Genomic DNA, 57,671 nt, shown 5'->3' on the forward strand with positions numbered 1-57,671 from the left:
TGCACCTCCAAGTCACCAGCGAGGCCACCACAGCCAAGCTGGTTGCGCTTACGCGCAACGCGCCATGCCTGGCGCACACATAAAAACGCCGATCATGTGACCGGCGTTTTTTTATGCCTGGAGATTTACCAGAAGCGTTGTTGAGTCAGGCGACTCCACCAGTTCAGCAGTACGCGGTCGACCGAACCGCTGGCAGCCATGCCGATACGTTCCTGCAGGCTTTTGCGCTCGGCGTAATGCAGATGGTAAACCTCGGCTTTCTTCGCCCGGTCGGCCAGGTATTCATCACTGGTCTTGAGTTCGTCCACCAATTGCTTGTCGAGCGCTGCAATGCCTAGCCAGACTTCACCCGTGGCGACTTCGTCGATCGCCAGTTGCGGGCGATAACGGGCAACGAAGTTCTTGAACAACTGATGGGTGATGTCCAGGTCTTCCTGAAACTTCTCTCGGCCTTTTTCGGTGTTTTCGCCAAACACGGTCAGGGTGCGTTTGTATTCACCGGCGGTCAGCACTTCGAAATCAATATCGTGTTTCTTCAGCAGGCGGTTGACGTTAGGCAACTGGGCAACCACGCCGATGGAACCGAGGATGGCGAACGGCGCGCTGATGATCTTCTCGCCGATGCACGCCATCATGTAGCCGCCGCTGGCCGCGACCTTGTCGATGCACACGGTCAACGGCACGCCGGCCTCGCGGATCCGCGCCAGTTGCGAGGAGGCCAGGCCATAGCTGTGCACCATTCCGCCGCCGCTTTCCAGGCGCAGGACCACTTCGTCTTTCGGCGTCGCCAGGGTCAGCAATGCAGTGATTTCGTGGCGCAGGCTTTCAGTGGCCGAGGCTTTGATGTCGCCATCGAAGTCGAGCACAAAGACCCGTGGCCGGGTTTGAGGTTTGTTCTTCTGCTTCTTCTCGCTTTTCTCGGTTTTCGCTTCGCCCTTGCGCAAGGCCTTGAGCTGGTCCTTGTCGAGCAACGTCTGCTCCAGGCGCTCGCGCAAGCCTTTGTAGAAATCGTTGAGCTTGCTGACCTGCAACTGCCCCGCCGACTTGCGCCGGCCCTTGCTGCGCAACGCGGCAAAACTGGCGAGCACCACCAGGATGGCAATCACCAGGGTGACGGTCTTGGCCAGGAAACTGGCGTATTCGGTGAAAAAATCCACAGAGACTCCTCAAAGCAATGCGTGAAAGTGAAACACACGCGGGATGGTCCAAGCATACCCATGCGCTGACCGGTCGGCCAGCCGTGAAACCTCTGGCAACAGGCCTGTAACGGGCATTTCAAACAAGCGTATGTTTTTTCATTGACAGCTCACCGCCATCCTCATAACCTCGCCAAACCTTCAACGTACCGGGATGACGCGGACGTGGGCAGCATTTACTTGATTCGACATGGCCAGGCCTCCTTCGGTGCAGACGATTATGACGTCCTGTCGGCGACCGGCGTACGGCAGGCAGAAATCCTCGGCCAGCACCTTGCCGAGCTGGGGATCCGCTTCGATCGCTGCCTCGCCGGCGACCTGCGCCGTCAGCAACACACCGCCACCAGCGCCTTGGATCAGTTCAGCGCCAAAGGCCTGCCGGTGCCGGTCCTGGAAACCGACTCCGCGTTCAACGAATTCGATGCCGACGCGGTGATTCGCGCCCTGCTCCCGGCCATGCTGCCGGATGAGCCCGAAGCCCTCGACATCCTGCGCAACGCCGCCCAGAACCGTGGCGAGTTCCAACGCATCTTCGCCTTGATCGTCGAACGCTGGCTGGCTGGCACCTACGACACACCCGGCCTGGAGAGCTGGCTGGGGTTCGTCGACCGGGTTCAGGCCGGGCTGCACCGCATCCTTGATCTGGCGCAAAAAAACCAGACCATCGCGGTATTCACCTCTGGCGGCACCATCACCGCCCTGCTCCACCTCATTACCCAAATGCCTGCCCGACAGGCCTTTGAACTGAACTGGCAGATCGTCAACACCTCGCTCAACCAACTGAAGTTTCGTGGTCGCGAGGTGGCTCTGGCTTCCTTCAACAGTCACGCACACCTGCAACTGCTGAAGGCCCCGGAACTCATCACTTTCCGCTGAGTCCGGCTTACTGTGACCCTAGCTGTATTCACCCAGCTCCTATTACCAAGAAAGGATCGAACCATGACCTCCGTAGCTGATGCCGTAAAAGCAATGCAAGCCAAGTTCAACCCAGCCGCCGCTGCCGGTCTGGATCTGGTCTTCGGTTTCAACATCACCGACGAAGACAAGCAGTACGCGCTGATCGTCAAGGATGGCACTTGCGACATCCAGGAAGGCGAAAACCCGGACGCCAACTGCACGCTGGTGCTGGATAGCCAGACCTTGAAAGACATCGTCAGCGGCGAAACCGACGGCATGCAGGCATTCATGGGCGGCAAGCTGCGCGTTGAAGGCGACATGATGCTGTCGATGAAACTGTCCGAGCTGTTCCCTTCGTAAGAAGCCGTTCGGTCAAACAAATCCCGTCGTCTGGCGGGATTTGTCATTTAAGCATCCGAAAAAGTGAAGAGTCGGCTTCACCCTCCGCTTGCTGAAACACGCTCAGACCTCCTGCAATAACCGCGTGTCCAGCCCAAATCGTTCTTGCGAAACCATTCGGAACTGACCTTCCGCCAGGTCGCAACTCACCAGCAGATTCCAGGAGTGTCTGGTTGCCACCGAGGGCACCAGTATGAATGGGTGCTCAGCCAACAGCGCGTCGGCAAACTTTCGCTGGTTGGGTGACGCTCTTATCGGGTTGAGCCAATGCGGATTGGGCACGTCTTCCGGCTGGACAATTCTGACGCTGGCTTCATGGATGATTTCAAAACAGGTCAACACATAAGGTTCCTGATCGAGCGCATCGAAACTGCCATGGGCGGCTACCTCCAAAATGGCCGTGGATGGATCGACTGACGCGTAAACAACTCTGCGTCCGGGTGTATTCCATCGGCCGCCGTCCCGTTTCGAGCCCAGGCCGCTGCTCCAGGTATCGCTGTACACCTCGCGATCCAGTCGCCAGGCGTACCAACGATCATCCCATGGCAAGGGATTCATTGATAAACCCCGTATTTGATCTGGTTCAGATACTCCTCCACCATCCGGAATCCCAATGCATGTCCAACCAGATCGAGTGGCACGTGATCATAGAAGTAGGTCGAGCGTTGTTGTAGCCAGGACTCCGCCTTCGCCTGACGTCCAAACACTTCATTGGCCAGTTCCAAAGCCGAGGCGTATTGGTAGGCGATGATGCTTTGCTGCGTGTCCAGGCGCACCGGTATGGCTTCCTTGAGCAGGCGCCGCACCGTTCTGACAGACCTGCCGGTGATACGCTTGACCAGATCGCCTTGCTGATAGAGCTCGCAGGTGGCGAGCATGTTGACGACATCGAGCAGTTCAAACCCTTCGCTGGTGCAACGGAGAATGAGCATCGGGTCATCACCCGTGTCCTGCCCGCGCAGTAACAACTCCAGAGGCTTGCCTTCGAGCCTGTTCAATCCGGTTAGCCGGGGCGCTTTGGCGGTGGGCATGGCGACGGCCTCCGAGGGGCATCTGGCGCGATCGTCGCGCCAGTAATGGCGTGGGGAGTAGGCAGGGGTATGGCTTTCAATCAGTGGGATTCGCATATTCCATCCTTTGTCCGGGCTTCGAGCGATCAGTACGCTCGCTGACTTCAATGTCTGGAGCTGATGCTATAGATCCAGCGTCCGACGACCAACCTGAAAGAGTCGTCAGAAATATCCCTTCATCTGATCGAAACGGTCACGCTTGCGTAGGACTTAAACGGAAATTCAGCGACTGAACTGAAGCCTTCGTCTGACACAACGTTGACCCCGGTCACATGGGGCCAGGCAGTCACTGATTATTCTCCCCGCTCCATCGAAGGCCAAGGACGGCTCACCGGGAGCCTGCGGCCGATCCCGTTCAAGGAAGAAACCTCATGCGAGCACTCAATATCATTCTGCTGTCCTCCGCGTTCAACGGCTTGACCCAGCGTGCCTGGCTGGAGCTGCGTCAGGCCGGGCACTCCCCCAGCGTCGTGGTGTTTACCGACGAAGACGCCGTGTGCGAACAGATCGAACACAGCGGCGCCGATCTGGTGATTTGCCCGTTTCTCAAGGACCGCGTGCCGCAAGCACTGTGGCGTAACCGCCAGCGGCCGGTGGTGATCATTCACCCGGGCATCGTCGGCGACCGTGGCGCCAGCGCGCTGGACTGGGCGATTACCCACGAGTTGTCGCGCTGGGGCGTTACCGCTCTGCAAGCCGTGGAAGAGATGGATGCCGGCCCGGTGTGGGCCACCTGTGAATTCAACCTGCCGGCGGGCCTGCGCAAATCCGAGCTGTACAACGGCCGGGTCAGCGACGCGGCGATGGTGTGCATTCGCGAAGTGGTAGAAAAATTCGTCGAAGGCTATGTGCCGGTTGAACTGGACTATGCCGATCCGAACGTTCGCGGTCGTTTGCAGGCGAACATGAAACAGGCCGATCGCAGCTTCAGCTGGCACGATTGCGCGCGTTTTATCAAACGCTGCATCGACGCGGCGGACGGACAGCCCGGCGTGCTGGCCAGCCTGGCGGGCGGTCAGTATTACCTGTTTGATGCGCACCTTGACGCGCGCAGCGGCGTGCCGGGCGAACTGCTCGCAGTGCGTGACGATGCGGTGCTGGTGGCGACCGGCGATCAGAGCCTGTGGATCGGCTCGCTGCGGCGCAAACCGCAACCCGGCGAAGAAACCTTCAAGCAACCGGCGCGGCATGTGCTGGCCGGGCAGTTGGCGGATGTCCCGGTGCTGGACGCGGCGTTTGCCACTCAGGCGTTCAGCACCGAAGCCTATCAACCGCTGCGGTATCGCGAGTGCGGACACGTCGGCGAGCTGACGTTCGAGTTCTATAACGGCGCCATGAGCACCGAGCAGTGCGAGCGCATGGTCGCGGCGCTGCGTTGGGCCAAGGCCCGCGACACTCAAGTGCTGCTGATCAAGGGTGGCCGTGGCAGTTTTTCCAACGGCGTGCACCTGAATGTGATTCAGGCCGCACAGGATCCGGGCGCTGAAGCCTGGGCGAACATTCAGGCCATCGACGATGTCTGCGAGGAGCTGCTCAGTGCGCGGCAACTGGTGGTCAGCGGCGTGACGGGCAATGCCGGCGCCGGTGGCGTGATGCTTGCGCTGGCCGCCGACATCGTGTTTGCCCGCGCCGGGATCGTGCTTAACCCGCACTACAAGAGCATGGGTCTGTACGGCTCGGAATTCTGGACCTACAGCCTGCCCCGCGCGGTCGGCCCGGCGATGGCCGAACAACTGACCCAGGCCTGTCTGCCGGTGAGCGCGAGCGAGGCCTGGCAATTGGGCATGGTTCAGGAGATCGGCCCGCGTTGCCCGGACGAATTTTCATTGTGGTTGCTGCAGCGGGCCAACAGCGTGCTGAGCGACCCGACGTACGCGGCGGTGCGTGAGCGCAAGTCGCAGGTTGATCACGCGCTTATCCGCCAATGCCGCGAGGCCGAGTTGCGGCAGATGCAGCAGGACATGTGCTTGAACCGCCACGGGTTCGCCGAAAAGTGCCGCCACTTCGTGTACAAGCGCAAAGCTTGCGGCACACCGGCGCGGTTGGTCGAAGCATGGGCGCAGTCGGGTGAAGTGGAAGTGACCGAGTCTCCCGTGCAGGCGTGAGTCCGCTCGCGATTGAACGATGACGGGGGTCCCGTGGGCACTTACAATGCGCCCATTCTCCAACACCGGCCCGCCCATGGACATCGATCTCGCCCGCACTTTTCTGGAAATCGTTCGTCACGGCAGCCTCGCCGCGGCGGCGCAGAAGCTGTTCGTCACGCAAACGGCGATCACCGCCCGGGTGCAGAAACTTGAAAGCCAGTTGGGCAGCACGCTGTTCGTGCGTAACCGCGCCGGGGCCAGGCTGACGCCCAACGGCGAAGCCTTCGTGGTCTACGCCAATCAACTGGTGCAGACCTGGGAGGCTGCGCGCCGCGATCTGCCGCTGCCGGAGGGCTATCACAACGTGCTGCACATCGGCGGCGAGGTCAGCTTGTGCAATCCACTGATGCTCAGTTGGGCCGCCGAACTGCGCGAGCACATTCCCAGCCATGCCCTGCGCATGGAAATCCGCGACGGCGAGAACCTGCTGCGCCAACTGGAACTGGGCGTGCTCGACGCCGCGCTGGTCTATCAGCCGGAGTACTGGCCGGGCCTGCAGGTCGAGCAGGTGCTGGAGGAAAAACTGATTCTGGTGCGCGCACCCGAGCGGCCCGATCCCTATGTCTATATCGATTGGGGTCCGGATTTCCGCCGTCAGCACGATGCCGCCCTGCCAGAAAAAGCCAAGGCTGCGCTGAGTTTCAACCTCGGCCCGCTGGCCCTGCAATACATCCTCGAACACGGCGGCAGCGGCTACTTTCGTACTCGCGTGGTGCGCACCTATCTGGAAAACGGTGCGCTGGAAATCGTGACCAAAGCGCCGGAGTTCGGCTATCCGACCTATCTCGTGTACTCCCGCGATCGCGACTCGACGACCCTGCAACACGCGTTCGATCTGCTGCGCGAAGTGATTCGCACCGATGACGACTGGTCGCAGCGCTGGAACCCGTTGAGCTGAGACGGCGCCTTCACTCCAGTGCATGGCGCATGTGGCCTCAAGGTTGGCCCGGCACGCGGCCATGGATCGGCTAATCTGCCGGGTATAACAACAATACCCGCAGGTGAGCGCAGTGAGGCAAACCACCGAGGCATTCCGCAGCCGTTACCGGGCGGCCATTCATCCGCTGTATAACCCGTGGCTGCACGGTGCTTTTGTGCTGCTGTTCGGCGTGCTGGCCATCGGCGCTTTCTGGAGTACCGTGCAACAGGTCAGTTGGCAGCAATGGCTGACCGTTCCGCTGACGTTGCTGTTGTTCAATTTTGGCGTGTACATGGTTCACCGTCATCTCGGCCACCATAAAAAGCCCTTTGCCAGGATGTTCTATGCCCGGCATGCCGGCGATCATCACAGCTTTTTCACCCCCGGCCACATGGCCTACGACAGCGCCCGTGACTGGCGGGTGATCCTGTTTCCGGCGTGGCTTATCGTGCTGCATATATTGCTCATCACGCTGCCGCTGTGGTGGTTGCTCGCACAGATCAACGCCAACGTTGCCGGGCTGTTCGGCGGCTGCATGGTGCTCGGCTATCTGACGTACGAGGTGTTTCACGCCTGTGAACACCTGCCGGCGGGCCATCCGCTGGCGCGTTTGCCGTGGATCCGCCAGATGCGCCACTTGCACGCACTGCACCACCGCCGCGAGTGCATGCAGGTGCGCAATTTCAATATTGTCCTGCCGTTGATGGACACCCTGTTCGGCACCCTTTACCGGGAGCCGGAATCCGCCCCTTTGAGCGCTTCGACAATGCCCATGACCCGCCTGCAGCACTCGATCGATATCACTGGCGAACCCGTTGCCGTCCTCGCCTATGCCGCCAGCGCCAGCCGTTGGCCGCAGTGGCATCCGTCGTCGTTGAAGATCGACGGCCCGCAGGGTCCGCTGCATGCCGGCGCGCGTTTTGAAGAGGACATCCATGCCGGCGGACGTGCCGGGCATTTGCGCTGGGAAGTCACGGAATATTTGCCGGGCCGACGCTGGTGTGCGCTTGCGCAAAGCGATCAGAGGCTGTCGTTGCGGCTGACTTACGAGTGTTCGGCTGAAGGTGACGGCACGCGTTTTGTGCGCACGCTGGAGTATCGCTTTGACGGCCTCATCATGCGCATCGCCAATCGCCTGCTGCTCAAACGGCGCATCGAACGTGAGTCTGCGGCCTCGCTGCTGGCGTTGCGCGACAGGGCCGCGCAGGACATCGCGTCGGCGAGGGCCAGCGCGTGAGAATAAGTCATGGGCTGTGGTTGCTGCTCGTTCTGGTCGGCGGATTTTTATTGTTGATGCCCACCCGCGTCGAACCGGTGGCCTGGACACCGCCACCGGCGCCGTCGCTGACAGCCGGGCTTTACGCCGAGAACCAGCGCCTCAAAGGTGTGGCGAAAGTCGGGCCGAGCGACATCGACGGCCCCGAGGCGTTGTTGCTGGAGGACGACTATCTGATCACTGGCCTGCATGACGGCCGGCTGATCCGCAGCAGCCTCGATGGCAGCCAGCGCAAGGTGCTGGCCGACACCGGCGGCAGGCCTCTGGGGCTGGCCCGCCATCCCGGCGGTTTGCTGGTGATTGCCGACGCGGTCAAGGGCTTGCTGTCCCTCGACGCCCAGGGACGGGTGATCGCCTTGACCACCGAGGCCAATGGCTTGGCGTTCGGTTTTACCGATGATGTGGCGATCGACAAGTCCGGGCATTACGCCTACTTCAGCGATGCCTCAAGCCGCTGGGGCTATGGCCATGACGGTGAGGCGATCATCGAACACGGCGGTGACGGACGCCTGCTGCGCTACGACTTTCAGACCGGCAAGACCAGCCTGCTGCTGGACAAACTGGAGTTCGCCAACGGCGTGACCCTCGGCCCGGACGAGGCCTATGTGCTGGTCAATGAAACCGGGGCTTACCGCATCAGCCGCTACTGGCTGAAGGGTCCCAAGGCCGGCACGCACGACCTGTTCATCGAGAACCTGCCGGGACTGCCGGACAATCTGTCGTTCAATGGCAGCGACCGATTCTGGGTGGCCTTGTATGCGCCACGCAACGCCCTGCTCGACGGCACCGCCGGGCACCCGTTTGTGCGCAAGATGATTGTCCGGGCGCTGACGGTGCTGCCGAAACCGGTGGAGAAGCGCGGGTTTGTGCTGGGGCTGGATGTGGACGGCAAGGTGATTGCCAATCTGCAGGACGCCAGCAGCGGAAATTACTCGCCGATCACCACGGTGCGCGAGTATGGGCAGTGGTTGTATTTCGGTTCGTTGAAGGCGACGCACATGGGGCGGTTGGCGCTGGATGCGGCGTTGAAGTGATTCTGCAGAATTTGCGCTGAACCAACGGACGCCTTCGCGAGCAGGCTCGCTCCCACAGGGAGAATGCATTTCCTTGTGGGAGTGAGCCTGCTCGCGATAGCGGTCTGTCAGTTACTGGACCTATCAAACTTGTCGGGATCGTCGTCCGGCGGGAGTTCCTCGACAGGCTCTTCGGGTTGGGTGGTGGTATGCGCCGGGCTGTTCGGTTCGGGCCGGGTGGGAATCGGGTCGAAACCGCCCTGCTCTTCGCTGGGAAACCTGGGATCATTCATGAGGCACCTCGCAACGAGTCCATGATGTACAGACTCTGCACATTGGAGGTGCCGTTCGCTGTCGCCGTTCCCTCAGATGGCCGCCACGGGTCGGGCGTTTACTGGCCGCTCAGAGGCTGACCGGCCAACCGGGCGACGATCTGTTCCTTGACGATAACGCGCTTCTCTTTGAGTTTTTTCAACGCGTCATCGCCGAGCGACTCTGCATCCTCGGCCTCGACCACTTCTTTATCCGCTTCGAAATACTTGTTGAGCAACGAATCCAGTTTCGGATCCTTGGAGCGTTTCTGCTCGATCTCTTCCTTTTTGCAGCCCAGGTCCTGATACAGATCATGTGAAACCGGCATGAAACACCTCCATCAGTTGATCGGTAACCAACGCGACCGATGCGCTGGTTCTTTACCAGCATGGCCTTGGTCGGACGCATCTGTCGACTCCCTGTCAGACCAGCGGTGTCCGTTCGTCGCCCTGTCGCAAATGCGATAAAACCTTTGCCGCCTGCGCTCGCTCCATTGGATACCGCTCACAAAAACCTGCGTGGAGATACCCAATGGACGGATTCAATTTGCGTCATCTCGCTCTGGCTGTTGCACTGAGTGCTGGCATGGGCTCGGCCTTTGCTGCCACTTCCAACGACTTTGTCGACAACGCTGCCGCCAGCGGCATCGCCGAAATCGAGACCAGTCGCCTGGCTCTGGAAAAAAGCCAGTCGGCCGACATCAAGGCATTCGCCAACCAGATGATCACCGATCACGGCAAGGCCAACGATGAGCTGGCGGCGATTGCCAAGGCCAACGACATCGAAGTGCCGGACACCACCACCTTGACCAAGCAGGCCAAGGCCAAGATTCTCGACATGCGCGACGAATCGTTCGATGCGGCCTACGCCAACAACCAGGTCATGGCCCACGAAGAAACCATCAAGCTGTTCAAGGAACAAGCCAATACCGTGACCGATGACAAGGCCAAAGGCGCCACGGAACTGAAAGCGTTTGCGCAGAAAATGCTGCCGGCGCTGGAAAAACACCTCAGTCACGCCAAAGAACTGCAAGCTAAACACCCGAGCAAGTAACCGCCGGGCACCAAAAAGGCCGCATCCTTCGATGCGGCCTTTTTGCGTTGCGTGTCGATCAACCGCCGTCGGTATCGATATCGGCATCCGTATCCTCACCCGGTGCGGGCCGCTCCGGTTCGGGCTTGAAGCCGGGGCTGAATTCGTTGCTGTTATCGCTGTGGTGCTGCTTCTGATCCACCTCGCTGGACGCACTGTCCGCCTGGCCTTTTTCAGCGGGCGCAGGGGTATTCTGCCCGGGTGCGTGCGGGTCGATGGCCGGATCGTTGCGGTTGACCGATTCAGGGGACTGATTTTGCGTTTGCAGCACTGGCTCGTTCATATCCACCTCATTGATAGTCCTGCGTCCTTCTCTTGTGGCCAGCTGGAACACACCGGCCATGCAGATTCGAAGCCCGACGCCACGGATTCGTTCAAAATAATCCGCAGCCGGGCTATCGCGTCAGGGAACCCACCGATTTCTGAGTGCGGCGGGTATAACATGGCGATCGCTAAACAGGGAAAGCTGCAATGGATCTGAAGTTCAGTCACGTGGACGTACTGGTTAATGACTTGGAAGAAGCCTGTGCTTACTACGCACAGATACTGAATGCCAAAATCTCGAAAACCCTCGTTTGGGAGCGAGGCGGTCTGCACGTGCGCTACGCCATTGCGCTGATCGGTGAGGAGCGTTTCATGTTAGTTCAGCCGTTGGCGGGCAATCTGAAGACCCTGTTGGACGCCTCGGGCGAAGGGATGATTTATCGCCATTGCTACTCGACGCCGGACATCGAGAAAGCCTACGACGAACTGATCGCCGCCGGTGTTCAGCCAGAAGACGAAAACGGCAAGCCACTGGCCCGCGCAAATCTGCAATCTCCGTCCGGAACACGCATTATCTGGTTGCCGAAGCGCTTCGGACACTTCTCGATCGAAATCCTTGAACACAAGACGCTAGAGGCGTTCGTGGCAGCGGCATTTTCCTGAAGGGGGCAGCGCTGGATATCGGCTCTCGGCAGTTCGGTTGGCTACTGGAAGATCAGCGGCGCAGGTCTTGGGTCGATGCGCGTACACCCAGCGCCCCTCATCCCGGTCGCGAAATCCCGTGCTGTCGCAGTTTGCGATAGAGCGTATTGCGACTGATGCCCAAGCGCGCGGCAACGCGGGCGACATGCCAGTGTTGCGCCTCCATCAAGCGCAACAACGTCTGCCGTTCGCTGATGCCCAGCGGGTCTTCGGCCGGCTCGGCGTTCGCGGGCGCCGGCATCAGCTCTTCCAGATCGTGCAGCGTGACGCGCCCCTCCACCGCCAGCGCCACCAGGGTGCGCAAGCACGTGCGCAACTGCCGGACGTTGCCCGGCCAAGGCTGGGCCAGCAAACGCGCCCTGACACCCGCCTCCAGTCGCACCTTGGCGCCTGCTGCTTCCTCACACAGCAACAGGTCGAGCAGACGGCCCTTGTCGGAGCGCTCACGCAATGGCGGCAGCTCAACGGTGAAACCGGCGATGCGATAAAACAGGTCTTCGCGCAAGCGCCCCTCGACCACGCAGGCCTGCAGATTCTGGTGACTGGCACTGATCAGACGGACGTCGAGCGCACGTGCAGTGGCACTGCCCAGCGGCACCACCTGACGCTCCTCGAGCACGCGCAACAGGCGCGTCTGCAACGCCAGTGGCATATCACCGATTTCATCGAGGAACAGAATGCCGCCGTGGGCCTGCTCCAGTTTGCCGACCATGCCGTCCTTGCGTGCGCCGGTGAAACTACCACCGCGGTAGCCGAACAGCTCGCTTTCGATCAGCGTCTCGGGAATGGCCGCGCAGTTGATCGCAACAAACGGCTGGCCAGCTCTGGAACTGGCGCGGTGCAGCGCCGCCGCGAATGCCTCTTTGCCGGTGCCGGTTTCGCCCTGCAGAAACACCGGCACATCGCGCTCCAGCACACGCAGCGCCCGAGCGAATCCGCGTTGCAGACGCGGGTCTTCGAGGCAGACGCGCTCGTCGTGGAGATTGGGAACAGGCGCCAGGGTCAGCGGCGCCGGGCGAATCGGCTCGCGCAACTGGCCGTAGAACAGGCGCCCGTCGACCAGGCGCATCGGCCAGCATACGTTCGGCTGCAAGCTGGGACTCATCAGCTGCTCCATCGGGGTTTCCAGGAGCATCGTCAGTGACTGCCCGACCATTTGTTCCCGGGCCAGGCCCAACAGATCCAGCGCCGCCTCATTGACCGAACAGATGCGCGCGCTTTCATCGAAACTGATAAGGCCTTCACCCAGCAGCCCGACAAACCCGGCGTCCGGATGAAAACGCAGCAGATAGCGCTGCGGCTCGTGCCCGAGGAAATAGCAGCTCTCGATCAGCTTGGCCGACAGGTTGGTCAGCGCCATGGCTTTGAAGCGTTGCTCAAGGCTGTTTTCCTCGCGCACGGAAGACAGGTTGAGGACCGCGAGCAACTCACCGCTTGCGTCGAATATCGGGCTGGCCGAACAGGTGAGACCAACGTGCTTGCCGCGAAAATGCTCATCACGGCGGATGGTCACATGCTGGCGCTCGACCAGGCAGGTGCCGACACCGTTGGTGCCCTCATGCTCCTCGCTCCAGACCGAGCCCAGCCACAGCCCGGAGCGCTGGAATTCGACGCGCTCGGACTCGTTGAACACACTGTCGATCGCCACACCCCGGGCATCGGTGAGCAGCACGACATGGCCGTCGCGCCCCAGTTGCTGGTGCAGGCTGTTCATCTGCCAATGCGCCACGGCAATGATGTGCTCCAGCGGCGCGCGGTGTTCGCGCAAGCGCGCCTGTTCCAGCACATCCGGTGCGCGGGGGCTGGCGGGATCGAGCTGATATTGATCGAGGCAACGCCGCCACGAGCGGGTGATCGCCCTGTCTGCCGCCGCACTGTGACTGGCAACGCTGCCCTGCACGGCTTGCATCACCTGGCGCGCATGGGCATTGATCGAGGCCGGTTTCATTATTGTTGTACTCCGCTTCGGTGAAGACACGGGTGTGACCGCAGCTTAGATGAAAAGCCTGCCGCGAGGGAACTTTGCGCCGCGTGACACAGTGTCATGCGCCATTCCCAAATTCGTGACATGGCGCCCTTTGCGGCCTTGCCAAATAGCGCATCAGCCCGTCTGCATCGTGGCTTTCAACGAGATGGCCCAAGCCTTGCTCTGGTGTCAGGGCTTACCCACAAAAACAAGATCGGGAGTGGCCCCATGAACATCGCTATCGATACACCTTTGCAATCGCCAACGGCGCAACTCGCCGCCTGGGTCGAACGCCTCGGCGAGCGGCTCGCGCAACGAGATGTGGACGGCACGCTGGAGTTGTTCGCCGACGAATGTCACTGGCGTGACTTGCTGCTGTTCAGTTGGAACCTCGTCACGCTGGAAGGCAAATCCGCGATTCGCGACCTGCTCGAAACATGCCTCGAGCAGACCCGGCCCGAGCGCTGGAAACTCGAAGGTGAAGCCACGCTCACCGACGGTGTGCTCGAAGGCTGGATGAGCCTGGAAACCGACGCGGCCCGCGGCAAAGGCTACGTGCGCCTGAAGGACGGTTTGTGCTGGACGCTGCTGACGACCATGCGCGAACTCAAGGGCTTCGAAGAACCCAGCGGGCGCCGCCGGCCGATGGGCGCCAGCCACGGCCAGGCCCACGCCGACAAACGCAACTGGCTGGAACGCCGTCGCGATGAAGAGGCAGCGCTGGGCCTCACCACGCAGCCGTACTGCCTGATCGTCGGTGGCGGCCAGGGCGGCCTCGGCCTCGGTGCACGACTCAAGCGCCTGGGCGTGCCGACGCTGATCATCGACAAAGCCGAGCGTCCTGGCGATCAGTGGCGTGGTCGCTACAAATCGCTGTGCCTGCACGATCCGGTCTGGTACGACCACATGCCTTACCTGCCCTTCCCCGACCACTGGCCGGTGTTCACACCGAAAGACCAGATCGGCGACTGGCTGGAGATGTACAGCAAAGTCATGGAACTCAATTACTGGCCGCGCACTGAATGCCTCGGTGCCCGGTTCGATGAGCAAAGCGCTCGCTGGACGGTCGACGTGCTGCGCAATGGCGAGCGGATCACCCTGCAACCGACGCAGCTGATCCTCGCCACCGGCATGTCGGGCGTACCCAACGTGCCCGTGTATCCGGGCGCCGAAGACTTCAAGGGCCAGCAGCATCACTCCAGCCGCCACCCCGGCGGCGACGCCTGGAAAGGCAAGCGCGCGGTCGTCATCGGCGCGAACAATTCGGCCCATGACATCTGCGCCGACCTGGTGGAAAACGGCACCGAAGTCACCATGGTGCAACGCTCCAGCACGCACATCGTACGCTCGGACAGCTTGATGGAACTGGTCTTCGGCGGACTCTATTCCGAAGACGCGCTGGAGTCAGGCTTGACCACGGACAAGGCCGACCTGCTGTTCGCCTCGATTCCGTACAAGGTCATGCCGCAGTTTCATCGGCCGATCTTTGACGCTATCAAAGAGCGCGACAAGGCATTCTACGAACGCCTGAGCCGGGCTGGTTTCATGCTCGACTTTGGCGACGACGAATCGGGCCTGTTTATGAAGTACGTGCGCCGTGGCTCGGGTTATTACATCGACGTCGGCGCCTCGGAACTGATCGCCAATGGCACGATCAAGCTCAAAAGCGCCCCCGGCCTGGGCGTCGAGCGTATTGAGGCAGACGCCGTGTTGCTGACCGACGGCAGTCGGTTGCCGGCTGACCTGATCGTCTATGCCACTGGTTACGGCTCAATGAACGGCTGGGCGGCGAAACTGATCTCCCAGGAAGTCGCCGACAAGGTCGGCCGCTGCTGGGGCCTGGGTTCCGGCACCACCAACGACCCCGGTCCTTACGAGGGCGAACTGCGCAATATGTGGAAGCCGACCCAGCAGCAAAACCTGTGGTTCCACGGCGGCAATCTGCATCAGTCACGGCACTATTCGCTTTATTTGGCGTTGCAACTGAAAGCCCGTTTCGAAGGGCTCGATACTGACGTTTATCGCCTTGCAGAGCGGCATCATCTGGGCTGAGTCAACAGGCGCCTGACCTCGGTTGGGCGCCTTTTTTGTGCATGACATCCGTATCCATGCACTGTTCGACGAGCAGGACGGACAGTTTGCAGAATCAGGCAAATCGAGGACAGTATTGGCCTAACCTCGCCACCGTCCTCACCCCTAATCTGACCCCATGCAGAACACACCACTGCAACGGGTTCACCAGATGCTGATCTGAACGACCCGGACCTCAATCAACTTTGACCGGAGTCACCGCCATGAAAACTGTAAGCCAACTGATCGCCGTCGCCACTTTCGCTCTGAGCGCCAGCGCCTTTGCCGTACCGACCAATCAGGAAGATCGCTTTTTTACCCAAGTCAGCGAACCACGGCAGACCCTCGCCGCCGATGGTTCAGAGCGCACGCCACAGGGCCAAAGCCTCGCAGAAAACGGTCGCAACCGTCTCGACGAAAACGGCTTGGCAGAAGACGGCTCTGACCGCACGCCGCAAGGGCAGGCACTGGCTGCCGACGGTTCAGATCGTACCCCGCTGGGTCAGGCGCTCGCCGCGGATGGAGCGGATCGCACACGGGGTCAACGCGCGGTATAGATTCGTGATACTGAAAGAAAAAGAGCCCTGCAGAGTTTGAATCTGCAGGGCTCTTCTGTTTGCGCACGCGGTGGTTCAGACACCACAAGGGGTTTTATGGGCTGCCCCGAACCTGAGTCTCACCCACAATGGGTTCTGTGGGTTGCCCCTAACCTGAATCTCACCCGAAAACCTGTGGGAGCGGGCTTGCTCGCGAAGGCGTCAGGTCAGGCGATTCATCCGTGGCTGACACACCGCTTTCGCAAGCAGGCTCACTCCTACAAGGGGCTCTATGGGCTGCCGCGAATCTGAGTCTCTCCCACAATGGGTTTTGTGGGCTGCCCCGAACCTGAGTCTCACCCGAAAACCTGTGGGAGCGAGCCTGCTCGCGAAGGCGCCCGCCCAGACATCACACCCCCCTGTTTAAAGCGTTTTTACTGTTTCACTAGATCCTTTGCTCTGAGGACGGATCTTGAACCAGATCGCATACATCGCCGGCAGAAACACCAGGGTGATAATGGTGCCAACAAACGTCCCGCCGATCAGCGTATACGCCAACGTCCCCCAGAACACCGAATGCGTCAGCGGGATGAACGCCAGAATCGCCGCCAGTGCAGTCAACAACACCGGGCGCGCCCGTTGCACGGTCGCTTCGACCACGGCATGAAACGGCTCCAGCCCTTCTTGCTCGTTGTGGTGAATCTGTCCGATCAGGATCAGCGTGTTGCGCATCAAAATCCCCGACAGCGCAATCAACCCGACCAGCGCATTGATGCCAAACGGCTGGTTGAAGATCAGCAACGTCGGCACCACACCAATCAAGCCCAACGGCGAGGTCAGGAAGACCATGATCATGGCCGAGATTGAGCGCACCTGCACGATGATGATGAGCAGCGTCATGGCGATCATGATCGGCAGCAACGGCAAAATCGCTTTGCCCGCCTTGCCGGATTCTTCAATGGCGCCCGCCTGTTCAATCCGGTAACCGGAAGGCAGTGCCTCAATAATCGGCTGCAACTGCCGGATGATCACACCCGAGACGTCCGGCGGTTGCAAGCCTTCGGCAATGTCGCCACGCACGGTGATGGTGGGCGTGCGATCACGGCGGCGCAGGATCGGATCTTCCATGCGCACCTCGACCTGCCCGATCTGCGATAACGGGATTCGCTGGCCCGCCGCACCGACTAATGTGAAGCCTTCGATCTGCGCCGGGTCCAGGCGGATGTTGCCCGCTGCACGGCCCACGACCTGCACTGAGCGAATATCCTCACGAACCGCCGTGACAGGGACGCCAGTCAGCAAGAACTGCAACTGCTGGGCTACCGCGTTCGAGGTCAGCCCCACCGCCTGCAAACGGTCCTGATCCAGATTGAAATGCAACGTCGGCGTGAGCGGCCCCCAATCGGTATTGACGGTTCTCATCATCGGGCTGTCCTGCATCACGCCCCTGACCTGCTCGGCGATGTCTCGCAATTTCGCCGGATCAGGCCCCATCACCCGATACGCCACCGGGAAGGGTGAATACGGGCCGAAGACAATTTGCGTGGCCCGAACTCGCGCCTCCGGGGCAAGCCCTTCGGCCACCGCTTCGCGCAAACGAAACTTGAGGGTTTCGCGGGCCTCCTGACTGTCCGTCAGCACGACGATCTTGGCAAACGATGGATCCGGCAGCTCGGGCGCCATCGCCAGGAAAAAACGCGGCGCACCCTGCCCGATATAGGCAGTAACGATCTTGGCCTCGTCCTGCTTTTGCAGCCAGGCCTCGACTTTGGCCGCAGTGGCACTGGTCTGCTCGATCGAAGTTCCGTAAGGCATCTGTACTTCGATCATCACTTCGGGACGGTCGGAGGTCGGGAAGAACTGTTTCTTCACCAGCCCCATGCCTGGAATCGCCACGACGAACAGCGCGACAACCGTGCCGGCCACCAGCCATTTTCGCGTAATCACCCACGCCAGAATCCGGCGAAAACGGTTGTAGCGCGGCGTGTCGTAGATCGCCGCATGCCCGCCTTCGACTTTTTTGATGTCTGGCAACAGCTTCACGCCCAGATAAGGCGTGAAAGCCACCGCGACGACCCACGAAGCGATCAGCGCGATGCCGACAATCCAGAACATGTTGCTGGTGTATTCGCCGGCGGTAGACTGGGCGAAACCGTTCGGCAAAAAGCCTATCGCCGTCACCAGCGTGCCGGCCAGCATCGGCGCCGCCGTGTGGCTCCAGGCATAGGCCGACGCCTTGATACGGTCGTAGCCCTCCTCCATTTTCACCACCATCATTTCAATCGCGATGATGGCGTCATCGACCAGCAGCCCGAGCGCCAGAATCAGCGAGCCCAACGTAATCCGGTCGAAGTTCTTGCCGGTGGCCGCCATCACCACAAACACGATCGCCAGCGTCAACGGTACTGCCGCGGCGACCACCACGCCGACACGCCAGCCCATGCTCAGAAAACACACGAGCATCACAACCAGCAGCGCGACAAAAAACTTGACCATGAACTCGCCGACAGCCGAGTCGATATTCACCGCCTGATCGGTGACTTTCGCCAGGGTCATGCCCAGGGGCATTTCTTCATTGATCCTGGCGGTCTCGGCATCCAGCGCCTTGCCCAGATCCAGACCGTTCCAGCCCTCGCGCATCACCACGCCGAGCAATAAAGCTTCCTCGCCGTTGTTGCGCACCAGAAAGGTCGCCGGGTCTTCGTAGCCACGCTCGACCGTGGCCACGTCAGAGAGTTTGAGTGTCCGCCCTTGCGCAACGACCGGCGTGTCACGGATTTTCTGCAACGTGTCGAATGCACCGTCGACCCGCAGAAAAACTTCCGGCCCCTTGGTTTCGACCGATCCGGCGGGCGTCAGCACGTTCTGACTATTCAGTGCGGCGAAGATGTCCTGCGGGGACAAGCCCAGCGTCGCCAATCGGTCATGGGAAAACGAGACGAATATCCGTTCGGCTTGCTCGCCGATGATGTTGACCTTTTTCACCCCTGGCACGTGCAACAGGCGCTGGCGTAACGTCTCCGCGTCCCTTACCAGCCTTCGCTGCGGCTCGCCCTTGGCTTTCAAGGCGAACAGCGCGAACGTCACGTCGGAAAATTCATCGTTGACCATCGGCCCGATGACGCCCGCTGGCAGCTTGATCGCTTCATCGTCGAGTTTTTTACGCGCCTGATAAAACTCTTCCTGCACCTGCGCAGGCGGTGTGCTGTCGAGCAACGAGAGCATGGTGAACGCCAGTCCCGGACGGGTGTAGGTTTCCGAGCGGTCGTACCACTTGAGTTCCTGAAGACGTTTTTCAAGGGGTTCGGCGACCTGGTCCTGCATCTCCTGCGCAGTCGCTCCGGGCCACGCGGTGATGACCGTCAGTTGCTTGACCGTAAACGGCGGATCCTCCGCGCGCCCCAATTTGAAGAACGCCAAAACACCTGCAACGGCAATCAGAAAAATCAGGAACACCGTAATCGCCCGTTGGCGAACAGCAATGGCAGAGAGGTTGAACCGGCCCTCGCTCATGGACGCCCCCCGGCCATCTCAGCGTCGTCACGCGTAAGTACGCGCACTTCCTCGCCTTCGCGTAGCAGATGAGCACCCAGCGCAACAATGTGTTCGCCAACGTTGAGCTCGCCAGCGACGCGGGCCGCATCGTCGCTCAAGCCCAACACCTCGACTGGACGCCAGGTGACTTTTGCGGGTGTCCCGGCGATGGTCCACACGCCGGGGCCTTTGCCGGGGTTGTAGACAGCAGCGATGGGCACCTGCAATGCCTGTTTTGGCGCGGAGCCTTGCGCAATCTCAACCGTGACCGTCGAGCCAATCGGTGCATTGGCCAATTTGCCTTCGAGCACATAGCGCGCCTCGAAAGTGCGTGTCGTGCGGTCGGCCGAGTCGGAAAGCAGGCGCAGTTTTGCGGTCACGGCCCCCGCTGTGTCGCCATACAGTTTTGCCTGGGCGATGGAGCCTGGCGCAGGACGTAGCGTCTCCGGCAGATGGACGATGGCTTCACGCTGGCCCGCGCGCGCCAGTCGAACCACCGGTTGCCCCGGGCTGACGACTTGCCCAGGCTCGGCGAGGGTTTCCACCACCACGCCGTCAGCGTCCGCCACCAGGACCGCATAACCGGAAGCGTTACGCGCCACATCGGCTTGCGCGACGGCGGCGCTGAGTTGTGCCCTGGCGGTGTCGGCAGCGGCCTTGATCTGGTCGTAGGCCGATGCCGAGATCGCGCCGGCGGCGACGAGGTCACGATTGCGCGCCTCGTCATCGGCGGTCTGTTTGGCCCGGGCGCGAGCGGCGGTGACCGCCTCTTGCTGTGCTCGCGCCTGAAGCCCGAGGTCGATCGGGTCAAGACGCATCAGCGGCTGACCGCGCTTGACCGTCTGACCGGTGTCAACCAGACGCTCAAGCACCTTGCCCGAGACGCGAAAACCCAAGTCGCCCTGAACGCGCGCGGCCACGACACCGGTGAAGAAGCGTGAAGCCTCATTGGCGAGCTGCACGGCAGCCGACCTGACAACGGGCGCCTGGGTACGCGGATCTTGTGCGGTGGAAGAATCCCCACATGCCGTCAGGGCCAGGGGCAACAAACATACCGCGAGGGGGAAAGGTCGGAGCCGGCGCATGGATTTCCTTTACTAAAATAGGATGATCATCATATTCTCAGTCTTGTGACCAATATCGTCAACAGTCACAATCAGCGTAATTCTCCATCCCTCGCTTGAGAGTCACGTAACCCACACAGGAATTTCCATGCACCTCCTCCGCCCCATCACCCTTTTGCTCGGCGTCGGCTTGATGGCGGGCTGCACGGTTGGCCCGGACTACCAGCGCCCGCCCGCCCCGCTGCCGGATCACTTTCAGCGGCAGTCGTCCATGGCGGGGTCTGAAGCCACGCCGAGCAGCCTTGTTGCTTGGTGGGAAAGCTTCAATGACCCGGTGTTGACCCACCTCATCACCCAGGCCCTGGCGCAGAATCTCGACCTGGCGCAGGCTTCGGCGCGAGTCACCCAGGCTCGCGCCGGACTGGGCACTGCCAATGCCGCGCTATTGCCTTCGGCGGCTGTCAGCGGCCAAGCTGCGCGCGCCTACCAATCCGTCGAAACGCCACTGGGCCAAGTGTTGAATTCGACACCTGGCTACGACCGATATGGCAATACCTACGAGGCCAATCTTGAGGCTGGCTGGGAGCTGGACGTATTTGGCGGATTGCGCCGAGAGCGCGAGGCGGCCTTGGCCGAGTACCAGGCATCCGCAGCGGGATTCACCGCGACACGCTTGGCGATCGCCGCGCAAACCGCGGATATCTACGTCACCCTTCGCGGATTACAGACGCGATTGGAGATTGCCAACCAACAAGTCAAAACCCAGCGCGCACTGCTGGAGAAAGTCCAGTTGCTTTACAGCAAGGGCCTGGCGGCGAGCTATCAGGTTCGGCAGATTGAAGGTGAACTGTCTCAGGTCGAGGCGACTGTGCCGGTGCTGCAAACCGGTGTGGATGCGGCCATGAATGCAATGGATGTGCTGCTCGGCACGCCGCCCGGCACCCATCGAACACAACTGGCAGGCGCGGGACGCATTCCGGTTGCGCCGCAGTTGCAAGCACTGGGAACGCCGGCCGACTTGCTGCGGCGCCGGCCGGACCTGATCGTCGCCGAGCGCCGACTGGCGGCCTCCAACGCGCGCATCGGCTCAGCCGTCGCCGAGTACTACCCGAAATTTTCGCTCGGTGCCTTGGTCGGCAGCGCAACTTCCGTCTCCAGCGGCAACCTGTTCTCCAATGGCGCCAGCCAGGCGGCCGGTGTTTTCGGCTTACGCTGGCGGCTGTTCGATTTTGCGCGGATCAACGCGCAGATCGATCAGGCCAAAGGTCAGGAAGCCGAAGCCCTGGCGGCGTACCGCCAGTCCGTATTGCGCGCAACGGAAGACGTGGAAAACGCGTTGTCCGCACAGGTCAATCGGCAAGCCCAGGCCATCACGCTTGGCAACGGTGAAGTGGCGCTGACACAGGCTCGGCAGTCAGCGTTCAGCGCCTACGAGAAAGGCTCGGCCAGCTTGATTGATGTACTGCGCGCGGATCAGACGTTGCTGCAAACCTCGGATGCCAGAGCGCAAGCGCAAACCGAAACGAGCCGCGCGGCGGTGGCGTTATTCAAGTCGCTCGGGGGTGGCTGGCAACCCGGCGAGGCGCAGTCTGTAGCGGCGCGGTAAGTCGCTGCGACGACTGGAAAACGTGAGCGGGCCGGAAATCACCCGGCCCGCTTTTTAACGTCGAATCAAAAGCGGTAACTGACAGAAGTGCCGAGTCCGCTCGCGCTGTTTTTGTATTGGGCGCTGTACGAACCTTTACCTGCCGAGGTGTGGTTGATGTCGACGCTCTCCTCCCAGAGATAGGAATACGCGACGTCGAGGGTGACGTTCTGCGCAGGCGTCCAGCCGGCGCCCAGGCTGAACACCTTGCGATCGCCGGTGGGAATACGCGGCCCACGATTGCTGTTGTTGGCAGGCGATTGATCAACCGAGAACCCGGCACGCAGGACCCATTGGTTGTTCAATTGATACGCCGCGCCGATGGCGTGAGCCCAGGTGTCATGCCAGTTCTGCTCTTCGCTGATCGTGCCCAACTGGCCGCTGAGCAATGGCGGCAAGCCGCTGTTTTCAATCGTCAGCTCTTTGAAGCGACTCCAGCGCGTCCAGGTGCTGCCGGCATACAGCGTCCAGTCGTTATTGAGTTGATGGGTGACCGAGAAGTCCACCGACTCAGGCGTGTCCACGTCCAGCGATGCGTCGTAGCTGCGGCCACTGACGCCCAGCACGTTGAAGATGCCATCGGTGAGTTTGGTTTTCGCATCGAGGTGGTAACTGACCTTGGAGTGATAGGTCAGGCCCAAACGCGTCTGCTCGGTGGCCTGCAGCATGATCCCAGCGTTAAAGCCCAACGCAGTATCGTCCCCGGTACTTTTGACTTTGCCGTCATTGCGCCCCGGACTCAGCGGATTGGCAACCATCCCCGACAGCTCACCGCTGATGCGGTTGATGGTCGGGCCAAAGCCGATCGACACTTTATCGTTGAAGGCATAGCTGATGGTCGGCTGGAACGTCAGCGTGGTGACTTCGCTTTTATTGGCGTAGTAACGGCCGGCGAAACCGCTGCCGTAGTCAGTGATCAAACCAAACGGCACGTAAAAGCCGACACCGAAGGCCCAATGTTCATCGATGGGCTTGACGTAATAGCCCATCGGCACGGTGGTCGTCGGCACCATGTCACCGTCTTCTTTCCCGCCGAACGTACTGCGGGTGTGGCTGATGTCGGACTTCGCGAACAGCGTTGCCTGCCCCACGCTCACCTGCTCTGTTTTAAGCCGTGCCATGCCCGCCGGGTTGCCGAAAACGGTACTGGCGTCTTCGGCCGAAGAAGACCGACCGGCAAAACCTGATCCCATCCCGCTGACGCTTTGCTCATTGAGTGCAAAACCGCCCGCCAGGACATTCGACGAAGCAAGCACGACAGCCAGCCCAACGGGGCGCTTGAGCATTGTTTTTTTCATTGTGTGGACTCTATGGGTGTCTCTGAAAGGGAACATCGAGCACTGCAGCGGCTCATGTTATCCGAGTGACCATATCAGTCAACAGTCACATTACCTGCAGTCGAATGCTTCCACGGTGCGGGTGCGTCGAGAACAGAAAATGGCGGGGGACGGCTGATCCGGGATCCGGATCAGCGGAGGATCAAGGCATCAAGCTGCGCAAGATGAGATTTGAGGTCAGCGTCGGTGCCACCTCGATGAAGTCCAGGTTGTGTTGCAGCAGCAGCGGGTTGACGAAGGGGCGCAGCGCCAGGTGGATCGACTCAACGGTTTCGTCCAGCGGCGTCTTGCGCTCGAACTCACCGGCCTCACGCCCTTCTCGCAGGATGTCAGTGATAAAGCGCTTGATCTGGGCATCGTAACGTTGAGCGCTGGGCCAATTCTCGCCGGCGGCAAACGCCGCGATGTCATAGAGCTTGCGGTCGTTGAAAAACAGGTCCACACCCGTGGCGATCACGGTTTTTACCAGTCGGCGGAAACGCTCGGTGGGCGTCAGGTTTTCCTCGTTGATCGCCTGCTCGACCGCCGCGACGATTTGCGCCAGACAGTTCGCGCAGATGGCTTCGCCGATCGCCTGTTTGGAATCGAAGAATTTGTAGATGTACGCCTTGGAAAAACCGATGGCCTTGGCCAAGTCAGAAACCGTGGTTTTGGCGTAGCCGTACTGGCTGAAATGCTCGTTGGCCGCCGCGACAATCTGATCACGAATGTCGTGATCGACGGGGCCACGCGGGCCGGGAAAGGATGAGGAAGCGGAGGTCTGATTCATCTGGGCAGCTTACTCACCCGACCGCAGACTGACAACGTGTGACTCCTTTTGAATATCACCAACTGTAGGAGTGAGCCTGCTCGCGATGACGCCCGCCCAAACAACACCAATCCCCCACCAAGAACGCTTGCATTAGCCAGCCTTACCGATCGCAGACAAACTGATACGAGAGCAGCCGTGCAGCAACATCCCCACGATGATCAACGCCCCTGCCCGCAACCAGGTCTCCCAACCCTGCTGACTGAGCAACACCAGACACGACACGATCGCGAGCACTGGAACAAGGGTCGGAACGCGAAAGTGATCCTCCTCAACCCTGTCGCGGCGAAGGACGAGCACCGCCACATTGGTACTCAGGAAAACGAACAGCAACAGCAACACTACGGTTTGCGCCAGCGTTGCCAAGGTACCTGTAAGCGTCAGGGCAATAGCCACCACGGTGGTTGCGACGATTGCAGCCCATGGGGTTTTTCGTTTAGGCAGAACCGCGCCCAAACCGCCTGGCAACAGCCCCAGGTTCGCCATCCCGTAAGTCAATCGACTGGCCATGATCATGGTTAACAGCGCACCGTTGGCGACAGCTATCAGGGCAATGAAGGAGAACAGCGCTGGCGGGATTTCGAGCGTCGATGCCCGGACAACTTCGAGCAAAGGCGCTGACGTGGACACCAGTTTCTCGGTAGACAACACCGAAGAGGCTGCCACGCCCACTGCCATGTAAACCACGCCAGCGGTCAGCAGAGCCGCGAACAAGGCACGAGGGTATACCTTGCGAACGTCCTTGATTTCCTCTGCCAGATTTGCAGAAGTTTCAAAGCCTACGAAGGAATAGAAGGCAAGCAAAGCCGCACCCAGCACGGCCAGCATCGGGCTCACGCCAGGCTTGAACGTGAGTGTTCGTCCCAGATCCGCCTCGCCTGTGCGGAAATACCAGACAGCGGCCACGATAACCAGAATCAACCCTGACAGTTCAATCACGGTCATCACCAGGTTTGCCCCGAGCGACTCCTTGATGCCTCGCGCGTTGAGCAGGCCAATAGCCAAAAGGAAAACCAGCGCTGCGATCTGCGGCGATACGTCAACGAAGGCGTTGAGGTAATCACCGGCAAACGCAAGCGATAAACCCGCCGCACTGGTGACCGCAGCAGACAGCATGCAAAAACCGACGAGGAAAGAAATGAGCGGTGACCTGAAAGCCTTTTCAGCGAAGACCGAAGCAGCGCCGGCGTGGGGATATTTGGTCACCAGCTCTGCGTAGGAGCCCGCCGTCAACATGGCGAAAACAAGTGCAATCAGCAGCGGCACCCATATGGCGCCTCCCACCTCCCCGGCAATCGTTCCGGCAAGTGCATACACGCCCGCGCCCAGGACATCGCCAAGAATAAACAGAAACAGCATCGGGAAAGTGATTGCCCGGCGCAGAGCGGTCTTATGGGTGGAAGCAGCCACGGTCATTCCTTGATTCAGGTGTAGTCGTCAGCTTCGGGGGGCGGAGCTGGAAGGTTGTCACCTCAAGCAATGGAAATGGCGTGTAACGCAAAGTTCAAAATCTGTTTCGAGGCGCGACCTTCCCAATCGACGAGCCCCCATGTAATGTAATTCACACTACAAATAATTTATCTGACTCTACATGACCAATTGGCTAGCTCTGATCCTCGGCTTACCCACCGCCAATGCCACTGAACGCATGCGAGCCTGGCGCGCATTGAAAGCTTCCGGGGCCGCGGTGCTGCGCGATGGCGCGTATTTGTTGCCGGACAATGGCCCCTGCCGTGAAGCCCTGACGTCGGTCGAGCGCGATATCCTCGCCATCAATGGCACGGCTTACATTCTGCCGGTCGTCGACCCCGCCGGCGAGCGCTTCGTCAAGTTGTTCGACCGCAGCGATGACTACGCAAAGCTCAGTGCGCAGATCGAAGAATGCCGCGGACAACTGAATGCTGAAAATGCGCTGGCAACCAGCAAACACATTCGCAAGCTGCGCAAAGCCTACGATCAGCTGGTCAGCATCGATTACTTCCCAGGCAAGCCCAGGCAGCAGATTGACTCGGCATTGCAGGAGCTGGAGACGGCGCTCAGTAGAGCCCTGTCGCCGGATGAGCCACACAGCAGCGACCAGCCAATAACCGCACTTGATCTCGCCGACTATCAAGGTCGTATCTGGGCAACCCGTAAACGTCCCTGGGTGGACCGGTTGGCCTGTGCCTGGTTAATTCGGCGCTTTATCGATGCCCACGCTCGGATCCTCTGGCTGAACACGCCACAGGAGTGTCCGGTCGATGCGCTGGGTTTTGACTTCGATGATGCGGCCTTCAGTCATGTCGGTAACCGCGTCACCTTCGAAACCCTTCAAGCCAGTTTTGCACTTCAACAACCAGGCTTAAGCCGAATTGCCGCATTGGTGCATTACCTTGATGTCGGGGGTATTCAGCCGATGGAAGCTGCCGGTATCGAACGGGTACTGTCCGGGCTGCGAGAAACCATTACCGACGACGATCAACTGCTGGCTGCCGCAAGCGCTCTCTTCGATGGGCTGCTCGCCGGGTTTGCCAAAGAGGAGCAACACAATGGATAAGGTCTCGCCACCGGCGGAGGAAGCAGATCTGTCGAGGCCTGAGCAGATCAGCCTGCGGGAGGCATTCTGGTTTTGGCTGAAGCTCGGCTTCATCAGTTTCGGAGGACCGGCAGGCCAGATCTCGATCATGCACCAGGAGCTGGTTGAGCGGCGGCGCTGGATTTCGGAACGCCGATTTTTGCATGCGCTGAATTACTGCATGTTGTTGCCTGGACCTGAGGCTCAGCAGCTGGCGACTTACATTGGTTGGCTGATGCATCGAACTTGGGGAGGCGTGATCGCCGGAGCGCTGTTTGTGCTGCCATCCTTGTTCATCTTGATCGCGCTTTCATGGATGTACATCGCGTTCGGCGACGTGCCTGTGGTGGCCGGGCTGTTTTATGGAATCAAGCCTGCCGTAACGGCCATTGTTGTGCAGGCCGCGCACAGGATCGGCTCTCGGGCACTAAAGAATAATTGGCTATGGGCGATAGCGGCGGCCTCATTTACGGCGATATTTGCCTTCAATGTCCCGTTCCCTCTGATTGTCTTGGGGGCCGCGCTGATTGGCTATTTCGGCGGGCGGCTGGCCCCTGAAAAATTCACGGCCGGGGGCCATGGCGCCTCCAAAAAATCCTTCGGCCCCGCCTTGATCGATGACGACACCCCCACCCCGGAACATGCGCGCTTCAGCGGGTTGAAACTGGCGTCACTGGCCGTGATCGGCGCTGTGTTGTGGGCGTTGCCGATGGGCGTTCTGACCGCACTCTTTGGCTGGGAAGGCACCTTGACCCAGATGAGCTGGTTTTTCACCAAGGCGGCACTGCTGACTTTCGGCGGGGCTTACGCCGTGCTGCCCTATGTCTACCAAGGCGCCGTCGGTCACTATGGCTGGCTCACCCCTACGCAGATGATCGACGGGCTTGCGCTGGGTGAAACCACGCCCGGGCCGCTGATCATGGTGGTGGCTTTCGTTGGTTTCGTCGGTGCGTATGTCTTGCAAGTGTTCGGCGCCGATCACGTATTTCTCGCGGGCGCTGTGGCTGCGGCCCTCGTGACGTGGTTCACCTTCTTGCCTTCGTTTCTGTTCATCCTGGCAGGCGGCCCGCTGGTGGAGTCGACCCACAATGAGCTCAAGTTCACCGCACCGCTTACCGCGATCACAGCCGCGGTCGTTGGGGTGATTCTCAATCTGGCGTGCTTCTTCGGCTATCACGTGCTTTGGCCGACAGGCTTCAGCGGTAACCTCGACTGGCCCTCTGCACTGATTGCCATTGCAGCGGCGATAGCTTTGTTCCGCTTCAAGCGCGGCGTCATTCAAGTGCTGTTTGCCTGTGCGCTTGCCGGTTTGGCAGTACATCTGCTGCGCTAGCGTTCACGCGCAGACGTCGGGCAACCGGCCCGGCGGAACACTGCACTGATCCCTTAAGACTAAAGGGACCCGCTCGTACAAAAGCCCAGCCTGACGCTGGGCTTTTGCCGTTTAGTGGCACTGGGAGTCGTTGGTCTGAAATCCGGGTTATGCATTCAGGCCGACCCAGCCATGGAAGCCGACATACAGCCCAACAGCAATGATCAGCACGCTGGACAGGTACGGAGCGCGGCGCGCCACGGTGCCCAGCCAGGGCCAGCGACTGGAAGCCTGTTTGGCACCAATCGCTGCGGCAGCGCCGACAGTGACCAAAGTAAGCGCCAGGCCGATGCTGAAACACAGGACGAGCATGCCGCCAAGCGCGACTTCTTTAACTTGCAGACACAGCAACAGAACGGTGATGGCCGCCGGACAAGGAATCAGGCCGCCGGTCAGCCCGAACATGACGATCTGGCCTGTGGTGACTTCGCGGTTGGTAAAACGTTTACGGATATCGTTGGCATGAGCACGCTCGTGCGCATCCTGATAGCCATCACTCGACAGCTCCAGACCTTCCAGTTCGGAATGCGCATGCCCGTGATCATGCTCCTGGAACGTCAGGTCGTAATCATGGGAGTGCCCAGCGTGCCCGAGGCTCAACCGAGCGCTGAACTCATGCGGCTCTGGAATATCTACCGTCGACGCTAGGAAGCCTTCGCGCTCCACGAAAGCGAACGATTGACTGCTACCGTCCGGCCGCGTCGTGATTACGTGCACATCCGAGGCTGCCCAGGCGTGCCCGCTCAACGTCCTCATGCGCCAGCGCGGTGGCATGCCTTCTTCGAAGATCGAGAGTTCAACACGGCCGTGGCCTGTATCGATCCGGTGAGTCTCATCGAGATGACCATGATCATGCTCTCCGTGGTGGTGATCACCCTGCTCGAACCTGAACATCTGTTCACCGCGCCAGGTCCGCCACAGCATCCACAGTGCAATGATGATGATCAATGCGGCAGACGCGAGCTGGAAGTAAGGCTCGGTGGTTTGCGCATCCAGCCCTTGGCCCAGGTACATGCCGCCAATGGCGACCAACCAGACCACCGCAGTGTGCGACAGTGTCGCGGCCAGCCCCAACAAAACAGCCTGTTTGACCGAGCCACGGATGGCCACGATGAACGCCGCCATCATGGTTTTCGAATGTCCCGGTTCCAGGCCATGCAAAGCACCCAGCAAGATAGCGCTGGGGAAATACAGCCAGGCGTTAGCCCCGCCTTGTTGCAGCAGTTGAGCGAAGTCGGGCATGTCGGACCTAGAGGTACTTGGTGATTTGTTTGAATGCTTCCAGCGGTGCGCGCTCGCCATTGCCTAGCGCCGAAACGGTGTCTTCGAGGCAGTGATCAATGTGGTCCTGGATAAGCGTGCGCTTGGCTTGGCAGATCGCTTTCTCAACGGCATGCAGTTGCTGGGCGATGTCTACGCACTCGCGACCCTCTTCGATCATGGTGATGATGCCGCGCAAATGGCCATCCGCTCGCTTGAGGCGCTTGATGATCGCCTCGTGGCTTTGGTGGGTGTGGGGATGGGCGTGGCTGTGTTCGTGGTCGTGCTCACTCATGACTTGAGCCCCAGGCGTCAGTGGATTACGCTGGCATCCTATCCCCCCAGGGGGGATCCGGTCAAACACGTCCAATCCGTGTAAAACGAGTTGAAACCCTAACACCATGTTCAGTAAAACACTGACAACGACAGTGGTAATCGCGCTGGCACTCGCCCTGTTTATGGCTTGGGCCGGGCATACCCATTCGTTGTCAGTGCCAAATCCCGCCAATGTCCGTGCGCAGCCGCCATGCGTCCTTTGCTGGTGGCATTCCGAACAGGCCGGCGTAGTCTCGACTGAACTGCGAAGGACTTTCATAACCGACCCGATAGCCAGCCTCTGCGGCATCGACCGCTTCGGTGACCATCAGCCGACGTGCTTCCTGAAGTCTCAACTGGTTACGAAACTTCAGCGGGCTCATCGAAGTGATCGCCTTGAAATGGGTGTGAAACGAAGAACGGCTCATCCCGGCGATATCGACGAGGTCCTCTATCCGGCACGCTTCGTTGTAATGGCTGCGTAGCCAGGCAATGGCCTTGGCGATCTGGTTCAAGCGGCTGTCTGTCTGCGCCAACTGCCTGATAATGCCGTTGCCGTTCTCGGTAAGAAGGCGATAAAGAATCTCGCGAATCACCAGCGGAGCGAGCGCTTCGATATCGCGTGGCCTGTCGAGCAGACCGGCGAGGCGAACCGCTGCATCCAGCAGTTCCGGAGTCGTATCGTTGAGCGCAATACCTGCCGGCGGCGCACTGACGCGCTCTTCTCTTAGCGGATGACGCAGCGCAAGTTCACTCAGCGAAGTCGTATCAAGATCGAGCGCCAGGCACAGATAAGGAGCGGTTTCACTCGCCTCGATGACCGAGCCCATCACCGGAAGGTCTACCGATGCAATCAGGTATTTGGCTGGATCGTAAACATAAGCGGTAGTACCCAACATCGCCTGTTTTCGTCCCTGAGCGACCAGGCAAAGTGTTGGCTCGTACACCACCGGCATAGGCATCGTGGGCCTAGCCGAGCGAATCAGGCTGACACCCGCAATCGTGGTGTTGTGAATGCCGTCACTTTGGGCGTGACGTCCGATGATATCGACAAGTTCTACCAGTGAATTCAAGAACAACTCCAAATCGTTGAAATGAAGATATTGCCTCGGATGATCAAGCAAGAAATCAGGACGATCCTGTAACAGCCCTCCTCCGCTCGTAGGTCACACTTCAGATGAGGTCGGCAGGTACTTGCCGGCCACTTCATGTCCCGGCAGACGATTCTTCGCCAATGCCCCGTATAGAACAACGGCGTGAGGGAACGCAACTACCGGCTCGTTCAGGTTAGCCACAACGGCCCATAAAAATGGGCAAGTTCTTCCGACAGATACAGGAGCATAGGAAATGACTTTTGTTCGACGCATCTTCACAGCGCTAACACTGGTACTCACGACATTAATTGGCGGACTGGCACCCGCCGTGGCCAGCGAACCGACGACGGAACGCAACCGCCAATTCATTGCGCAAGCGTTCAACCAGTGGGCTCAGGGCGGCCGGACGTTCTTCACAGATGTGCTGGCGCCCGAGGTGATCTGGACCATCAAGGGGACGAGTCCTTCGGCGGGTACTTATCGGGGCCGGGATGACTTCCTGAAACGGGCAGTCCAGCCCTTCGCAAAACGTCTTGCTTCACCCGTGCGCCCGACGGTGGCGGATATCTGGGCTGAAGGCGATGACGTGGTTGTGCACTGGGACGGCATCGCCACCGCAGCCGATGGCGCGCCTTATCGCAACAGCTACGTATGGATTATGCGCATGCGCAACTTGCGGGCAGTGGAAGTCATTGCTTTTCTCGACCTGGTGCCTTACGACGATGTTCTCAGGCGAATTCAGCTTGAAGCAGGCGATGGGGAATAAATAAGCCCGCGCTGATCGACTGGAGGATCTGCTCGCGAGACGCTGCAGGATATTACGTAGGGGGACATGTCGCCGAATGTCGGCTTTCGGCCAGAAGCAGCCGGTCGCGTCTGACCACTATCGAGCCAAACCTATCGGTCGCGGACAGCGAGTGCTTTGAGGAGAATTGCCCCGGCATTGACTACTCCAATTCAGCGTCTACAGTGATGGCTATACGATTTCACGGTAGGGACATCATGCAGATCGAGCGCGTTGAGATTCAAAATTTCAGACTGCTTCAGAACGTCGGCCTTGGCCTAGAAGACGGCACGACGCTGATCGTAGGGCGCAACAACTGCGGCAAAACCTCCATCGCTGAGGTGTTCCGCCGGCTCCTTTCAGACCGGACTCCCTCATTCAGGCTTGAGGATTTCTCCCTAGGGAGTCACGAAGATTTTTGGACGGCATTCAATGCGTTTCACGGGGGAACAGCTCGCTCCGACGTTGCTGCCATGCTTCCCGTTGTCAGGGTCACATTGGACATTTCCTATGAGATAGATGACCCAGACCTGGGGCCGCTCAGCGAATGCATAGTAGATCTAGATCCAGATTGTTCTTGCGCGCGCATCGTCTTGACGTATGGACCGCGCGCGACAGGCCTTGATTCGCTTTTCGCGGAAATGAATATCCCCGACGCTGAGCAGGAGGATCAACGTTCTAGCTTCTTCAGCCTGATCAAGAAACGTTTGGCGGCGGCCTACGAGCCCCGTCTGGAAGCGATTGACCCCAACGATCCTACGAACCGCAAGGACCTCGACCTAAAATCACTCACTACGTTAATCCGCGGCGGATTCATCAATGCGCAACGGGGCCTAGATGACGATACACACAGAGAGCGCGATGTTCTTGGGAAGGTGGTGGAGGTGCTGTTCCAATCGGCATTGACGGACCCCACAGATCCCGAGAAACGAACCACAGCCGAACAGCTTCATGGAGCGGTGGAGAAAATTCAAAAGGAATTGCATGACGGTTTCAACGCGGGACTGACTTCGCTGCTCCCTACGTTCGAGCTTTTCGGTTACCCAGGGCTAGATGACCCAGGCCTCACCACGGTGACGACCTTCGATGTCGAGCGCCTGCTCAAAGACCACACGCAAGTTAGATACCGGGGTGTAAACGGCCTGACCCTTCCCGAAAGCTACAATGGACTTGGCGTCCGCAACTTGGTGTACATACTTCTGCAATTGCTGAAATTCTTCAGGGAGTTCCAAGCTACGCCGGCAGCAGCAAGCGTACACCTCATCTTCATTGAAGAGCCTGAAGCTCATCTGCATCCGCAAATGCAGGAGGTCTTCATCCGACAATTGCATCTGATCAAGGGCGCGTTCGAGCAGCAACTGAATGACACCCGTCCTTGGCCAGTGCAGTTTGTGATTTCCACCCACTCTCCACACATGGCCAACGAAGCGCGCTTCGAGACCATGCGTTACTTTCTCTCGGTGATCGACGAAAACGGGATCCGGCAGTCCAAGATCAAAGATCTGAGGCAGGGTATGGGGGGGGCTCCCGCACCAGATAGAGATTTTTTGTATCAGTACCTGACGCTCACCCGCTGCGATCTTTTCTTTGCAGACAAAGCCATCTTGATCGAAGGGACATCAGAGCGCTTGCTGCTGCCAACCATGATTGCCAAAACTGACGCGGCGGCGGTCGGTGAGCCTCAGCTGGCAAGTCAGTATTTGACGGTTATGGAAGTTGGCGGCGCGTATGCACACCGGTTCCATGACCTGCTTACTTTCTTAGAACTGCGTACGCTGATCGTAACTGACATTGATTCCGTTAAGCCGAACGCAGATAGAAAACGAAAAGCTTGTGCTGTTGCAGAGGGGCTGTACACGAGCAATGCCTGCCTCAAAGACTGGTTTGAGGCCGAAGTCACTCCTGCTCAACTGCTGGCGAAAACACCAGCAGAGAAAACCAGGGGGTTAACGCGTCTCGCCTACCAAATTCCGGAAGGGGTTGAGCCAGGGCCCTCAGGCAGAAGCTTTGAGGACGCATTTATCCTGGCGAACCTGAATCGATTTGAGCTGGGGCAGGGTGATGTTGCATCCCTAGCTTACGAGCACGCAGCAGATCAGAAAAAGTCAGCCTTCGCATTGAACTACGCAATCGAGGATAAGAACTGGAGCGTACCTAAATACATTGCTGAGGGATTGCGTTGGCTCGCAGTTGGGGCGCCGGACGTCGATGCCCAAATGGCTGCTCGGGCCATGGCCGCAGTGGTTGAAGCTGCTGGCGAGGCAGTGGCCGCTGAAGGGGAGCAAGGCGATGCCTAACAATCACGAAAGCCCGGCGGACAGAGCCGGGCGGGAAGCGTTAGAGCGTATGTTTGCCTGTTTGGAAGAAGGTCAAAGCTTTCGCCTGGAAGCAGGTGCGGGAGCTGGCAAGACGTACTCACTGGAGAAGGCTTTGAGCCGATTGATTGAGCACAGAGGTCAGGCACTGATCCGGGAGCGTCAGCAAGTCGCGTGTATCACTTACACCAATGTGGCAAAAGACGAGATCATCTCTCGGTTCCAGGCGCACCCTGCGATCCGAGCCGAGACCGTGCATGGTTTCTGTTGGTCATTGCTCAGAGGTTTTCAAACATCACTGAGAGAATTCCTTGGTGCTGAAACTTTTTGGCGAGAGCGTCTTGAAACAGTTGGTGGCGTAGGCAATAGGCGCATCCATTACGAGATGGGTATTCCACGCGTATCCGAGGACGAGGTCTCGATTCGGCATGAAGATGTCCTGACCTTGATGGTTCAGGCGCTTCCGTCTCCGAAGTTCAGAGCCGTATTAACCTCCCGATATCCGATCCTGTTTGTCGACGAGTATCAGGACACGGATGAACACTTTGTCGGAGCACTGAAATCGTGGTTTCTAGATCGCGGTGAGGGGCCGATGATTGGTCTATTTGGTGACCATTGGCAAAAAATTTACGATGAGGGCTGCGGCCTGGTAGAGCATGAGGCACTCCAGCCGATCGAAAAAAATGCGAATTTTCGCTCAGCATCGCGGATTGTCGATGTGTTGAATCAGATGCGACCAGGTCTGCAGCAAGAAGTAAGAGATCCGGACTTGATCGGTGAAGCTCGGGTGTTCCATACCAATCGCTGGCCTGGAATAAGGCGCACAGGAGTCGGGGGGGGGGGGCACTGGACTGGCGACACCAGTCCTGAAGCAGCTCGTGCTTACTTCGAATGCTTGAAAGCTCAGCTAAACGTCGAAGGATGGGACCTCTCTCCCCAGAAGACCAAGATTCTGATTCTGAACCACAAGGGTATTGCTCGTGAGCAGGGGTACTCCTCGATCCCTCCAATTTTTGGACAGTTCAACGATCCGTGGCTGAAGAAGGAAGATCCGCACATCAAGTATCTTGCAGATCAGCTTGAGCCAGCATGTGCCGCATATCAACAACGTAGATACGGCGCCATGTTTGGGCACCTAGCAAGTGATCGACCAACGATTCAAAGGCACAGCGACAAAGTCGCTTGGACTGAGGCAATGGATACGCTCCTCGAACTGAGGTTGACGGGTAGCATCGGCGAGGTGATTGACCACATCATAGCCGTACCGCAGATGCAACTTCCCAATGCGGTGCTACGAAATGAGCAAGGGTTACAGGCCGCCGGTGTTGAACCAGGTGAGGACGAACCACGCAGGATTACCCAGCTTCGAAAGCTCAGGGACGTTCCTTACTCGGAGCTGATAGCGCTAGACCAATTCATTGATGGGCATACGCCGTTCGCGACAAAACACGGGGTAAAGGGAGCCGAATTCGAAAACGTGATTGTTGTACTGGGCCGCGGTTGGAACCAATATAATTTTGCTGAAATGCTCGAGTGGTTTCAGCCAGGGCCACCGGCGAACAGGCGTGAAAAATTCGAAAGCAATCGGAATCTCTTCTACGTTGCGTGCTCTCGTCCCAAGGTCCGTTTAGCTCTGCTTTTCACTCAACTGTTGAGCCAGGCAGCTCTAGCTCAGATCACCGCGTGGTTCGGCGCTGAGCATGTATTTGAGTTGCCTGCTGACCCTGAGTGAGAATTTTCGTGGTGCGCTCATGGTGTAGTCGGTGCATGTCAGACCCAAAAATGGATGCTGGAGGCTTATGTTTTAAAAATATCCAGCGTTACAGTTTGATCTCTTAGTCATGCGAAATGGGGATGGTTGTATTAATGGCGCATCAGAAATGCTGAGGGAAGTGGAATTGTTTAATGATTTATCGAAAAGAGCTTGAAAGAGGCAGGTCTGGCTAGGTCGAAGATATCGAAAAAACCTGGAACTATTGTTGGTGGTGCTACTTCGGACAAAGGGCTCTATATTTCGAATTATGCAAACTGCTTGCTGAATAGGCAGGTAGACATATTTGGTGGTTCTATTTTTTTTGCTGGAAAATGGTCGTATTCCATCTGCCTGTAGCATAAGTAGAGGAATGATTGAGACTTATGCATTCGCTAAGTTTCTGTCAAAAAAATCGCTAAAATTTTGCATAATAAGACCGGTGGTGAAAGTGTGGAGGATATCCTAAAGCTGGTAGTGAATTTTACGAATAGTTCCAGGCTAAAAGAAACTGAGCAAAAGAAAATAAAAAATGGGTTTTATGATCCGGAAGATTACATGTTTGCCGAGCAGGCGAAGCACAGGTTTGAGAATATGCTTGCTGGAAGTGAGCATCTAATGAATGCTTTGCGCGATTTGTACAAGGATGAACTAAAACATACAAAAGAAAAAGAAAGCCAGTTTGAAATTTCATATGACGCTCTGAGTGAGTGGGTTCATCCGTCTCAAACAAGCGTTTTCATAATTACGTATCTGATACTCATAACATCCCAACGTCACTCGGGGTCCTGCATTTGCATGACGGCGCAAGAATGTCATGTGCGCGCGCATTGCACTTTATAACGGATAGCATGAATGTCTATAGCAGGACTATAGAACTTGAAAACGAAATAACACGGTGCGGTTTAGAGCGAAGCTAACAAGGCACTGCGGCAGGGGAAACGGGGACGAAAGAGTAGGACGGATTTATTATCGAAAAAATCCGCCCCTATTTGCTATAACTCTACGATCAAGCATAGGCCATCACGATGGATGGTCAGGCTTCGATTCCCAGTTGGTTGATTGTGCTTTCAAGCTTCTTATGACCAAGCAAACGAGCATGACGCCTTCATTGCGCCAACGGTACGATTTTCGGAATCGACAGAGCTTGATTGCTAGTTTCTTCTTCGTGCATCCCCGAATGTAACCCGGAGGTGACGCCCGGCAGATGTTTCACGCTATGCTATAGCCGATTCCTCTCCCTCCAGACGCTCATAAATCCAAAAATTTCCAGGCAATAGATATGAATAACGGTGCACCAAAGTACGTATTTACTTCTAGTGGGCAGTGTATTGTTAGATCTGCGCACTCATCTGACGCATTACATATACTAGCAATGCCTGATACGTCTGATAATGCAGCCGTGGGAAAGCAGCTATTGACTCAAATGGTCAAGCGACCGGTATCCGATAAATTTTTTTTTAAAAAATTTGGACAGTTACCGCTGATGATCGATGCATTCAACCACCACGATTTGCGCAGTATTATTCGTGCCGCATGGGAGCAGGCTGGTTTTATTCCGCCGACAACTGAAGATTATTCACTAGAGTCTTTTGGGGCGGCAGCCTTGAAACACTATAGGGCAGCTGAGAGTACATGGACAAAAAAACATCTAAACACCACCTCTCTGCATGGGCAGGACTTAATTGCAAGCGCTAATTACGCGAACGCATTAGTAGACCTGAAAAGAATATCTGATCGCGTTGATTCAACTGCGAAAGCACTGACAGCCACCGATGCGAGTTCAGCCCTAAAAGATCTGGTAAGTTTACAGTCAGAGATGAGCGGAGGCTTTGCTCGACTGCATCAGGTCATTATAGAGGAGATCGTTCCTGGATGGCTGAAACAGTCGGAAGAAGCAGGGCGCGCAGCCGCTAAGTCTATAATGCTTGCGGCGGTTGGGCTCGTAGTTACAATAGGTGTGTCAATAGTTGTTGCGGTTATGCAAATGCGTGCTGATAATGCTGGCGGCGTAGAATCTTCACGGCAGCAAGAAGTGATGATCTCCTTATTAAAACAACAGTTGAGTGAAGAGAAGGAGATGCGCAATGAGTTGACACTCCAAATGAATTTATACCGAACTGATCACCGCGAGGCGATCGAGCAACTAGTTGAGAAAATTAAAAGTCTTCCACGTCCAATAGTAAAAATGTCATCTGGCGTCAGCAGAACAGAAAGTCAATGATGATGGAATGAGGAGATTTTGTTCTCAGTTCTGTAAGTCTTGCGTTTAACCATACTCAAAAAAGCTCCCGGATAGATCGCTCTGATCGTCTGCTTTTGGCAGATCGGTGCCATTCGTGGAGGGCACCGATCGGCCAGAAGAGGAGGTTCAGAAGCAACCGCTACCGGCCGGCTATTCCGTTCTGCTCCAGACTCTCGCCTCAGGCTGGGCACGCATAATCTCATGGTGACTTTCTTCGTTATCCCTACTCATATCTACTCCACGACAGACCCGCTTCCTGATTCAGCCCCCCACCCACACTGACTCCAGTGCCAATCCAATGCCTCTGCACTCATTCGTTCAGAATCCTGTTTTGGCAGACGAACCAAAGAGCCGTCCAGCGTCGCGTAATCGGAACCGATCAACTCTGGTGAAACCCGTATCACCATCGTCTCCGACTCGATGGCGATCAGCCGCAAATCGAACAGGGTATGAATGTCCGCCCTTAACAGCATTCCATTCGATACAACGTTGGTATGAACTCCCTTATAGGGGTAAATGTGAGCAGCCTCGAGCACAGCAGGCAGGTTGCATCCTGTGACGGCACAGGCGCTGTCATAAGCTCCCATCAGCGCTTTGCGGAATGCGGGTTGCCCGCGGCGACGGACAATGTCGGCGGTTACGCGCTTTCTGGCATCGGCTATGTCCTTAGGATCAAAAGTGACTCCTTGCTCAGCAGCCTCCTCAGCGTCTGCCAGTGCTTGCTCGACCGGATTCGAAACTCGCCGAACAGAAACACCAAATCGGCTACCCGAAGATGCATCGGGGTAGATTTCCCAAATGCCGTGCTGGACCGGGTCGTAAACCTCAAAGGCACCCTTGCCAACCTTGAACAGCCTGTCGTAACGATTGCCCTGATCAGTCCTACGCGGCTTTTCATTTTGTGTGTAGCCAGTCCGGGCAGGTGAGTTGACGGACAACATGTAGAGGTCTGCCAGGTTGTTGGTGTTGTACCCAGGATCCTTGGTGAGGATCCAGTCTTCAACATCTTTCCGACTGGCTTTGCCCCCAAGCTCAACGACAGCCCCTAGGGCTTTTTCCCAAGTGCGAAGGTCTTCAAATTTGGCCAAACGTCATTTCCCCTTGAATGCTATGCCTGCGCTTAAGCGAATTGCTGATGAGCGCGTTGCCACAGTTCGTGCATGTCATCGATCAGGCTGACAGCAATTAACTCCCTCGTCTGCGGATCCCGGAGGAGAACCAAATCTTCATTGGTGGGCGTATGCAAGTTCACATTGATCTTGGGGAATTTCCAGAACAGGTTGCCTGAACTGCGAGTATTGGGCGCGATCAATCGACCCAGCGCCATGAGGCGCTCCCGATCCTCCGGGAACTGCTCACCGTCGCAGTAGTAGCCGCTGTAGAGACGATGATTGAGTTCGATGTACACGCCCCCCTTCATAAACGTGAAAGGGAAAGTGAGGCCGATATACTTGCTGTTTTTGGCCTTTTTGTAATAAGCGTAAACCGCCTCTTTCGTGGCTGAAATTTCAGGTTTGCCGAGTTGAGGATATTGGCGAGCTTGATACGCTGTCATGCGCTCCCAGATGTCGATCTGTAGATCGGCCAATACGGCGTTGAATGCATGGTTGATATCGGCGATCACGAAAAGGTTCTCGCCTAGCAGGATCTGTTCTTTCAGCTTGTTCATGTAGATCTCGCTCTGGTCACTGGATGTCAGCTTCTGGAGTAGTTCGATGTACTGGAAAACGCTTTCTCGCACGCCGGGCTCGCGGGCAACCAGCGGGACACAGTCCTTGAGCCAAGACACAATCTCAGCTTCATAGCTGAGGAGGATGACGGGCAGGGACTTGCGACTCCGCTCAGTGGGCTCGGAACCCTCCAGGGTGAGATAGGTGGTCCAGATTTCGGCGTAACCTTCTGCCTGCATTCGCTGGTGATAGCGCCAGAGCTGCTCATCCTGATCGCCGGCGTAGATCTTGTTTTCGATGATCAGTGCTTGCCCGGATAGGTTGCGGACCAGGATGTCGATGTTCTGGTACTCGACCTCGACAGTCACACTCTCTGCGTCGAAGTTCTCGATGCCCAGTCGCTTCAACAGGAGATTCAGCAGGGTTGTTCCCTGATGGTGGGTAGCCTTGGGATCAAGCAGGAACGCAAGGAAGCGCGAGTGAAGCCGAACCTCGTCACTTGAGCTACGTAATACGGAGAAGAGATTGAAAGCTGGCGGGCGCTGATATCTCGCTCGCAGAAGCGCCACGGTTTGCAGAAAATCGTCCATGAGAGAGGGATCCTGATTAGGCGGAGTGACTGCGCGTAGTATCAGGGAAATCGCACACAATGGTAACGGCGATTTGATGCTGCTTATATATCACGCAAGCATCAAGCCCTCTGCCCCAACACAGTCTCCAACTCCCCAATCCGCGCCTGCAAACGCTCTCGCTCCACAGAATAAAGGGAAGAAGAAATAAATCACTCCTCTCTTTACTTACGCTCATAACGTATTTCAACGTCCGCATTGGGTCGACTTCGGCCCGTTACGAGAGACAGCTACCGGCCGATAGCTACCCGTCGCCATGGGCGCCCTGCTGGCAGACCATGTAGTGGCCTTACGAAACGGCGCCGAAGACACCTGAGCTCTCCGCAAGCCGCCCTTCGGCCCGCAAAAAATCCACAAACGCCCTGAGCGGCGAAGGCATGTGACGGCGCCCGTGATAGTAAAGAAACGGACCGTCGAAGGCCTGCCACCAGTCCTCGAGAATCGGCACCAGTCGGCCATCGGACAGCGGCTCGCGCAGAAAATCCTCGAAGGTATAGACGATGCCCAGCCCGTTGATGGCCGAGCGAATTTTCAAATCGTGCGACGATGTCAGCAGTTGCCCCTGAGGCGGGATACGCACAACGCGGCCGTCTCGATGGAACTCGAACACGCCCACTTTGCCGCTCTCGAATCGATGGCCAAGCAGGTCATGGCCCGGCAGTTCTTCGGGCTGAGTGGGCGTACCGCGTTCAGCCAGATAGCGCGGGGCGGCCGCCGCAACGAAGCGCTGGCGACGCGGGCCGATGGGCACGGCAATCATGTCCTTGGCCAGGCTCTCTTCATAGCGCACGCCGGCGTCATACCCGCCAGCGTTGGCGTCGACAAAGGTGTTATCCATGACGACTTCGACACTGATCCCTGGATAAAGGCGGAGAAAACGCGCCAGCAGGTCGGGCAGCAGAAAGCGTGCCACCGGCACTGGCACATTGAGCTTGAGCGTGCCGACCGGGCGCTGAGCGTCATCGTCCAGATCGTTGAAAGCGGCGTCGATTTCTTGCAAGGCCGGGCGCAGGCGCTCGAGCAATCGCTCGCCGGCCGCCGTCGGCGTGACGCTGCGCGTGGTTCGATTGAGCAGGCGCACGCCCAGGTCGCTTTCCAGCCGACGCATGCAGTCGCTTAGCGACGAGGCGGACAAACCCCGCTTTTGCGCGGCCGCACGAAATCCCCCCGCCTCGACCACCGCAGCAAATATCGACACATCGGTAAGGTTTGGTTTACGCATGGATGCTTCCTCCGCAGGCGTCTGACTGTACGCCATGCCGTACGGGCCATCCACCACTGCCCGACTTATCCTCGCGCATTCGTACACCGATACTGCTCGCTCGTCCCGCCAACCGGGAACCTATTACGCGAATGAGAATTCCCCGATGATTCATTCACCCGCTACGCCGAGCAGTACCGCGACCCAACGCATCCTCAAGGCCGCCCGGACGCTGTTCGCCAGTGTCGCGCTGGCCGGCACACTGGCTGCGGAAGCTACTCCCCGAACGGAGCCGAAGCCGGACTGGTCAACCAACGATATGCCCAGCCAGAAAGGCCGTATCGTGCTGGTGACCGGAGGGACCAGCGGCATGGGCTATGAAGACGCGCTGGCGCTGACGCGAGCCGGTGCCGAAGTGATCATCGCCGCACGCAACGCCGAGCGCGGGCGCGAGGCGATCGCAAACATCAAGCAAGCCGTGCCCGAGGCGCGCGTGCAATTCGAAACGCTGGATCTTGCCAATCTGCAATCGGTGCGTGACCTCGCCAACCGTCTGCAAGGGCGCCTGCCGAGGCTCGACGTGCTGATCAACAACGCCGCGATCATGTCGCCGCCTGTTCGAGGCGTTTCGGCCGACGGCTACGAGATGCAGCTGGCGACCAATTACCTGGGGCATTTCGCCCTGACCGGCCTGCTGATGCCGCTGCTACGCAAAAGCGACGATGGTCGGGTGGTCAGCCTGTCGAGCATTGCCGCAGGGCGCGCAGTACTGAACTTCGATGACCTGCAGGCTGAGCGCAATTACGACCCTTTTGCCACCTACAGCCAATCGAAACTGGCGATACTCAAGTGGAGTACCGAGCTGCAGCAGCGCAGCGATGCCGCCGGTTGGGGGATACGCAGCATCGCCGCTCACCCCGGCGTTGCCGTGACCGAGCTGATCGCCCGTGGGCCTGGCCTGGATAGTGAATTCGGCAAACAATGGGCTGTAGAGCGGGACAGGTATCATTCCGCAGCGCAGGGCGCGCTGCCCACGCTGTATGCAGCGACGGCACTGGAGGCGGTTGGCGGTGCCTACTATGGGCCCACCGGAGATAACGAAAAGCGCGGGCCGCTGGGCTTCGCCAAGATGCCTGCGGCCGCTGCCGATCGCTCGAACTCCGACGCGCTGTGGCAACTTTCCGAGCGACTGACCGGCGTCACCTACCGCTGACCCCGCTGGAACGGGCAGGCTCCGTTCCATTGCCTCGCCACTCCCACAGGAGCGCACCATGGATATGTCTCTTCTCGCCCATCGCACGAGCGCCATCATCAATGCCGAGGCTCACGAGCTGCGCCCCGCGCTCAATGGCTTTCTGCTGTTCGTTTGCCTGTTTGCCGGCTACTTCATGCTCCGTCCGATCCGCGAATCGATGGGCATCACTGCCGGCGTCGAGAACCTGCAGTGGCTGTTCACCGCGACCTTCTTCGTCATGCTGGCGGCCGTTCCGCTGTTCGCCTGGCTCAGCGCACGCGTGCCGCGCCTGCATTTCGTGGACTGGGTGTACGGATTTTTCTGCGCCAACCTGCTGTTGTTCGCCGCCTTGTTCCTGGGCGAGGAAAGCCCGTGGCTGGCGCGAGTGTTTTATGTGTGGATATCGGTCTACAACCTGTTTGTCGTATCGGTCGCCTGGAGCCTGATGGCCGATGTATTCGACAGTGCCCAGGCCAAACGCCTGTTCGCTTTCATCGCGGCGGGCGCCAGCGTCGGCGGCTTGAGTGGCCCTGCGCTGAGCGCCTTGCTGATCGGTCCGCTGGGCGAGTCCGGCCTGATGCTGCTGGCTGCTGTTTTGCTGGGCGCTGCGATGTTGTTCAAGCGCCAGTTGATGCACTGGCGTGAACGGGGTGGCGCAGGACGCCCCGATGCCGCGCCGAGCGAGAGCCCTCGCAGGCCATTGCCGGGCAATCCCTTCAGCGGTATGACGGCCGTTTTGAAATCACCCTATCTGCTCGGCATTTGCGGCTTTGTAGTGCTGTTAGCGACAGTCTCCACCTTCCTTTACTTCGAGCAGGCACGTGTCGTCGCCGAACACTTCCCGGACCGCGAGGCGCAGGTGCGCGTGTTCGGCATCATCGACTTTGTCGTGCAGGCGGGCGCCCTGCTCTGCCAGCTGTTGATCACTGGACGCGTCGCCCAAAAGCTCGGCGTCGGCGTGCTGCTGGCCATGGTGCCGCTGGTCATGTGCGCGGGGTTTATCGGGCTGATCTTCGCCCCCGGCTTTGGCCTTATCGCCGCGCTGATGATCGTGCGCCGCATCGGTGAGTATGCCTTCGTGCGCCCAGGCCGGGAGATGCTGTTTGCCCCGCTCGATGCCGAAAGCAAGTACAAGGCAAAGAACGTCATCGACACCGTGGTCTACCGCGCCGGCGACGCCATCAGCGCCTGGGCGAAAAGCGCGCTGGACGCCCTCGGCCAGGGTGCAGGCATGGCCGCATTGGTCGGCGCGTTGTGTGCACTGCTATGGGGTCTGCTGGGATGGCGGCTCGGCGAACGGGCGGACCGACGATCCAGTGTGTCGGCAGCGCGGCAAACCCCAGCGTAGCGCTCAAGGGGCATTGAGCGAGCGGACGAATAACTTTTGGCTCAGTCGTTCTGACGGTTGACTGCCTCACTACGGAACTGCCGGTCGCACGCATCGTCCGAGCTTAAGCGTTTAAGCAAACTGCTCGCCACGAGGTTTCCGTTTGAAAGCTGCCATCGTCAAAAAATACCGTCTGATCATCAAGACCTTGGGCTATGTGGGCTGGGCCTTGTTCTGGCTGCTGCTCTGGGACATTGCCGTCACCGTGGACTTCATGCTGTTTCTCAACACCAAGCTGAATCTGCCGCTGATGCCGCTGACCTTGCTCGGCTCGGCGTTGATCGTGCTGATCAGCTTTCGCAACAGCAGCGCCTATAACCGCTGGTGGGAAGCGCGGACGCTGTGGGGGTCGATGATCAACAATTCGCGCAGCTTCGCCCGTCAGGTGCTGACGCTGCTGGACGATGTCGGTAGCGAGGTGAATCCGGTCAAGTCGACCCTGTTGCGCCGCCACGTCGCCTACGTGAATTGCCTCGCCGCACATCTGCAAGGCCAGCCTTGTCCCGAAGAGGTGCGCGCGTTTATCCCCGCCGAAGAGTTCGCCCGCAGTGGCACGACCAATAATTTTGCCAACGATATCCTCACCGGCTCGGCGACTTTGCTCGCTCGGGAATACAAGGCCGGACGCCTGGACAGTATTCGCCTGGCGCGGCTTGAGTCGACACTGGTGGATCTGTCCAACAGTCAGGGCGGCATGGAGCGGATCGCGAACACGCCGCTGCCCTACCCTTACGTGTATTTTCCGCGGCTGTTCATTTCGCTGTTCTGCCTGATTGTGCCGGTGGGGCTGGTGGAGTCCCTGGGCTGGTTCACGCCGCTGGCGTCGACCGTGGTGGGGTTTATGCTGCTGGCCATCGAGCGCATCGGCACCGATCTGCAGAGCCCGTTTCGCCACAGCGAACACCAGATTCAGATGGAAGCGCTGTGCGAAACCATCGAGAAGAACCTGCAGTCGATGCAGCGTGATTCCATGGGCGATGTGCGCAGGCTCGAAGAGCACGCTTGAGGCACCCACTCTACTCATTCGGACGGCTTTTTATGACATTACCCAAAATCGATGACTACATCGCTGGATGGCCACTACTGGGCCTGGATTCGACTGCCCCTTGGGCGGTGGTCCAGGATTGCGAGAACCGGGTCCTGGCATTGCTTGAAACGCTCGGCGCCGGATACCGGCGTCAAGGCAATTGTGCGGTTCACGAAACCGCCATCATCGAGCAAGGCGCTGTTCTTAAGGGCGCGATGATCATCGGCGCGGGCTGTTTCGTCGCGGCGGGCGCTTACCTTCGTGGCGGTGTGTATCTTGGGAAAAACTGCATTGTCGGCCCCAGCTGTGAGCTGAAAAGTACCTTCATGCTGGATGGCAGCAAGCTTGCTCACTTCAATTTCGTCGGCGATTCACTGATTGGCGAAGCGGTCAATATTGAAGCCGGCGCGATCATCGCGAACTATCGTAACGAACTGGACGGGGCTGATATAAAAATCCGCCACGAAGGCCATGTGATAGAAACAGGCGTTAATAAATTCGGCGCACTGGTGGGTGACGGCTGCAAGATCGGCGCTAACGCAGTGATCGCTCCGGGCGCTTTACTGCGGCCAAAAATGCGCCTTCCTCGCCTCGGGCTGATCGACCAGTTCGCCTACGATTAAGCGTTGGCATCTTCTGTCATTCGTTGTTCCAGGCGTTGACCATTCGATCCGGCGAATCTGCATTGGATTGAACAGCCCGAATCTCAGGGTAACTAACCCCAGACAGGCCACTTGGCGGCACCGCCCGCGCAAGCGGCGCTTACCTGGCTGCGGCCGGCGGTGCGCTTCGGCGCTGGCGTCGTCGCAGGCTTCGCAAGGGGGTTTCAATGACTGAGGATTTCATAGGCTTTTTCACGGCACACATGATTTTAGGGATCTCGTTGGCTAACTGGCTTGTCGCGTTTTTCGCCGCGACGATCAGTTACCTGCTGACCACGACGGCCATTCGTTTCGCTTTTCGCAAGGTCCAGGCCCGGGCCAGCGCTGGCAACGGTCATCTGACGTACATGGCCAGCGAAGTGTTGTCGGCGACCAGCACCACGTTGCTGTTGTTGGCGTCGATTCTGGTCGGCATCGGGTTGCTGGATTTGCCCGAGCGCTGGCTCGGGCGCGTTAGCAGTCTGTGGTTCGTGGTCGCGGCGTTGCAGGTCGGCCTTTGGACCAACCGCGCGCTGGCGCTCGGGCTGCATCGTTATTTCTCGCGACATAGCGCGACCGGCACGTTTCAGGCGAGCGCTCTGGCGACCTTGAGTCTGTGGGGTGTCAGGGTGCTGTTGTGGGCGGTGGTGCTGCTGGCGATGCTGTCGAACCTGGGCGTCAACATTACCGCGTTTGTCGCCAGCCTCGGTGTCGGCGGTATCGCGGTGGCGCTGGCGGTGCAGAATATTTTGGGCGATGTGTTTGCCTCGCTGTCGATTGCGGTCGACAAGCCGTTTGAGGTGGGCGATTTCATCGTGGTCGGCACGCTGGCCGGTACGGTCGAGCACGTTGGCCTGAAGACCACGCGCATCCGCAGTCTGGGCGGCGAGCAGATCGTCATGGCCAACGCCGACATGATCGGCAGCACCATCCAGAACTACAAGCGCTTGCAGGAGCGCCGGATTGTGTTCGAATTTCGTCTGACTTACGAATGCACCAGCGAACAGATTCGGCAGCTCACGCAGCGGGTTGAAGCGATCATCAAGCAGGAAAAACAGGCTCGATTCGACCGCTGCCATTTCCGCAGTTTTGGTGAAAGCGCGCTGGAATTCGAAACCGTCTATATCGTTCTGGACGCCAGCTACAACGTTTACATGGATGTGCAGCAACGAATCAATCTGGCAATCATGGAAGCGGTGGCCGAGCTGGATGCGGCATTTGCCTTCCCGGCGCGCACGGTGCATGTCGCCTCGCTGCCCGAGTCCCAAGCGCTGCCGGCACGCACGCAGCAACCCTCGCATGCTCAGCATGCCTGACCTGAAAGGTCCGGCAGTAACCCGTGAGCGAACTTGCTCCCGCTCGACTGCATAGCAGTCAGATCGCCGCAGGTATCGCCGTTCGCTGTGCCGAGGCCGCCGCCGAGTTCGCATTTGCATCAAGCTAAAGAAGATGAAGAAAATACCGGGACGGAGAAAAAGCCTGTTCTCCGGGCGCAAAGCATCGTAATTTACGCACCATAATTACAAGGACGTCTGGGGTGTAAGTGGGGGCTTTTCGTTTGCTTTTGGCCGTTCTGGTCGCAGTTTCTCATATGGGCAAAACGTTCCTGGAGTTAAATCCCGGCGTGGTTGCCGTGATTTCCTTCCTGATCATCAGCGGCTTCGTAATGACCTCGCTGATCGAGCGCAACTACAAGGCGCCGGAAAAAGTCGGGTTGTTCTACCTGGACAGAGCCTTGCGGCTTTACCCCCAGTTCCTTTTTTACTTCATCGCCTCCTGTCTGGTGATTTATTTCCTGCTGCCAGGAACGCCACAAGCGGCCGAATTGACCTTTAAAACTATCACCTCAAGCCTGCCGATGGTGCCCCTCGGCTTCTACATGTTCGGCGCGGCCGGGGTGGAGATCTTGCCGCCGGCCTGGTCGCTCGGGCTTGAGATGTGCTTCTACCTGGTGATCCCTTTCCTGATCATCTACAGGGCGCGGGGCATCGCCTTCGCCTTGTCCGCTGCCATCTTCATGGCCGCGTGCCTTGGCTTCATCAATGCCGATCTGTATGGCTACCGGTTGCTGCCGGGCGTCCTGTTCATGTTCCTGTGCGGCAGCTACCTTTACAAACCGCAGGCCAAGGGCTTGGCGATCGCTGCGGGAACAGCCGTGGCGGCTGCATTGGTTTTTGTGGCGATCATGACAGGGTTGATCGAGCGTCAGCCTTTCAATGCCGAGGTTACCGCCGGCATAGCGCTGGGCGTCCCCGTCGTGTTTTTACTGACAAAGCTCAAGTTTCACCGAATTGATGAATTCCTTGGGAACATCAGCTACGGCGTATTCTTGAATCACTTCGTGGTGATGTATTTTCTGCGGGGGTTCTGGCCGGTCGCTTATGACAGCCATATTGTTGCGGCGGTGTTGCTCTCGTCGTTCCTGCTAAGCGGCGTTTCTTATTACTACGTCGAGCGGCCGGCTTTGAAGCTTCGACACGCGCTGAGGGCCGGCGGTAAGTATAGAGTGGCTACTTCAATGGAAAGTCAGCCTTTGTTTCCCCAGTAAACTGGGCAAGCAAATGAGTCAGATTGCCTCTGTAGCGAACCCATTTATCCCGCGTCGCGACCAGGATTGCTTCTATATCCCGGTCAGGTTCCTGCTTTATGCTCGTCAACGCTTGCGTGTAATTGGTCAGAAGATTGTTGTAGTGCTGCACGCCGGCTTCAGTCAGATCCCGTGCATCGGCGTTGAGCTTTTCTACTTGAGTATAGATATAACGTGCGGCGTTATTCTTTTTGCCATGGGTTTTGGCGTTATCAAATGCCGCCGTGGATGTTTCGATATTTGCGTTGGTCTCTATATGCCCGGCGATTTTCCCATCTTTGGCCAGGGTAGAGCTGACGGGTGTGCCCTGTGGCTTGTACGCTGCTTGCTTGACCGGCGTGTGAAGAGTTGAGGACGCGCTGGACTGAGCTTGACTCTCCAACATGTGTTTCGCCGTTATCTGATTGACCGTAGGTTTGTCTCGTTGCTGATGAGACATCATCGCCAGCGAACTACTGGTGCCATCCTCGTAATACGCTGCTATATGTTGGTCAATGGTAACGGTATTGTTCGAGAGGTTATCGGTAGACAAGCCGGGGAATAAATTGAGCGGTTCATAATAGACAACCGACTCCAGGCCATAGGTTTTGCCATCCTTGGCCCAGTGCGGTTTGACACTGGCTACTCGAAAAGCGTCTGTACTGGCGGAAATCAGACCACCGACGTCTTCGTAGGCAGCCGATGCGTAAACGATCAAACAGTAGGTGTAGAACTTCCTCTCCCAAGAGTCTGGATCCACCTTGCTGGCGCTGGAGAAAAAGCTCTCCAGATCGGACTTCCTGACCTTGTGCCGCGCATGAATGGCAGCACTCAACATGCCGGCCGCTTCGCACTCCTTGGCGATGCCCATGACGGTGACTTCGACAAGATAGTTTTTGAACGCTTCAGACACCATCGCCATATTTCACTCCTGTTGAAATAACGCACGTCGGGTGGACTGAAAATTGCGTTTCTTGCGCGGGGTAAAATCAGCTCATCCTGATCAAGATGGCCCGCTGAAAACGCAGACCATCAATATAGGTTCGATTAAACAAATCGCCAGTTTGTCGGTGCATGAGCAGCGGGTAGCGATCTCAGCCACCCCACGCCGGCGGCTGAGTTCAACTCAAGCACTAGGCCTTGAACCCGTCATTGAACCCGTGACTGTCACCGCCGCCGGTCCCGCGGTTGCGTGAACTGTCGATAAATCTTGAACCTGTAGAAGATCCCCCGTGAGAGCGAGCTTGCTCGCGAAAGCGGTGTGTCAGGTTGATTGATGGTGGCTGCCACACCGCTATCGCGAGCAGGCTCACTCCTACAGGGGATCTTCGGTGTGCCTGAAAAACTATCCGGTTTTTCTACTTGTCGCGCACAATCACAACCCCTTATAAGACTGCCATTACTTCCGATAACAAGAGGCTGTACCCATGAGCAACGCCTGGAACGAAGGTTATTTCACCGACGAAGGCTACACCTACAGCTATAGCCGGGAGATCAATCCGGTGTTCCTGCGTTACTGCCTGTTGTTGCGCGGTTTCGCCACGCTGGATAGCACCGATGGCGTTCACTGCGAGCTGGGCTTTGGTCAGGGCGTGTCGGTCAACATCCACGCCACGGCCAATCCGGGTGGGTTTGTCGGCACGGATTTCCACCCGGGCATGGCCGCCCATGCCATCGACCTCGCGGCCGCCGCCAACAATGGCGCCCGCCTCTATGACGACAGCTTCGAGCAGCTATTGGCGCGTACCGATTTGCCACAGTTCGACAGCATCAGCCTGCACGGCATCTGGACCTGGGTCAGCCGCGACAACCAGAAACTGATTGTCGAATTCGCCCGCCGCCACCTCAAGCCGGGCGGCATGCTCTACGTCAGCTATAACTGCTTCCCGGGCTGGTCGCCCTCGGCGCCGCTGCGCAATCTATTCAGCCTGCACGACCGGTTCGCCAACGCCTCGTCGCGCTCCGATCAGCGCATCGACGCCGCGCTGCAATTTTCCGAAGCGCTGCTGGCGGCCAATCCCAAATACGCCGCCGCGGCGCCGAGTCTCGGCGCGCGCTTGCAGAGCATCAAAGGCCAGGACCGTCACTACGTCGCCCACGAATATTTCAATCGCGACTGGAACTGCATGTATTTCGCCGACATGGTCGACGCGCTGGCTCCGGCCAAGCTTGATTACGCCACCACGGCCGTGCCGCTGGACTCAGTCGACCCGCTGAACCTGAGCGCCGAAGGCATGGATTTCCTGGAAACCATTGAACACCCGATCATGCGCGAACAGGCGCGTGACTATTTCGTCAATCAGCACTTCCGCCGCGATCTGTACGTGCGTGGCGCGACCCGGCTGTCCGCTGCCGAACGCCGCGCGAAGATGCTCCACACGCGTTTTGTGCTGCTGCAACCCTGGGAGACCGTAGCGGGTTCGGTCACCGGCCCTGCCGGCGAAGCGACGCTGCAACCAGAGATCTACGGCCCGGTACTCGATGCTCTGGCGGCACAGGCTTATGCCGCCAAATCGATGCGCCAATTGCTCACCGAAGCGGCTCCGCTGACTTACGACGACCTCGAACAAGCACTCGCCGTACTGATCGGCATGGGCGCTGTGGCGCCGTGCCAGAGCGAGGCCGCCGAGGCGCAGGTCAGCGGACGCTGCGCCGCGCTCAATCTGCAACTGTGCAAACGCTCACTCTACGCCGCCAACATCCAGACGCTGGCCAGCCCGGTCACGGGCGGTGGCGTGACCGTGAGCCGCTTCCAGCAACTGTTTCTGATCTCGATCAAGCAAGGCAAACAGCAGCCGGCCGAGTGGGCACAACTGGCTTGGAGTGTGATCAGCGAACAGGGTGAAGTACTCGTCAGCAACGGCCAGCCATTACTCACTGCGCAAGAAAATATCGCCGAACTGACCGCACAGGCGCAGGCGTTTGCCGAGCAATCGCTGGTGGTGCTCAAGGCGCTGAAAATCGCGTGATTGCCAGGTAGCCGGCAACTTGATGTGGGAGCGAGCCTGCTCGCGAAAGCGCTGGATCAGGCGCTGAATCCGCTGACTGACGAACAGCATTCGCGAGCAAGCTCGCTCCCACAGTGGCTCTTGAGCAGAGCTGCGCCAATAGTCTTTTTTCTTGAACTTACAGCCCTCTGCCGTCCGTCCAGACCCACCCGCAATAAAGGAAATTTCTGCTTCGCCCGCACCTCACAAACTATGCATGCGCTGACACCCGCAAGGGTGAATGCGCGATAGCCTGGTCTGAGGAAAATCTGCATGTTCATACATAACAAGCGACTTCAGTACACCGTACGCGTGGCCGAGCCCAACCCGGGCCTGGCGAATATACTGCTTGAACAATTCGGCGGTGCCAATGGCGAATTGGCGGCAGCGGCCCGTTACTTCACACAAGCCCTGGCCGAGGAAGACCCGGGACGAAAAGATCTTCTGCTGGACATAGCCACCGAGGAGTTGAGTCACCTGGAAGTGGTCGGCTCGATCATCGTGATGCTCAACAAGGGTGCCAAAGGTCAGATCGCCGAGGGCGTCCAGGAAGAAGGCGAGCTTTACCGTGCGCTCAACGGCGCCGGTAACGACTCGCATATCACCAGTCTGCTTTACGGTGCCGGCGCACCGCTAATCAATTCCGCAGGCGTGCCGTGGACAGCGGCGTACGTTGATTCAATCACTGAACCTACCGCCGACTTCCGCTCGAACATCGCAGCGGAAGCACGGGCAAAAATTCTCTATGAGCGTTTGATCAACATCACCGATGACCCGGGCGTGAAAGAGGCGCTGGGCTTTTTGATGACGCGCGAAATTGCGCATCAACAGTCGTTCGAGAAAGCGCTGCATGCGATCCAGCCCAACTTCCCGCAGGGCAAACTCGCCGGGATGCCTGAGTTCACTCACAAGTATTTCAACATGTCGGGCGAGCCAAACGTACGCGGGCCATGGAACAAGGGTGGCGCTTGGGAGTATGTGGAAAAACCGGAGCCAGCGGTCGATGGCGGCGATGGGCTGGCGACTGTCAGTCTCCCTGCACAGGACGCAGACGTCCTGGAAGCCATGAAGCTTCGCACGGCCTCTGATCCGCTTAGCGAGCCCGTTACCGGTGCTGACCTTGGGTCAGGTTATGTGCAAGGCAAAGATATTTGAATCCTGTCAGGCGGCCCCGCTTTCGGGGTCGCGACCTGCTTGAGGTGATCAATATGAAAAACAGCAAAGTCTCGACACTGACCTCACACCATTTTGAACAACTGTTGGAGCAAGCGTCCGCCGGTTTTGAGCTTGACTGCAAACAGGCCTGTCGCGGACTACGGGTCAGCATGGCGGTAAACGTGTTCGGAATGGGCACCCTGCTGCCGAATAATTTTGCCGATGAGGACACCGTCAGCAAACCAACGGAAAGATATGCGTCGATGTGAGGCTTGCGTCTGCGCCTGAAAAAGATGAACCCTCACCGGACATTCAGAACAGCACGGAGGCTGCTTCTCTCATAAATATTTCAATGGTCTTTGGCCCTACCCCCTCAAACTCGGCCAGACGTTTTTCCAGCGCCCGACGGTCAGCGCTCGCTGCCACAATGTTGCTCACTTTGCCGGCATACTCGGTGTTCAGCTTGTTTGCCAACGCGCGCAATCGCGACGCCGTGCTCTCGTCGTAACGCACGTAATGCGCCTGACCCAGCATCGAGACCAAATGACGGTGCGTGCAGTGCGCAAGCTTTTGCGGCGTATCTTTCTGATGCTGCTCTACTATGACCTGATACGCCCTGGCGGCAATCGCGCCCTGAATTCTTTTACCCATCAGAAAACTGGCGAGCAGCCATTTGAAGAGGCCGGTTTCGCTGGCCCCCAGAAGGTCAATGTTCAAGTCACGTGCAGTGATGATTTCGCTCACAAGGTTTCCTTCAAGCAGACCCGATTACCCATGTTGACACGGCAAGACTACGAACGATCCGCCGGCGGATCCCGCGCATGCCTCGAGCGATAAATTGAATCCCCAGTGGAAAACCGCGGTCATCATCTCAGGATGAAAGCGGACACGCATAAGGACCCTCATATGCTCGGTCGCACATCGCCCGAAAAGAAGGGGCATGACGCCGCAGAAACGGCCCCGATCAAAGCGGCAAGCGATATAGCCGCCTTTCGCCTCACGGTCATCTTCATGCTGACGGTCATTTTGGCCTTTCTGGGTGTGGAGGGATGGCGGACGTGGCGTGACTATCATGCGGCCTTCTCGTCGGCGCGCGATTCGGTCACGAACCTCGCGCGGGCCACAGCGCAGCATGCCGAGGACGCCATTCGCCAGGTGGACGTATTGACCGCCGCTTTAGGCGAGCGCGTAGAAGGCGATGGATTGCAAAACATCAATGCGCCCCGCATCCACAAGCTGCTGGTCCAGCAGGCCAAATTGATGCCGCAGTTGCATGGACTGTTTATTTACGGCCCGGACGGGCAATGGATAGTCACCGACAAGGAAATCATCCCGGATCCGGCAAACAACGCCGACCGCGATTACTTCCAGTATCACCGTACCCACACCGACCGAAATGTGCGTATTGGCGAGGTCGTCAAAAGCAAGTCCACCGACGACCTGATCATCCCGATCTCGCGCCGCTTGAATAACCCGGATGGCTCCTTCGCCGGCGTGTTGCTGGGGACCATCAAAGTCAGTTATTTCGTCGACTACTACGGTGATTTCAAGATCGACGACAAGGGCGCACTGGTCTTGGCGCTGCGCAGTGGAACAATCCTGGTACGCCGACCCTTTATCGCCTCGGTCATCGGCCAGAGCCTCGCGGACAGTGAAGTTTTCAAGAATTACCTGCCCGTTGCCAATGAAGGCATCGCCGAAGTCAGAGCCATCGTCGACGGCACGGAGCGTTTGTATGGTTACAGAGCATTGACCACGTACCCGCTGGTGGTTGAAACAGGGCTGTCGCGCGAATCCATCATCGCGCCCTGGCGCTGGGATCTGATCAAAACCGGGTTTGTGTTGTTGTCGGTGATTGCTGCGTTCAGCGTATTCGGACTGATCGTCTTGCGGCAGTTGCGCCAAAGAATGGTGATGGAGAAGGATTTGCGTCGTGCACACCAGGCCATGAAAGACATGGCATTGACCGACAGCCTCACCGGCCTGGCCAACCGGCGGCGTCTGGACACTGCTCTGGTTGACGAGATTCGTTTGGCCAGACGGCAAGGTTCGTCCATTTCGCTGATCATGATCGACGTTGATCACTTCAAGCTTTACAACGACACCTATGGGCATGCAGCGGGTGACGACTGTCTGAGCGCGGTGGGGATGGCGATTTCACAAGCGGTAAAGCGACCGGGTGATCTGGCGGTCAGGTATGGCGGGGAGGAGTTTTCCGTGTTGCTGCCCAATACCGATATCCGAGGCGCGGCGCTCGTTGCTCAGGAAATACTTGAGTCTATTCGCTCATTACGAATCGAACACACTGCCCATCCGCAAGGTCACGTCACGGCCAGCGCAGGTATCGCTGTTGGCAGGCCTGCCGAACATGACGTCACCCCCGCCAGCCTGATCGATTCCGCTGACAAGATGCTCTATGCCGCGAAGCAGAAAGGCAGGGATCGCTATTGCAGTGGCGGGGAGCGCAGCGGCCAATCCGTGACTGGCCAGCAATGCGATTGACAGTGCGGGTCAGTCCGTCCGAACAGCCACGTTGATATCCGTCAAACCGACCCGCTGAGCCTGCTCAAGAACCTGCTCCGGCGTCGAATCCGCCGTGGGCATGACCAGGCCGTTCTCCGCATCGCCCAAATGCAGTTCCAGCAGATGCATCGCTGCAGCGTGCGCGGACAGTTGCGCATCGTTGAGGTCGAGCAGATAAGTACGGGGTTCGCCGTTGAATCGGTAGTCGATGTGATAGGTAGGCATGCTGGTATCCGCGTGAGTGAAAGAGAGCAACTGATTATCCTGATGAACCGGTCAGGTTTTAGTTCAAACAAACGGCGATTTTGCTTTTCCAGGCAAACTTTTTGCGCAGCGGGGCGTCCTCTTCTTAACTCTCCATAACAGCTGATCACAGCTAAGGACTGGCAATGACCTTTTTCGTTTTCCTTCTGGCTTGCGCAGCAGCAGCGGCCACCGGTGTGATGTTCAAACCCGGCGCGTGGTACGAATCGCTGAACAAACCCTCCTTCACCCCACCCAACTGGGCATTTCCCGTGGCCTGGACAATCATCTACCTGTTGCTGGCCTGGGCCGGTTATCGCTTGAGCTTGATCCCCGGCAGTCAAACCGTGCTGGCCTTGTGGGCAGCGCAGATTGCGCTGAACACGTTGTGGACGCCGGTGTTTTTCGGCGCGCATCAAGTGCTGGCGGCGATGGTGATTCTGCTGGTGCTGTGGCTGGTGGTCGCGGCGATGGTGGTGTTGGCGCTGCAACTGGACGTGGTCACCGGGCTGATTTTGTTCCCGTACCTGGCGTGGCTGTGCGTCGCTGCGGCGTTGAACTTCTCGATCCTGATGAAGAATCGCACATGAGCGATTTCCCCTGGCCACACGGCACGCGCGAATTGGCGCAGGTGCGCGCCTTCAATAAAAAACTCGCCTGGCTGCCGCGCTTCAAGATCCGCAATCGCCTCACGCCACGGTTGATTCAGGCGTTGCTGCGGGTGAGTCAGGTCGGCCGCGCAGGCCAGTTGCGTCAGCATGGACTGACGGCTGAACGCAGGACGTTTGATTCAGTGCCCGTGCGGATTATTCGCCCCAGGGGCCAGGCCAAAGGCGTGGTCGTGGATTTCCATGGCGGCGGCTGGGTGGTCGGCAATGCGCAGATGAATGACAATTTCAACATCGCCATCGTCAATGCCTGCAACGTCGTGGTGGTGTCAGTAGACTATCGGCTGGCCGTGTCGACGCCGATCGAAGGATTGCTGGAAGACTGTCTGCGCGCCGCTCGCGGGATTTTGAGCGACGACGAATTGAGCGGATTGCCCGTCGTTGTCGTCGGCGAATCGGCGGGCGCACACCTGGCCGCCGCCACCCTGCTCGCCCTGAAAGCTTCGCCACCGCTGCTGCGACGAATCAGCGGCGCGCTGTTGTATTACGGCGTCTACGACCTGACCGGAACGCCCAGCGTGCGCACGGCGCCAGCGGACACGCTGGTGCTCGACGGCCCCGGGATGGTCGCGGCGTTGCGCCTGCTCACCCCGGACATGACGGACGAGCAGCGACGCCAGCCACCATTATCGCCGCTGTATGGCGACTTCAGCGGTTTGCCGCCAGCGCTGCTGTTTGCCGGCGAACTCGATCCGCTGCGTGATGACACCGTGCTGATTGCCGAGCGCTGGCGCCAGTCGGCGCCGGTCGAACTGCAGATGCTGCCGGAGTGTCCGCACGGGTTTATCCATTTCCCGACCGCCACTGCGCAGCACGTGCTGGCTTATAGCCGGGAGTGGATTTCGGCTCGCCTCACGACTGCCTCACAGCCTGCCTATACCTTCGCATTGCCCAGTGACACCATCGTGTAATAGCTCGCCGGCGTGGCATTTGCTCTGATTGCGCGTCCTTCTCAGACACAGACGCATCAGTCATAACACCGAAAAATGCCGGGAGTCGCCCATGAACAAGTTAACGACCGCCGCTGGCGCGCCAGTGGTCGACAACAACAATACGCAAACTGCCGGCCCAGGCGGCCCGGCACTGCTGCAAGATGTCTGGCTGCTGGAAAAGCTTGCGCATTTCGATCGGGAGGTTATTCCAGAGCGGCGCATGCATGCCAAGGGCTCAGGCGCTTTTGGCACGTTTACCGTCACCCACGATATCAGCCGTTACACCAAGGCCAAGGTGTTTTCCGGCGTGGGTAAACGCACCGACATTTTTGTACGCTTCTCGACCGTCGCCGGCGAGCGTGGCGCCGCTGATGCCGAGCGCGACATTCGCGGCTTTGCCATCAAGTTCTATACCGAGCAAGGCAATTGGGATCTGGTGGGCAACAACACTCCGGTATTCTTCTTGCGCGACCCGTTGAAGTTTCCTGACCTCAATCACGCGGTCAAACGCGACCCTCGCACCAACCTGCGCAGCGCCAGGAACAACTGGGATTTCTGGACGCTACTGCCCGAGGCGCTGCATCAAGTCACGATCGTCATGAGTGATCGTGGCCTGCCGCAGTCCTACCGCCACATGCACGGGTTCGGCAGCCACACCTACAGCTTCATTTCCCCGGTCAACGAACGCTTCTGGGTCAAGTTCACCTGGAAGACTCAGCAGGGAATCGCGAACCTGACCGATCAACAAGCCGCGACCCTCGTGGGCACTGATCGCGAAAGCGCCCAGCGGGACTTGTACACCAGCATCGAGCAAGGCCAGTTTCCACAATGGAAGCTATTTGTACAGGTCATGCCGGAGGCCGATGCTGCCA

The 57,671-nt window shown here is 58.5% G+C and carries 51 protein-coding genes (1 of these 51 running past the window's edge); 30 read left to right on the forward strand and 21 right to left on the reverse strand.

The window, feature by feature from the left end; all coding sequences use genetic code 11:
* Nucleotides 1–125 precede the first annotated feature (125 nt).
* On the reverse strand, nucleotides 126–1,157 hold the full coding sequence (gene sohB, locus HU755_RS21540; protein ID WP_186546443.1) for a protease SohB: 1,032 nt from the start codon (nucleotides 1,155–1,157) through the stop codon (nucleotides 126–128).
* A gap of 204 nt (nucleotides 1,158–1,361) precedes the next feature.
* Between sohB and HU755_RS21545 the strand changes: the two genes are divergently transcribed.
* Both HU755_RS21545 and HU755_RS21550 read left to right on the forward strand, forming a co-directional pair.
* Nucleotides 1,362–2,072: a histidine phosphatase family protein gene (locus tag HU755_RS21545; RefSeq protein WP_186636292.1), complete on the forward strand. Its 711-nt coding sequence runs from the start codon at nucleotides 1,362–1,364 to the stop codon at nucleotides 2,070–2,072.
* A 63-nt stretch (nucleotides 2,073–2,135) separates the two neighbouring features.
* Nucleotides 2,136–2,453: an SCP2 sterol-binding domain-containing protein gene (locus HU755_RS21550; RefSeq protein WP_016774477.1), complete on the forward strand. Its 318-nt coding sequence runs from the start codon at nucleotides 2,136–2,138 to the stop codon at nucleotides 2,451–2,453.
* A gap of 102 nt (nucleotides 2,454–2,555) precedes the next feature.
* Here the strand turns inward: HU755_RS21550 and HU755_RS21555 are convergent, their stop codons facing one another.
* Together HU755_RS21555 and HU755_RS21560 are read right to left on the reverse strand one after the other, a co-directional pair.
* Nucleotides 2,556–3,050 (reverse strand): RES family NAD+ phosphorylase, encoded by a 495-nt coding sequence (locus tag HU755_RS21555; RefSeq protein ID WP_186546445.1) that lies wholly within the window; start codon nucleotides 3,048–3,050, stop codon nucleotides 2,556–2,558.
* The gene (locus HU755_RS21560) at nucleotides 3,047–3,523 is read right to left on the reverse strand and encodes an MbcA/ParS/Xre antitoxin family protein (protein ID WP_186636295.1); all 477 of its coding nucleotides are present in this window, start codon (nucleotides 3,521–3,523) and stop codon (nucleotides 3,047–3,049) included. The genes HU755_RS21555 and HU755_RS21560 overlap by 4 nt, the downstream gene beginning before the upstream one ends.
* A gap of 410 nt (nucleotides 3,524–3,933) precedes the next feature.
* Between HU755_RS21560 and HU755_RS21565 the strand changes: the two genes are divergently transcribed.
* The 4 genes from HU755_RS21565 (at nucleotide 3,934) to HU755_RS21580 (ending at nucleotide 8,938) form a co-directional block, all read left to right on the forward strand.
* Nucleotides 3,934–5,667, forward strand: coding sequence for a hydrogenase maturation protein (locus HU755_RS21565; protein ID WP_186636298.1), 1,734 nt, complete (start codon nucleotides 3,934–3,936; stop codon nucleotides 5,665–5,667).
* 76 nt (nucleotides 5,668–5,743) lie between these two features.
* Nucleotides 5,744–6,607 carry a LysR family transcriptional regulator gene (locus HU755_RS21570; RefSeq protein WP_186546697.1) on the forward strand — a complete coding sequence of 288 codons (864 nt, stop codon included), beginning with the start codon at nucleotides 5,744–5,746 and terminating at the stop codon, nucleotides 6,605–6,607.
* A gap of 112 nt (nucleotides 6,608–6,719) precedes the next feature.
* Nucleotides 6,720–7,865: an SRPBCC family protein gene (locus HU755_RS21575; RefSeq protein WP_186636301.1), complete on the forward strand. Its 1,146-nt coding sequence runs from the start codon at nucleotides 6,720–6,722 to the stop codon at nucleotides 7,863–7,865.
* Nucleotides 7,862–8,938: an SMP-30/gluconolactonase/LRE family protein gene (locus HU755_RS21580; protein ID WP_186636304.1), complete on the forward strand. Its 1,077-nt coding sequence runs from the start codon at nucleotides 7,862–7,864 to the stop codon at nucleotides 8,936–8,938. The genes HU755_RS21575 and HU755_RS21580 overlap by 4 nt, the downstream gene beginning before the upstream one ends.
* A 107-nt stretch (nucleotides 8,939–9,045) precedes the next feature.
* Here HU755_RS21580 and HU755_RS21585 read toward each other — a convergent pair whose 3' ends face one another.
* The gene (locus tag HU755_RS21585) at nucleotides 9,046–9,210 is read right to left on the reverse strand and encodes a hypothetical protein (RefSeq protein ID WP_186546450.1); all 165 of its coding nucleotides are present in this window, start codon (nucleotides 9,208–9,210) and stop codon (nucleotides 9,046–9,048) included.
* A gap of 98 nt (nucleotides 9,211–9,308) precedes the next feature.
* Nucleotides 9,309–9,557 carry a hypothetical protein gene (locus HU755_RS21590; protein WP_186619143.1) on the reverse strand — a complete coding sequence of 83 codons (249 nt, stop codon included), beginning with the start codon at nucleotides 9,555–9,557 and terminating at the stop codon, nucleotides 9,309–9,311.
* Nucleotides 9,558–9,760: 203 nt separating this feature from the next.
* Here HU755_RS21590 and HU755_RS21595 point away from each other — a divergent pair, with 203 nt between their 5' ends.
* A complete protein-coding gene (locus tag HU755_RS21595; protein WP_186546452.1) occupies nucleotides 9,761–10,282 on the forward strand; it encodes a DUF4142 domain-containing protein in 522 nt (173 codons plus the stop codon).
* Nucleotides 10,283–10,340: 58 nt separating this feature from the next.
* On the opposite strand, the gene HU755_RS21600 is transcribed toward HU755_RS21595, so the two are convergent.
* On the reverse strand, nucleotides 10,341–10,604 hold the full coding sequence (locus tag HU755_RS21600; RefSeq protein WP_186636306.1) for a hypothetical protein: 264 nt from the start codon (nucleotides 10,602–10,604) through the stop codon (nucleotides 10,341–10,343).
* Between the two features lie 188 nt (nucleotides 10,605–10,792).
* Here HU755_RS21600 and HU755_RS21605 point away from each other — a divergent pair, with 188 nt between their 5' ends.
* The gene (locus tag HU755_RS21605) at nucleotides 10,793–11,248 is read left to right on the forward strand and encodes a VOC family protein (RefSeq protein WP_186636308.1); all 456 of its coding nucleotides are present in this window, start codon (nucleotides 10,793–10,795) and stop codon (nucleotides 11,246–11,248) included.
* Between the two features lie 97 nt (nucleotides 11,249–11,345).
* Here the strand turns inward: HU755_RS21605 and HU755_RS21610 are convergent, their stop codons facing one another.
* Entirely contained in the window at nucleotides 11,346–13,235 is a 1,890-nt protein-coding gene (locus tag HU755_RS21610) for a sigma-54-dependent Fis family transcriptional regulator (RefSeq protein ID WP_186636309.1), read from the reverse strand.
* Nucleotides 13,236–13,481: 246 nt separating this feature from the next.
* Between HU755_RS21610 and HU755_RS21615 the strand changes: the two genes are divergently transcribed.
* The gene (locus HU755_RS21615) at nucleotides 13,482–15,305 is read left to right on the forward strand and encodes an NAD(P)/FAD-dependent oxidoreductase (protein WP_186636311.1); all 1,824 of its coding nucleotides are present in this window, start codon (nucleotides 13,482–13,484) and stop codon (nucleotides 15,303–15,305) included.
* 242 nt (nucleotides 15,306–15,547) lie between these two features.
* Entirely contained in the window at nucleotides 15,548–15,880 is a 333-nt protein-coding gene (locus HU755_RS21620; RefSeq protein WP_186636314.1) for a hypothetical protein, read from the forward strand.
* A gap of 402 nt (nucleotides 15,881–16,282) precedes the next feature.
* On the opposite strand, the gene HU755_RS21625 is transcribed toward HU755_RS21620, so the two are convergent.
* Both HU755_RS21625 and HU755_RS21630 read right to left on the reverse strand, forming a co-directional pair.
* On the reverse strand, nucleotides 16,283–19,372 hold the full coding sequence (locus HU755_RS21625) for an efflux RND transporter permease subunit (RefSeq protein ID WP_186636316.1): 3,090 nt from the start codon (nucleotides 19,370–19,372) through the stop codon (nucleotides 16,283–16,285).
* The gene (locus HU755_RS21630) at nucleotides 19,369–20,478 is read right to left on the reverse strand and encodes an efflux RND transporter periplasmic adaptor subunit (RefSeq protein ID WP_186636318.1); all 1,110 of its coding nucleotides are present in this window, start codon (nucleotides 20,476–20,478) and stop codon (nucleotides 19,369–19,371) included. The genes HU755_RS21625 and HU755_RS21630 overlap by 4 nt, the downstream gene beginning before the upstream one ends.
* Nucleotides 20,479–20,605: 127 nt before the next feature.
* On the opposite strand from HU755_RS21630, the gene HU755_RS21635 reads away from it, so the two are divergent.
* Nucleotides 20,606–22,063: an efflux transporter outer membrane subunit gene (locus HU755_RS21635; RefSeq protein WP_186636320.1), complete on the forward strand. Its 1,458-nt coding sequence runs from the start codon at nucleotides 20,606–20,608 to the stop codon at nucleotides 22,061–22,063.
* Nucleotides 22,064–22,128: 65 nt separating this feature from the next.
* Here HU755_RS21635 and HU755_RS21640 read toward each other — a convergent pair whose 3' ends face one another.
* From HU755_RS21640 to HU755_RS21650, 3 genes are all read right to left on the reverse strand, one after another.
* Nucleotides 22,129–23,400, reverse strand: a complete 1,272-nt coding sequence (locus tag HU755_RS21640) for an OmpP1/FadL family transporter (RefSeq protein WP_186546463.1) — start codon at nucleotides 23,398–23,400, stop codon at nucleotides 22,129–22,131.
* 181 nt (nucleotides 23,401–23,581) lie between these two features.
* Complete coding sequence (locus tag HU755_RS21645) at nucleotides 23,582–24,208, reverse strand: TetR/AcrR family transcriptional regulator (protein WP_186636323.1); 627 nt, start codon at nucleotides 24,206–24,208, stop codon at nucleotides 23,582–23,584.
* Nucleotides 24,209–24,340: 132 nt separating this feature from the next.
* On the reverse strand, nucleotides 24,341–25,663 hold the full coding sequence (locus HU755_RS21650) for an APC family permease (RefSeq protein WP_186636325.1): 1,323 nt from the start codon (nucleotides 25,661–25,663) through the stop codon (nucleotides 24,341–24,343).
* Nucleotides 25,664–25,838: 175 nt separating this feature from the next.
* Between HU755_RS21650 and HU755_RS21655 the strand changes: the two genes are divergently transcribed.
* A complete protein-coding gene (locus HU755_RS21655) occupies nucleotides 25,839–26,783 on the forward strand; it encodes a chromate resistance protein ChrB domain-containing protein (RefSeq protein ID WP_186636330.1) in 945 nt (314 codons plus the stop codon).
* Nucleotides 26,776–28,134, forward strand: a complete 1,359-nt coding sequence (gene chrA, locus HU755_RS21660) for a chromate efflux transporter (protein ID WP_186636333.1) — start codon at nucleotides 26,776–26,778, stop codon at nucleotides 28,132–28,134. The genes HU755_RS21655 and chrA overlap by 8 nt, the downstream gene beginning before the upstream one ends.
* 147 nt (nucleotides 28,135–28,281) lie before the next feature.
* Here chrA and HU755_RS21665 read toward each other — a convergent pair whose 3' ends face one another.
* The 3 genes from HU755_RS21665 to HU755_RS21675 all read right to left on the reverse strand — a co-directional run bounded on the left by HU755_RS21665 (nucleotide 28,282) and on the right by HU755_RS21675 (nucleotide 30,821).
* Nucleotides 28,282–29,415 carry a nickel/cobalt efflux transporter gene (locus HU755_RS21665; protein ID WP_186636336.1) on the reverse strand — a complete coding sequence of 378 codons (1,134 nt, stop codon included), beginning with the start codon at nucleotides 29,413–29,415 and terminating at the stop codon, nucleotides 28,282–28,284.
* A 7-nt stretch (nucleotides 29,416–29,422) separates the two neighbouring features.
* Nucleotides 29,423–29,728 (reverse strand): metal-sensing transcriptional repressor, encoded by a 306-nt coding sequence (locus HU755_RS21670; protein WP_186546469.1) that lies wholly within the window; start codon nucleotides 29,726–29,728, stop codon nucleotides 29,423–29,425.
* A 193-nt stretch (nucleotides 29,729–29,921) separates the two neighbouring features.
* The gene (locus HU755_RS21675) at nucleotides 29,922–30,821 is read right to left on the reverse strand and encodes an AraC family transcriptional regulator (RefSeq protein ID WP_186636339.1); all 900 of its coding nucleotides are present in this window, start codon (nucleotides 30,819–30,821) and stop codon (nucleotides 29,922–29,924) included.
* Nucleotides 30,822–31,095: 274 nt separating this feature from the next.
* Between HU755_RS21675 and HU755_RS21680 the strand changes: the two genes are divergently transcribed.
* From HU755_RS21680 to HU755_RS21695, 4 genes are all read left to right on the forward strand, one after another.
* Nucleotides 31,096–31,608, forward strand: coding sequence for a nuclear transport factor 2 family protein (locus HU755_RS21680; protein WP_186636342.1), 513 nt, complete (start codon nucleotides 31,096–31,098; stop codon nucleotides 31,606–31,608).
* Nucleotides 31,609–31,844: 236 nt separating this feature from the next.
* Complete coding sequence (locus tag HU755_RS21685) at nucleotides 31,845–33,923, forward strand: ATP-dependent endonuclease (protein ID WP_186636344.1); 2,079 nt, start codon at nucleotides 31,845–31,847, stop codon at nucleotides 33,921–33,923.
* A complete protein-coding gene (locus tag HU755_RS21690; protein ID WP_186636347.1) occupies nucleotides 33,916–35,673 on the forward strand; it encodes a UvrD-helicase domain-containing protein in 1,758 nt (585 codons plus the stop codon). The genes HU755_RS21685 and HU755_RS21690 overlap by 8 nt, the downstream gene beginning before the upstream one ends.
* A 1,300-nt stretch (nucleotides 35,674–36,973) precedes the next feature.
* A complete protein-coding gene (locus tag HU755_RS21695) occupies nucleotides 36,974–37,915 on the forward strand; it encodes a hypothetical protein (protein WP_186636350.1) in 942 nt (313 codons plus the stop codon).
* 254 nt (nucleotides 37,916–38,169) lie between these two features.
* Here HU755_RS21695 and HU755_RS21700 read toward each other — a convergent pair whose 3' ends face one another.
* The 3 genes from HU755_RS21700 to HU755_RS21710 all read right to left on the reverse strand — a co-directional run bounded on the left by HU755_RS21700 (nucleotide 38,170) and on the right by HU755_RS21710 (nucleotide 41,457).
* A complete protein-coding gene (locus tag HU755_RS21700; protein ID WP_186636353.1) occupies nucleotides 38,170–39,024 on the reverse strand; it encodes an HNH endonuclease in 855 nt (284 codons plus the stop codon).
* A 32-nt stretch (nucleotides 39,025–39,056) separates the two neighbouring features.
* Nucleotides 39,057–40,196 carry a PD-(D/E)XK nuclease family protein gene (locus tag HU755_RS21705; RefSeq protein WP_186636356.1) on the reverse strand — a complete coding sequence of 380 codons (1,140 nt, stop codon included), beginning with the start codon at nucleotides 40,194–40,196 and terminating at the stop codon, nucleotides 39,057–39,059.
* A 328-nt stretch (nucleotides 40,197–40,524) separates the two neighbouring features.
* Nucleotides 40,525–41,457, reverse strand: coding sequence for a LysR family transcriptional regulator (locus HU755_RS21710; RefSeq protein ID WP_186636359.1), 933 nt, complete (start codon nucleotides 41,455–41,457; stop codon nucleotides 40,525–40,527).
* A gap of 145 nt (nucleotides 41,458–41,602) precedes the next feature.
* On the opposite strand from HU755_RS21710, the gene HU755_RS21715 reads away from it, so the two are divergent.
* The 6 genes from HU755_RS21715 (at nucleotide 41,603) to HU755_RS21740 (ending at nucleotide 48,273) form a co-directional block, all read left to right on the forward strand.
* Nucleotides 41,603–42,649 carry an oxidoreductase gene (locus HU755_RS21715; RefSeq protein WP_186636362.1) on the forward strand — a complete coding sequence of 349 codons (1,047 nt, stop codon included), beginning with the start codon at nucleotides 41,603–41,605 and terminating at the stop codon, nucleotides 42,647–42,649.
* Between the two features lie 58 nt (nucleotides 42,650–42,707).
* Nucleotides 42,708–44,018: an NTP/NDP exchange transporter gene (locus HU755_RS21720; protein WP_186636365.1), complete on the forward strand. Its 1,311-nt coding sequence runs from the start codon at nucleotides 42,708–42,710 to the stop codon at nucleotides 44,016–44,018.
* Nucleotides 44,019–44,160: 142 nt separating this feature from the next.
* Nucleotides 44,161–45,063, forward strand: coding sequence for a bestrophin family protein (locus tag HU755_RS21725; protein ID WP_186636368.1), 903 nt, complete (start codon nucleotides 44,161–44,163; stop codon nucleotides 45,061–45,063).
* Between the two features lie 32 nt (nucleotides 45,064–45,095).
* Nucleotides 45,096–45,707 (forward strand): transferase, encoded by a 612-nt coding sequence (locus tag HU755_RS21730; RefSeq protein ID WP_186636371.1) that lies wholly within the window; start codon nucleotides 45,096–45,098, stop codon nucleotides 45,705–45,707.
* Between the two features lie 206 nt (nucleotides 45,708–45,913).
* Entirely contained in the window at nucleotides 45,914–47,041 is a 1,128-nt protein-coding gene (locus HU755_RS21735; RefSeq protein ID WP_186636373.1) for a mechanosensitive ion channel family protein, read from the forward strand.
* A 227-nt stretch (nucleotides 47,042–47,268) separates the two neighbouring features.
* Entirely contained in the window at nucleotides 47,269–48,273 is a 1,005-nt protein-coding gene (locus HU755_RS21740; RefSeq protein ID WP_186636376.1) for an acyltransferase family protein, read from the forward strand.
* On the opposite strand, the gene HU755_RS21745 is transcribed toward HU755_RS21740, so the two are convergent.
* Nucleotides 48,236–49,213 (reverse strand): hypothetical protein, encoded by a 978-nt coding sequence (locus HU755_RS21745; RefSeq protein WP_186636378.1) that lies wholly within the window; start codon nucleotides 49,211–49,213, stop codon nucleotides 48,236–48,238. The two genes, HU755_RS21740 and HU755_RS21745, sit on opposite strands and share 38 nt — an antisense overlap.
* Nucleotides 49,214–49,718: 505 nt before the next feature.
* Here HU755_RS21745 and HU755_RS21750 point away from each other — a divergent pair.
* From HU755_RS21750 to HU755_RS21760, 3 genes are all read left to right on the forward strand, one after another.
* Nucleotides 49,719–51,260 carry a class I SAM-dependent methyltransferase gene (locus HU755_RS21750; RefSeq protein ID WP_186636381.1) on the forward strand — a complete coding sequence of 514 codons (1,542 nt, stop codon included), beginning with the start codon at nucleotides 49,719–49,721 and terminating at the stop codon, nucleotides 51,258–51,260.
* Between the two features lie 291 nt (nucleotides 51,261–51,551).
* Nucleotides 51,552–52,433, forward strand: coding sequence for a manganese catalase family protein (locus tag HU755_RS21755; protein WP_186636384.1), 882 nt, complete (start codon nucleotides 51,552–51,554; stop codon nucleotides 52,431–52,433).
* Nucleotides 52,434–52,486: 53 nt separating this feature from the next.
* Nucleotides 52,487–52,702 carry a hypothetical protein gene (locus tag HU755_RS21760; RefSeq protein ID WP_186636387.1) on the forward strand — a complete coding sequence of 72 codons (216 nt, stop codon included), beginning with the start codon at nucleotides 52,487–52,489 and terminating at the stop codon, nucleotides 52,700–52,702.
* Nucleotides 52,703–52,745: 43 nt separating this feature from the next.
* Here the strand turns inward: HU755_RS21760 and HU755_RS21765 are convergent, their stop codons facing one another.
* Nucleotides 52,746–53,177 carry a DNA methylase gene (locus HU755_RS21765; protein WP_186636390.1) on the reverse strand — a complete coding sequence of 144 codons (432 nt, stop codon included), beginning with the start codon at nucleotides 53,175–53,177 and terminating at the stop codon, nucleotides 52,746–52,748.
* Nucleotides 53,178–53,339: 162 nt separating this feature from the next.
* Between HU755_RS21765 and HU755_RS21770 the strand changes: the two genes are divergently transcribed.
* The gene (locus tag HU755_RS21770) at nucleotides 53,340–54,935 is read left to right on the forward strand and encodes a sensor domain-containing diguanylate cyclase (protein WP_186636393.1); all 1,596 of its coding nucleotides are present in this window, start codon (nucleotides 53,340–53,342) and stop codon (nucleotides 54,933–54,935) included.
* Between the two features lie 9 nt (nucleotides 54,936–54,944).
* Here the strand turns inward: HU755_RS21770 and HU755_RS21775 are convergent, their stop codons facing one another.
* Nucleotides 54,945–55,181, reverse strand: coding sequence for a hypothetical protein (locus HU755_RS21775; protein WP_186636396.1), 237 nt, complete (start codon nucleotides 55,179–55,181; stop codon nucleotides 54,945–54,947).
* A gap of 164 nt (nucleotides 55,182–55,345) precedes the next feature.
* Between HU755_RS21775 and HU755_RS21780 the strand changes: the two genes are divergently transcribed.
* The 3 genes from HU755_RS21780 to HU755_RS21790 form a co-directional block, all read left to right on the forward strand.
* Nucleotides 55,346–55,789, forward strand: a complete 444-nt coding sequence (locus tag HU755_RS21780) for a TspO/MBR family protein (RefSeq protein WP_186636398.1) — start codon at nucleotides 55,346–55,348, stop codon at nucleotides 55,787–55,789.
* Entirely contained in the window at nucleotides 55,786–56,778 is a 993-nt protein-coding gene (locus HU755_RS21785; RefSeq protein WP_186636400.1) for an alpha/beta hydrolase fold domain-containing protein, read from the forward strand. Before HU755_RS21780 ends, HU755_RS21785 begins: the two co-directional genes overlap by 4 nt.
* A gap of 91 nt (nucleotides 56,779–56,869) precedes the next feature.
* Nucleotides 56,870–57,671, forward strand: the 5' portion of a protein-coding gene (locus HU755_RS21790) for a catalase (protein WP_186636402.1). 632 nt of this gene lie beyond the right edge of the window; the window shows 802 of its 1,434 coding nt (coding positions 1–802); it begins with the start codon at nucleotides 56,870–56,872; its stop codon lies off the right edge, out of view.

It is taken from the genome of Pseudomonas sp. SWRI111 (assembly GCF_014268555.1).
Lineage (GTDB): Bacteria > Pseudomonadota > Gammaproteobacteria > Pseudomonadales > Pseudomonadaceae > Aquipseudomonas > Aquipseudomonas hamedanensis.

Coding starts and splice junctions, on each gene's coding strand:
- HU755_RS21550 (WP_016774477.1), top strand. CDS start 2,136: ATGACCTCCGTAGCTGATGCCGTAAAAGCAATGCAAGCCAAGTTCAAC.
- HU755_RS21555 (WP_186546445.1), bottom strand. CDS start 3,050: ATGAATCCCTTGCCATGGGATGATCGTTGGTACGCCTGGCGACTGGAT.
- HU755_RS21560 (WP_186636295.1), bottom strand. CDS start 3,523: ATGCCCACCGCCAAAGCGCCCCGGCTAACCGGATTGAACAGGCTCGAA.
- HU755_RS21565 (WP_186636298.1), top strand. CDS start 3,934: ATGCGAGCACTCAATATCATTCTGCTGTCCTCCGCGTTCAACGGCTTG.
- HU755_RS21570 (WP_186546697.1), top strand. CDS start 5,744: ATGGACATCGATCTCGCCCGCACTTTTCTGGAAATCGTTCGTCACGGC.
- HU755_RS21585 (WP_186546450.1), bottom strand. CDS start 9,210: ATGAATGATCCCAGGTTTCCCAGCGAAGAGCAGGGCGGTTTCGACCCG.
- HU755_RS21590 (WP_186619143.1), bottom strand. CDS start 9,557: ATGCCGGTTTCACATGATCTGTATCAGGACCTGGGCTGCAAAAAGGAA.
- HU755_RS21595 (WP_186546452.1), top strand. CDS start 9,761: ATGGACGGATTCAATTTGCGTCATCTCGCTCTGGCTGTTGCACTGAGT.
- HU755_RS21600 (WP_186636306.1), bottom strand. CDS start 10,604: ATGAACGAGCCAGTGCTGCAAACGCAAAATCAGTCCCCTGAATCGGTC.
- HU755_RS21605 (WP_186636308.1), top strand. CDS start 10,793: ATGGATCTGAAGTTCAGTCACGTGGACGTACTGGTTAATGACTTGGAA.
- HU755_RS21610 (WP_186636309.1), bottom strand. CDS start 13,235: ATGAAACCGGCCTCGATCAATGCCCATGCGCGCCAGGTGATGCAAGCC.
- HU755_RS21615 (WP_186636311.1), top strand. CDS start 13,482: ATGAACATCGCTATCGATACACCTTTGCAATCGCCAACGGCGCAACTC.
- HU755_RS21620 (WP_186636314.1), top strand. CDS start 15,548: ATGAAAACTGTAAGCCAACTGATCGCCGTCGCCACTTTCGCTCTGAGC.
- HU755_RS21625 (WP_186636316.1), bottom strand. CDS start 19,372: ATGAGCGAGGGCCGGTTCAACCTCTCTGCCATTGCTGTTCGCCAACGG.
- HU755_RS21630 (WP_186636318.1), bottom strand. CDS start 20,478: ATGCGCCGGCTCCGACCTTTCCCCCTCGCGGTATGTTTGTTGCCCCTG.
- HU755_RS21635 (WP_186636320.1), top strand. CDS start 20,606: ATGCACCTCCTCCGCCCCATCACCCTTTTGCTCGGCGTCGGCTTGATG.
- HU755_RS21640 (WP_186546463.1), bottom strand. CDS start 23,400: ATGAAAAAAACAATGCTCAAGCGCCCCGTTGGGCTGGCTGTCGTGCTT.
- HU755_RS21645 (WP_186636323.1), bottom strand. CDS start 24,208: ATGAATCAGACCTCCGCTTCCTCATCCTTTCCCGGCCCGCGTGGCCCC.
- HU755_RS21650 (WP_186636325.1), bottom strand. CDS start 25,663: ATGACCGTGGCTGCTTCCACCCATAAGACCGCTCTGCGCCGGGCAATC.
- HU755_RS21655 (WP_186636330.1), top strand. CDS start 25,839: ATGACCAATTGGCTAGCTCTGATCCTCGGCTTACCCACCGCCAATGCC.
- chrA (WP_186636333.1), top strand. CDS start 26,776: ATGGATAAGGTCTCGCCACCGGCGGAGGAAGCAGATCTGTCGAGGCCT.
- HU755_RS21665 (WP_186636336.1), bottom strand. CDS start 29,415: ATGCCCGACTTCGCTCAACTGCTGCAACAAGGCGGGGCTAACGCCTGG.
- HU755_RS21670 (WP_186546469.1), bottom strand. CDS start 29,728: ATGAGTGAGCACGACCACGAACACAGCCACGCCCATCCCCACACCCAC.
- HU755_RS21680 (WP_186636342.1), top strand. CDS start 31,096: ATGACTTTTGTTCGACGCATCTTCACAGCGCTAACACTGGTACTCACG.
- HU755_RS21685 (WP_186636344.1), top strand. CDS start 31,845: ATGCAGATCGAGCGCGTTGAGATTCAAAATTTCAGACTGCTTCAGAAC.
- HU755_RS21690 (WP_186636347.1), top strand. CDS start 33,916: ATGCCTAACAATCACGAAAGCCCGGCGGACAGAGCCGGGCGGGAAGCG.
- HU755_RS21695 (WP_186636350.1), top strand. CDS start 36,974: ATGAATAACGGTGCACCAAAGTACGTATTTACTTCTAGTGGGCAGTGT.
- HU755_RS21705 (WP_186636356.1), bottom strand. CDS start 40,196: ATGGACGATTTTCTGCAAACCGTGGCGCTTCTGCGAGCGAGATATCAG.
- HU755_RS21710 (WP_186636359.1), bottom strand. CDS start 41,457: ATGCGTAAACCAAACCTTACCGATGTGTCGATATTTGCTGCGGTGGTC.
- HU755_RS21715 (WP_186636362.1), top strand. CDS start 41,603: ATGATTCATTCACCCGCTACGCCGAGCAGTACCGCGACCCAACGCATC.
- HU755_RS21720 (WP_186636365.1), top strand. CDS start 42,708: ATGGATATGTCTCTTCTCGCCCATCGCACGAGCGCCATCATCAATGCC.
- HU755_RS21730 (WP_186636371.1), top strand. CDS start 45,096: ATGACATTACCCAAAATCGATGACTACATCGCTGGATGGCCACTACTG.
- HU755_RS21735 (WP_186636373.1), top strand. CDS start 45,914: ATGACTGAGGATTTCATAGGCTTTTTCACGGCACACATGATTTTAGGG.
- HU755_RS21745 (WP_186636378.1), bottom strand. CDS start 49,213: ATGGCGATGGTGTCTGAAGCGTTCAAAAACTATCTTGTCGAAGTCACC.
- HU755_RS21750 (WP_186636381.1), top strand. CDS start 49,719: ATGAGCAACGCCTGGAACGAAGGTTATTTCACCGACGAAGGCTACACC.
- HU755_RS21755 (WP_186636384.1), top strand. CDS start 51,552: ATGTTCATACATAACAAGCGACTTCAGTACACCGTACGCGTGGCCGAG.
- HU755_RS21760 (WP_186636387.1), top strand. CDS start 52,487: ATGAAAAACAGCAAAGTCTCGACACTGACCTCACACCATTTTGAACAA.
- HU755_RS21770 (WP_186636393.1), top strand. CDS start 53,340: ATGCTCGGTCGCACATCGCCCGAAAAGAAGGGGCATGACGCCGCAGAA.
- HU755_RS21775 (WP_186636396.1), bottom strand. CDS start 55,181: ATGCCTACCTATCACATCGACTACCGATTCAACGGCGAACCCCGTACT.
- HU755_RS21780 (WP_186636398.1), top strand. CDS start 55,346: ATGACCTTTTTCGTTTTCCTTCTGGCTTGCGCAGCAGCAGCGGCCACC.
- HU755_RS21785 (WP_186636400.1), top strand. CDS start 55,786: ATGAGCGATTTCCCCTGGCCACACGGCACGCGCGAATTGGCGCAGGTG.